The sequence below is a fragment of the Youxingia wuxianensis genome, assembly GCF_014385085.1.
In the GTDB taxonomy this organism is placed as follows: Bacteria; Bacillota; Clostridia; order Oscillospirales; family Ruminococcaceae; genus Youxingia; species Youxingia wuxianensis.
Window position 1 is genome coordinate 1 of the sequence record NZ_JACRTD010000006.1, and the last position, 57007, is coordinate 57007.

Genomic DNA, 57007 nt, shown 5'->3' on the forward strand with positions numbered 1-57007 from the left:
TCATCGATACCGCGTTGATTACTGGGATGAACACCACTGCTACCACTATTATCAGTGCCGGCGCTATCAGCAGATACGGCCATATCCCGCTCTTCTTCTTCCCCACTGTGGGCCACCTCCTGGATTTCTTAGAAATTTCGGGCTGTAATCCATTGAGAATAAATTACAGCCCGAAAAATTTACCGCTTAATTATGTTTCAAAAGAAAGTTATTTATATAACTCCTCCTGCAGTTTCTTACAAGCTTCTTCTGCAGTGATCTCACCAAGCAGGGCCTGCTGAACTGTCGCCGGCCATACGTTGTTGATCCACTCGGTGGTGGTGTCGAGAACTGGCAGAATGCCTGCGAACGGAGCGCCTTCGATAGAAACTTTCATAAATTTGTTTTCCTGAATTTCAGGAGTTTCACGTACGCTTAAAGAAACTGGAACGTTACCGGTTTCGGTACACCAGGTGAACTGACCTTTGCCAGCTGCCAAGTAAGCGATCCATTCGAACGCCGCTTCTTTATTTTCACAATCAGCGAACATTACGGTTTCAGTATCGCCCATGGAAGTCCAGCGGCCGTCCGGGCTGTTGGGGAACGGGAATGCATCCACGTCGTCGCCCAGGGCCTCAACCATATTGGTGTAGCTGCCGATATGCTGAATTGTCATAGCGTTAACGCCTGACTGGAAGTTCGCCATAATTTCATTAAATCCATCGTTAGGAGCGGACGGAGGACAATAACCGTTCTGGAACAGATCGATAAAGTCCTGCATACCCTGAATGGATTCTGGGGTGGTCAAATCTTCAAAGCTGCCGCCGCGGGCATGAATGAAGCTGCCCCAAGGCTCCTGGCCGCCTTTGCCGCCGCGCATACCATAGCCGTAAACGCCGTCGCGGGTACAAAGCTTACAAGCTTCCAGGAATTCTTCATAAGTGGTAGGAACTTCGATCCCAGCCGCTTCGAACATGGAAGGACGATAGTATACATACAGCACCTGGGTGTTCCAAGGCATCAGATACAGGTTTCCGTCGTTAGTAACACCGCGCAGAGTGTTTAACAGATCCGGATCGATATCGTCTTTCTTCTCCCAAGCGTCAATATAGCTGTCCAGTGGTTCAAGCAGGTTGTTGGCTACAAAGAGCGGAGTAGAAGTCAGTTTAAATCCAGCAGTATCCGGTGCGCCGCCGCCCATTGCCGCGGTGAACAGGTCTTCGCTGTACTGGCCGCCGTCCCAAGGATGAACTTCCGCAACAACGGTGATGTTTTTGCCGTTGGTAGCGTTGAAGTCGTCAACCATGCTCTGGAAGATTTCGATATGTCTGTCGCTGTCCGGCCAGAACCAATGGGTAATGGTAACCGGTGGATACTCTTCGCCGTCGCCGGTATCATCTGCCGGAGCTGCATCGGAGGCCGGAGCGGAATCCTCGCTAGGGGTATCAGTGGAGTTGTTGGAACAACCAGCCAGCAGGCTCAGGCAAAGGACCAACGCTAATACTAACGCCAATATCTTTTTCATATTTCTCATTCAGTTTTCCTCCTTAATAGATAAACAATTCTGCGTCCCTTAAAAACGAAAAGTTGTCCTTATCGACCTCCCTTATGCTAGTATTTTCTAATAGACTACGCTGTTTATTAAGCGGTTTTGGGTTTCTAAACATAAGGTGTAACTTAACTATAATACATTTACGATAGAAATTTCAACCATAAATCAAAACTTTATAGCGAAATCACGAAAATTTGTAAAAATTGATCAGACGTCTGATGATTTTTCTATGCTATTACACGAAATGCCCCAGGTGTTTTGCAAAAACAGATGGAGCATTTCGACCAAATTTTACATACAACTAGGGATCAGATGGTACCATCCCAAGTGCTGACTTTTTCCTTTGTCTTTTCTTCTTCGTCAAACCACCGGGTGGTAACGCATTTGGTTTCCGTATAGAAGCGCACGCCGTCTCTGCCCAATGTGTGCAGATCTCCGAAGAAGGATTTCTTATGCCCGGAGAAGGGGAATACTCCTACCGGTACCGGAATACCAACGTTTACGCCAACCATTCCGCCGTCGGTACGTTTGGCAAACTCTCTGGCATAATGGCCGTTTTGGGTGAAGATGACCGACCCGTTGGCAAATGGGTTGCGATTCATCAGTTCCAAGCCTTCTTCAAAGGTTTTGACACGCTTGAAGCAAAGTACCGGTCCAAACACTTCACAATCACCAATCGTCATATCCGGCGTAACCTGATCAAAAATGGTAGGCCCTACATAAAAACCGTCCTCATAGCCGGGAACCTTGCAGTCACGGCCGTCCAGCACCAATTTAGCCCCTTCCTGCACGCCTTTTTCGATCCAGTCGGTAACAAACTTGCGATGTTCCGCAGTAACAACCGGTCCCATATCGGTCGTTTTATCGTACGCAGGACCAACTTTGATCTTTTTCGCAAGCTCTACTACCGCACTGATCAGTTCATCTGCAATCGACTCCTGTACAACCACTACCGGCAGCGCCATACATCTTTCGCCCGCGCAGCCAAAGGAAGCGTTAATGATCCCTGCGGCCGTTCTTTTGATCGGAGCGTCTTCCAGCACCAAAGCGTGGTTTTTCGCTTCGCACAGGGCCTGAACCCGCTTACCGTTTTTGGCCGCCTCACTGTAGATATGCAGACCAACTTTCGTGGACCCTACAAAGGATACTCCTTTGATATCCTCGTGATTTAAGAAAATTTCCGCTTCATGACGGGAGCAGGTTACAATATTGATAACCCCGTCGGGCAGCCCGGCTTTCTTGTAGATCTCCGCAAATTTCATGGCGGTCATTGGGGTCATGCTGGCGGCCTTCAACACGATAGTATTGCCGCTGGCGATACAAAGAGGGGTCATCCAGCCCATGGGGATCATTGCAGGGAAGTTAAACGGTATAATTCCTGCAAATACACCCAGAGGCTCCCGATAAAGCACGGTATCATAGCCGGAGGAAGCGTCTCTTAAGGATTCTCCCAGCCCGGCCAATGTAGACGGGATATTACATCCCACCTCGGTGCCTTCTTTGGCCTTCAGTACGTCGCCCTGCGCTTCTGCCCAGGCTTTTCCGTTTTCCAGGGCAACGCTGTGGGTCAGATCGTCCATATTTTCAATAATCAATTCTCTTACTTTGTACAGAATCTGCGCGCGTTTGATCGGGGGGGTGTTGGACCAGCCGGGAAACGCGGCCTTTGCAGCAGCAATGGCCTGTTCCACCTCATCTACCGTACAGCAAGGTGCTTTCGCAATCACTTCGCCGGTGCTGGGATTATAAACTGGGGTGTATTTTTCTGTTTTGGACTCCACCCACTGTCCATTTATGTAAGGTTTTAAAATTTGTACTTCACTCATAAGTTGATCAACCTCTTTCTAAAATTTTTATATTAATATTTTAATAGCTGTATTTTTTGTTTGGCCGCCTGCTGCACTGCCTTCATTGGCTCCTGGAACAGCTTGATGCGGTCAAATTCCTCTGGATTTTCTTCCATACATTTGCGTAAAGTTCTGCCAAACGCCATACGCAGGCAGGTCCCAATATTGATCTTGCGGGCGCCATACCGGGAAAGTTTGGTTAAGTCCGCGTCCGGAACACCAGTGGATCCATGAATTACCAGGGGAACCTCTACCGTATTTTTGAGTTTTTCCAAGCGATCAAACTGTAACTTTGCCTCCTGCACCACCATTCGATGCACCGTACCCACGGAAACCGCCAGACAGTCCACCTGGGTAGCCTGGTAAAAACGAAGGGCCTCTTCCGGTTCCGTATAAATCATTTTTGCCTGGATGCTGGGATCGGAATAAGCAACCGACCCAATTTCCGCCTCCACCGAAATGTTTTTCGGCCGGGCAAGGGCAATGGTTTTTAAGGTTTTATCCACATTTTCCTCAAAGCTCAGCTGGGAGCCATCGAACATGACCGAGGTAAATCCCGCGTCTACCGCCTTGGCAATCGACTCCAGATCCACCGAATGATCCAGATGGACATCCACTGGGACTTTGGCCTGTTTCGCCAGAGTAGTAAGGATCGGCCCCAGAATGTCCAAAGGCATGTGCCGGGCGGCGTCGCGGTTAACCATGAGTATGACCGGCTCGTTTACTTCCTCCGCCGCCCGTATCACAGAAACCGCATCCTCATAGCCAAACACATTAAATGCCGCAATAGCATAGTTCCCATGCTGGCTGAACATATCCGTTAAGTTTACTAACATCGCAATACCTCCAAGTGGCAACAAAAACAACCTGTTTGTGTATTTAATGGATATATTTTGGTTATATTTTGATTGTCTTTTAAAAACATTATATAAACTACATCAAAATATGTCAATATAAAATGAAAATTTAAAGAAAAAAAGGCTGATCGCACAATTGCATCAGCCTTTTCATAGTTATTTTGTACTATTTTTTAATCAGCAATTACCAATTCTACTCCGTGCTCCCGGAAATAATCCAGGTATTCCTGGGAGGGGGCCTTGTCCGTAATGATCACGTCCGCATCCTCGATCCTGCCGAACGTCATTAAAGACACATCCCCAAATTTACTGCTGTCAATTAACATATAAACCTTATGACAGCGGGAGATAATCGCCTTTTTTACCTCGTATTCTCCCTGGGAGGAATTGGTCAGTCCGCTGCCGATGGAAAGGCCGGTAGCAGACATAAACGCCTTTTTAATATTATAACGCTCTAACAAGCGGGCGGCGTCAGGACCTACGGTAGAATAGGTATTCCGTGCCAGCGCCCCGCCGGTGGAAACTACATGAAAGTCATTGGCATAAATGGATTTTACCACAATTTCCAGGTTGTTTGTAAACAGGGTGAGCCGTTTTTTCTCACTGAGCTGGTTAAACAAAGTAGTTGCGGTGGTGCCGGAGTCAATAAAAAGAGTATCGTCATTGTCTATAAATTCCGCCGCTTTTCGAGCGATGCGGTTTTTCATATCCATATTTTTAATATTGCGCTCTTCAAAGGGGATAGTTTCCTGGGTTTTGTTGGAGGTCACCCCACCGTAAATCTTGTTGACTACGCCTTTAGCAGATAATGTATCCAGGTCTCTGCGAATCGTATTGCGGGAAACATGAAAAACCTCGCACAAATTATCTATCGTAACGGTTTTGTGCAAATTGATATAATCTTCAATCTGTTCAATGCGCTTTACTCGCAAATGGTTCACCTCCATCCTAGCTATTATTCAGTATATTATCTTTTGGAAGAAAAATCAATTCTATTTTCCCTCAAATTTTAATATTTTTGGAGTTTTTCCAGAAAAAACGTTGACTTTTATTCGTAATAAACTATAATGTAATTAATATTAACCCAATATTTTTCCAAAATATACCCATTTCAGTGATGAACAAAGGAGTGTTAGACAGTGAAATATGTAGAATTTGACGCTTCCCGCCCGTTGGATATTATCCCGTTAGGCCGTGCCTGTATCGATTTTAATCCGACTGATATTAACCAGCCTCTTTCCAAAAGCAGCAATTTTATCAAGTATGTAGGCGGCTCCCCTGCCAATATCGCGGTGGGCATGGCTCGTTTAGGAAAAAAATCCGGATTTATCGGCAGGGTTTCTGACGATCAGTTCGGCGATTATGTAATCGATTATTTTAAAAATGACGGAATTGATACTTCTCATATCTTCCGCGCTAAAAACGGCGAGAAACTGGGTCTGACCTTTACGGAAATTCTCAGCCCCACCGAAAGCAGCATCCTCATGTATCGGGACGCTATCGCCGATCTAACGCTGGACCCGTCGGAAGTGGACGAGGATTACATAAAGTCCGCCAAAGCCCTTCTGATTTCCGGTACCTCCCTGTGCCAGAGCCCCTCCCGGGAAGCGGCTCTGAAAGCTATGGAGTTGGCGAAGAAAACAAACACTGTCTTAATTTTTGATATAGACTATCGTCCTTACAACTGGAAATCCAAGGATGAAATTGCCGTTTACTACTCCACTGTTGGCAAAAACAGCGATATCATCATGGGATCCAAAGAGGAATTTAATCTGATGGAAGCTTTGATGGTGGACAAAGAGGAAGACGACGCGGCTACCGCGGCCAGATGGCATAAGTTCGGCGCCAAAATCGTCATCATTAAACACGGCAAGCAGGGATCGACCGCTTATACCAATGACGGCCTGTCCTATTCCATCAAGCCGTTCCCTGTGGATTGTCTGAAATCCTTCGGCGGCGGCGACGGTTATGGTTCCGCTTTCCTGACCGCTTTGATGGAAGGCTGGGAAATGATGGACGCCTTGGAGTTCGGCAGCGCTTCCGCCTCCATGCTGGTATCCGCCCACAGCTGTTCCGCGGCTATGCCAAAAATGGAAGAAGTCAAAGAGTTTATCCGCCAAAGCAAAGAAAAGTACGGCGAAATGGTAGCCCGCGGATAAAACGCTGTCCCTCTCCATCTCCTATGTGCGCGCTTTTCCCGGCAGAGCGCCCACAGGCCCTTTTCAGCCTGTGTTTGCCGCCTCTGGCATGCTAGCTCCTAAAGTGCGGTAGAAAAATATTTTGTGTATCTCCTGTTTTTTCTGTTTGTATAGTAAAGAACCTCCATGCAGAGCATGGAGGTTCTTTATTTATAGTCCTCTGACGTATGGTTCTCTTTGATCGGTGTACTGCAGTCAACTATTCCAGCACCAGACCGCCAAACAAATCGGCCAAGACGCACAGTCCTCTGCGACGGCGTCCAAAGTTTAAAAAAACAGGCCCCAGCCGTGAACCGGGGCCTGCCGCAATTTTAATACTGTCTGATTTTTCCGTCCGGCCAGATAGTGGTGTCCGGATTTCTCAGGTAATCAAACTCCTCCAGGAAATGAGGGGTAATGTACGGATTATCATCCAGATGGCGGATAACCCACATATACCACAGGGCATGGCCGGGAGTGGCGATCTGGGGATGGGTTACTCCATCGATAAACACGGTGTCGTTGTTGTGAACCTTCAGCACATTATCGCCCAACTCGCTGAAGCCGTACCCATTAGACGGGTTAATTTTGTAATAATAAATTTCCGGCTGGGGATGGTCATGGGGCGGGAAGCTGGACCATTTGCCCGGATAATTAATTACTTCTCCTAAAATCAAGTTGGACCAAGGAGCGTTGCTCTTATCAAAGAAGGTGCGCAGAACACGGGTGCAGGTTTCTTTCATGGTCCCTACGCCCCGATATTCGGTAGGCGTATCCTCTGGAGCAAACAGTTTAGGCTCAAATTTAGTCGTGTTTACCGTTCTATGTACAGTCAGCTCGCTGTCCTCGCCAATTCCGGTAATTTTAATTTTAGTTCCTGCCGGAACATGCAGAACCCAGGCACCGTCATCAAAGCAGTTTCCTCTGCTGGCAACCTGTTCTTTGCCGCACCAGCTGAACTTCACTTCACCGGAGACCAGCAAGTAGGCGCATTCCAGGTCTTTCTCTTCTTCAAACACATCGCCTTTTTTCATGCGAAGAGTACCGAAGTCCATGAGCATATCCGAATGGACCCCGTCTATTTCAGCAATAGAGGTGTATCCGAACGGAATTTCCTTGTCGCCTTTTCTCAGACATTCATTGATATTCTGATTCATAAAATATTCCCCTTTCTAGCTATTAACTTGTGCAAACTCAAAATAAAATTGACTTTCGCTCGTAAATTCTCCAAAAATTTAGAAGCTTTTGGGTATATTTTGGTTATTTGCTTGTTTAATATACTCATATATTACCACCGTTCCCTTTTGATGTCAATTATTTTCCGTCCGCTATTTTGCACTATTATTTCTTCCTGCTTTTAGACATTTTTTTAGCAGACACAGAAAAAACCGGCGCCTTTTAAAAAAAGGACGCCGGAACTTAAAAATATTAAAGGATGATACAAATAAGACCTGTACAGCCTTCGTTGATAATTCGTTCGATTGTTTCCTGCAGCTTCATTCTGGCGTCGGATGGCATGCGGTACAGTTTGTTATGCAGCCCTTCGTTTACCAGTTCATGCAGGCTCTTTCCAAAAATATTGCTCTCCCAAATCTTGCTTGGACTTTCCTCAAATTCACGCAGCAGATACATTACCAGTTCTTCCGACTGTTTTTCGCTTCCCACGATAGGAGAAACTTCCGTTGTAATATTGGCGGCCATCATATGGATGGAAGGCGCGGATGCTTTCAGCCGTACGCCGTACCGTCCGCCCTGTTTAACAATTTCCGGCTCCTCCAAAGTCAGCTCCTCCAAGGACGGCATCACAATGCCGTAGCCGGTGGCCGCCACCTCATCCAAAGCGCATTTTACCTTATCATATTCTTTCTTTATGGCAGCAAGCTCAATCATACAAGGCATAAGACCGCTTTCATCTGCAATGTCCAGGCCAGTGGCCTCTCCCAGAATTTTATAAAACAGTCCCCCTTGTACTTCTACGCGGGTTTTCGCGCTTCCGGAGCCAAGATCAATATTTTCCAGCTCTACCCGGCTGATATACTCACATTCATTCATCGCCATCAGTTTGGTTTTCAACTGGCCGATGTGGGTGATAGCGGACGCGCTGGTCTGAATGGACTCATACAAGGCCGCCTTCAGCCAGTGAGTGCTTTCCAGGGAGTTGATCCATCCTGGGATTTCCACAGCCACCTCTCTTACCGGGAACTCAAACAGCACATTAGTCAGGATATTTTTTATATCCTCTTCTCCCAGATCCAGACAGTTGACCGCTACTACCGGCACCTCATATCTTTCCCGAAGCTCCCCACACAGTTGTTGGGCAGAGGCAGCCGAAGGATCCACACAGTTAAGCAGTACCACAAATGGCTTGTTGATCTGTTTTAATTCGGTAACTACCCGCAGTTCCGCTTCTTCATATTCTACACGGGGAATTTCGCTGATACTGCCGTCGGTGGTGACCACTAGTCCGATGGTGCTATGTTCGTTGATTACCTTTTGAGTTCCGATCTCCGCCGCCATATTAAAAGGAATTTCCTGTTCAAACCAGGGGGTAACCACCATACGGGGCTGTTCATTTTCAATATAGCCTAAGGAGCTTGGAACAATATAGCCTACGCAATCGATCATTCTCACATTGAAGGATGCATTGTCCGCCAGGGAAATTTTCACCGCTTCTTCGGGAATAAATTTGGGTTCGGTTGTCATAATAGTACGTCCGGCCGCCGACTGCGGGAGCTCATCGGTAGCCCGTTCCCGTACAAACTCACTGGTGATATTGGGAATGACCAAAGTTTCCATAAAGCGCTTGATAAATGTAGATTTTCCAGTACGCACCGGTCCTACTACTCCTATGTAAATATCCCCGCCTGTGCGTTTGGCGATATCTTTATAAATGGTCTGTGACTCCATCATCTTCTCCCCTTTCGGTAAATCTTAAAGAAGTTCTTCATTTCATTGGGATAATCAGCATCTTCGCCGCGCCTAAATCCTTATCTTCCAGGTGGTTCCCGTCCATAATCGCAGCTACCGAAGTGTTATAGCGTTTAGCAATATCCCATACGCTTTCCTTTTCGGTAGGATAGTACAGATAAAGCAAATTATCCTGGCGGGATTTACAGCGGCTTTCATCTACCGAAACATCACACAGGACGTTTTTACGGTATTGATTATAAATGCTCCCTTTTATTTTAATTGTGCACCGAACCTCAATTTTTTCATGACCGGTCATGGAGAAGGTAGTGGCGTCCACCCGGACCATAGGGCTGAACATAACCGCGTCATAACCTTGGCTGAGTTGGATTTTATGGGTAAATTCCTGCATTTGGTCATAATAGGCAATCTCATCGTCCTCTTCGTACACAAACATACAGATATTTAGCTTCCCGGAAACCACAATACAATCCTTTTCCACCTTTGCCATCACCGAGGACGCAACACACCAGGTATCGATAATTCCTTTCACGTTGGGTGGGAGGTCCAGTGTTTCTTTGTACATACAATTTTCGTTGGCTATATCTACAAGCTGTAAGAAAGGTACCTGCTTTGACTGCTGTTTACATTCATAACAGGTAGAATAACAATCGCTGCAAGCTTCTAATTCTACCTTGCGGTGGGCGGTTGCACACGCGTTAATAGCAATTTCCAAAGAAAAAATCCGGTTCTCTCCCTCCGGGTCCCGTTTGGGGGTAATCTCCACAGAGCATACATCATACCACACGTTGCACAAACAGTCCTCATCCACATTGTCAATATCGATAATCTGACTCACCGGAAGGGCATATTCCATCATATCCAATTTCCTGCTGTCTTCTTCACAGGCATAGATAATCTTAATACTCACTTCCCCTTTGGTGATTACTTTGGAAGTGATCACTTTATAATCCACTACTTCTGCAGACACGTTATACCGGATTACTCCGCCGATAGGAGATTTTCCATACCCCAGCTCCACTTCTTCCCGGATAGTCAACTGACGGATAACCTGGGGCAGAATTTTAATGTTTTCCACCCTGTCATGGCATAGCTGCATTCCCATTCCAGTGGCGTCGCATACTACTTCTTCCTCGCCCTGACTGGTTACTTTGATGGCCATGGTCACTGCTCCCCGCATGTCTAAACGGCGCTGGCTGACAGCCCGGCAGTTAAAATATTCTACCGATTGGGATACGCATACGGTAGGGGTGATGGGCGCAGTGCGAAGCTCAATAACCTTGGTATAAGGAATTTTATACTCTGTATGGCGGATACATCTCTCTTCATCCAAATAATAAAGATGGGCCACCGCCATCCCATCGATAGCCAGTTTATCCCCATTTACCATACTTGAAAGGATAGACGGCACCACTTCACACCGAAGTATCTTTTGGATATCAGGACAATAATCCGGCAGCAGTACATCACATTCGATCGGCTGTTCCGCGGTACCGTCATAGATAACTTCGTTTATGCTTACGGTCTGCTTTGCTAAATTCAGTTCCATATAGCTTACCTCTCCTCACTGTTTATAATGACTGGCCGGCAGCCAATCTTTGCAGCACGCCGAAGATAAGGGCGATACTTAAAAATTCTTCTACACAAATATATGTCCATTTCTTCTTTTCTAGCACAGAATTTTGAAAAAGAACAAAAAAACAGGACGGATATCTTATCCGTCCAAAATTTATTCCGTGTATATTTATGCTGGATCTTTTTTAATTTTAAAGAAAAAACGAAGAATAGGGGATAAGAACTTCGGACTTTTTACCACGACAATTTTCATATGACAGACCACCTTTTAAAAAATATAATATGTTGATATACAAGGTGCGCTTCTCATAAAAGCAGCACCCTAATTCCTAATGCAACCAGTCCCAGCCCAGCCATAATCAGTACGATTTTAAGGGAGGTAAACAGCGCCAGTACTACGCCAAGCCCAAAGCCTGCGCCAACCATCGCCCAGCAGTTGCAGTCATAAAACTGATGTTTTTTCATTGTTTGTCGGCCCCCTTTATCTTGCCTATATCCGCTTTAACCTATTATACGTTTTTTTTAAATTTTGGTTACAAACGGTCAAAATACAGATGTACAACAGTTTAAAAAGGCCCTTTGCCAAAACAGGAGTCTGTTTTGGCAAAGGGCCTTTTTTATATCAAAGATCATCCGCATCCTGTACCGGGACCTCTCCGGGAACAACCGGTTTGCCGGTGTACATCCCCTGGGGATCGGTTTCGCTGGGAAGGCGGTCAATTACCTGTTCTACCCTGCGTTCCACCCGGTCTTTTACTTGTTTGGATACTGGGGCGACTTTGCTCTCTTTCTTTTCCATAAGGCTTATTCCTCCATTTGTTTTCCGAGGAAAGCCGCTCCCACTTGTATTAATTTCATCTCTGTATCCGTTGCCGGATTGGGATTTTCTCCGGCGATAAACATCAGGCTTCCACAAACATCGCCCGCGGCGATAATCGGGGCCTGTACCAAAGCGTACCGGTCCACTCCCTCTACCGGCTGCATTCTTTTTCCGTCACTTTCTGTAATGGCAAACTGTCTGCGCTGTTCCATCATTTCTTCCAGCGCTGGGGATACCCTGCGTTCCAGAAGTTCTTTTTTAGGGATTCCCGCTACGCTTATTACATGGTCCCGGTCGCATACTACCACCGGATAACCGCCCACTTTGCTTAAAACTTCCGCATACTGGGTAGAAAATGAAGAAAGTTCCCCAATGGGAGAATATTTTTTGAAAATTACCTCGCCGTCGTTATCTGTATATATTTCAAGGGGGTCGCCCTCCCTGATACGCATTGTTCTTCTGATTTCTTTTGGGATTACCACCCGTCCCAAATCGTCAATGCGCCGTACAATTCCTGTGGCTTTCATTAGAATTGTTCCTCCTTATTTCCATTTATGGTGTGTCTCACCTTTTTGTCGGTACGATTATTATTTACAGACAAAAACTGAATTATGTGGAAGTTTCAAATTGCTTTTACAGGAATGTTTACCCAAATTTTTCTTTTGCGGTTATTTTTGACAGATCGGGTTTGCTGCCAGACGGAAAATTCTTGTTTTTAAAATAAATAGTTTCATTTGATATTGCAGCTGCGTTTTTCCCCCATTTAATTTCAAGCACATACCTAAAGATATGAATATAATGATCGTGAGGGGCTTCGCTTCCTCAGAATTCTTTGAGTAAGGAGAATATGATTTATGGATTGCAAAAAAGAAACTCCGGCAGTGTTTATCGCTGTTGAAGAGAACGCAGCATATGCGTGTCCCCAACAGATGGAACTTGCCATGTTCTATACTCCGTGGCAGGAGTGGTGTTCTGTATACGAGCCTGAAGTTGCCCTTGAAAGAGGCACGGTTTTTCCAGGGTTAGATAAACCTTTCATTGGACAGGAGGCGGTTCCCAATGTGTGAGCGTCGTCGTTTATTAAAAGTTATTCAAAATTATGATTTCACCTTATATGACCTGTCCCTATATCTTGACAGCCATCCAAGGTGTAAAAATGCTCTTGCCTATTATAGTAAGGTAAAACAAGCACGGGATTGTGCAGTAGCAGAATTCGAAAACAAATTTGGTCCCCTCACCCACAGCAGCGCGGCGAATTTAGAGTGCTGGCAGTGGGTAAAAGGACCGTGGCCATGGGAATTGGAGGCGTAATACATTATGTGGATATATGAGAAAAAATTAGAATACCCCGTAAAAATTAAAAATCCAAATCCCGCTCTGGCGAAGGTAATCATTAGCCAGTTGGGCGGTCCCAATGGTAAAAAGAGATGATTTATATTGAAAAATGCTCTTCCCTGGGATAAAATGAGTATATTAACAGGAGGGGGAGAGAGCGAATGACTGCGCGGATCAGACTGGCGACCATACAAGACGCCAAAGAAATACTGAATATCTATCGTCCTTATATCAAGGATACCTGCATTACCTTTGAATATGAGGTTCCATCCCTGGAAGAGTTTACTCAGCGTATTCGGGATATCTCCCGGGAATATCCTTACCTGGTATGTGAAATTGACGGCCGCGTGGTGGGATATGCTTACGCCCACCGTCAGCTGGCACGGGCGGCTTACCAGTGGAATGCGGAGTTGTCCGTTTATGTGGACCAGGCATATGTGGGCCATAAAATCGGCGGCGCTTTGTATGGCGCCCTGCTGGAAATTTTGGCTTGTCAGAACGTTCAAAATGTCTATGGCCTGGTTACTTCCCCAAACCCTGGCAGCCAGCGTCTGCATGAAAAATTCGGCTTTGGGATCATGGGGGTCTGTAAGGACACGGGCTATAAAAATGGAAAATGGCACGACGTCATCTGGTTTGAAAAAAAAATTGGGCCCCACTCTGCCCCGCCGAAGCCGTTTGAGCCTGTAGACGGGCTCGCGGTCTCTCTTATCAAAAGAATAACCGAAAGTCATGAAAAAATTATAAAAAAACAGCCGTAAAACCATCCTGCACCTCTGTGGCCAGCGTTCAAAAACCCGGATGTTTTTCCCCGTCATCAGCGGACGTCTCCCCGCAAGCTGCAGACTGGGGCTGCAAAAAGAAGAGGCCTGTAAGCTTTTCGCTTACAGGTCTCTTTTGTACGGTTAAATTACAGCTCGTTAATTTCGCTCTGGCAGATAAGTTCAATTCCGTTTTCGGTAAGCACTTTTTTAGCTTTCTCATTGTCCTCCACACGAAAGATCATATATGCCAGATCTTTCTTTCTGGTGATGAAAGCATAAGTGTACTCCAAATTAATATTATTTTCCCCTAAGAGATCCAGTATTTTTACCAGGCTGCCCGGCTCATCAGAAACTGCCGCAGCCAGTACGGGAGTGATTGAGAAGATATAGTTTTCTTCTTTTAAGACACAAGCGGTTTTATACGGATCGTCCACAATTACCCGAAGGATCCCAAAATCCGGAGTTTCTGCAATAGACAGCGCCCGCATATCAATCCGGTTTTTTTCAAGCACCTTGGTAAATCTCGCCAACTGGCCAGGTTTATTCTCTACAAATACGGAGATTTGCTTCACGGTCATAACAGCGCACCTCTTTCCAATTAATACAGTTTCCGGTTGTCGATTACACGCACCGCCTTGCCTTCGCTGCGGGCGATGGTTTTCGGCGCTACCAAGCGCACTTCCGCATAAATTCCCAGCATTGCCTTCATAGCTTCCACCAGTTCTTTTTCCCGGTTAGAAATCTCACTTAAATTATCCGAGAACATTTCCGGCGTCATCTCCACCTGAACCTCTAAGCGGTCGCTGTTGTTGACCCTGCTGACAATAATCTGATAGTTTGCCGGATAACCTTTGTTCAGCAGCACAGTTTCAATCTGAGACGGGAATACATTGACGCCCTTGACAATGAGCATATCGTCGCTGCGGCCCATAGGCTTGCTCATTTTTACATGGGTTCTTCCGCAGGAACATTTCTCCCGGTTAAGAACACAAATATCGCGGGTACGGTACCGGAGCAGCGGGAAAGCCTGTTTGGTGATGCTGGTGAACACCAATTCCCCTTTCTCTCCATCCGGCAGGACCTCCCCTGTGACTGGATTGATAATCTCCGCAATAAAATGGTCTTCATTTACATGCATCCCGGTTTGTTCGCTGCATTCAAAAGAAACGCCCGGACCGGAAATTTCAGTAAGGCCATAAATATCGTATGCCTTAATTCCCAATTTATTTTGAATGTCCTGGCGCATTTCTTCGCTCCAAGCTTCCGCGCCGAAGATCCCCGCTTTTAATTTTATTTTATCCCGAAGTCCTCTTTCCAGGATGCTTTCCGCCAGATAGGCCGCATAAGAAGGAGTACAGCAAAGAATGGTGGCTCCTAAATCGGTCATAAACTGAATCTGCCGATCCGTGTTTCCTGAGGACATAGGCAGCGTCAGGGAGCCGACTTTATGAGAACCTCCATTGAGCCCCGGTCCCCCGGTAAACAGACCGTAACCATAGCATACCTGAACCACATCGTCTGCCGTTCCGCCCGCTGCAACAATCGCTCTGGCGCAGCAGTCATCCCACAGATCGATATCATGCTGGGTATAAAAGGCGACCACCCGTTTTCCGGTAGTACCGCTGGTGGATTGGATACGAACGCAGTCGTGAAGCGGAACTGCGAGCAGGCCATAGGGGTATGCTTCTCTTAAATCGTCCTTTGTAAGAAAGGGGAGTTTATGTAAATCTTCCGTGGACTTAATATCCCCCGGAGTTACCCCTTTCTGCTCCATCAAGTTCCTGTAATAGGGCACATTATCATACACATGTTTTACTGTTTTTACCAGGCGTTCATCCTGCCAAGCCTTTATCTGCTCCCGAGACGCACATTCAATCTCGGGACGGAAGTAATTCCCCATGATTATCCATTCCTTTCTTTTATCTGTCCATCCTATTGGATCAGATTTTACCATCTATATCATAACATGTTACGCTTTTCACGTAAATATGGAATATTACAATGTTTTATGGGATTTTTCCTGATTTTTTTAAGAATAATAATGAATTTCGATGGTGCCTTTTCTCCGGTCAAATATTATTTTGGAAACAAAGGCACAAAGCAGTATATTTTTCTCTCTTTCGCTTATTTTCTCCCCGGAAAGAATTTTGATCAGGCTGTCGCTGGTCTTTTGAATACATTGAACAGGCCAATTTTCATCTCTTTTCCTTTCCTCTGCTTCCGCTTCCAGGCGCTTTATCCTTTGCTGAACTTCCTTCTTTTTTCTCTGATATTCCTCCAGGGTGTCCACCCCCGCTTCAAAAGCTTCTTCCAGTCTTTTCATCCTTTTACGCTCCTTATCCAAAAAAACAAGCAACGCTTTGTCCCGGGTTCTCCCCGTGTTTTTTTCAATTTGTATTTTTATAGTTTGCCCCTTTAGATCCTCCTCCAATTGTCTCAACACCACCCGATTGAGTTTTTCCAGCCGGATGCTGTGGGAAACAGGACACTTTCCCTTGGCATACCGCTGACATTGAAGCGATTGCCCATTGCGTGTAAGTGTCCCGCCGCAGCCGGAACAGCGCACCAGTCCCTGAAGCATATAGTCCGCTCTTCTTTCCCCTGTATCCCCAGTGAAAAAATGGGTTCCTTGGATAAGCCGGCTGTGGGCCTCTTCAAAAATTTTCTGCTCAATAAGCGGGGGATGCCGGCCATCCATGACAATGGGGGCCGCCTCTTTTATTCCCCGGCGCTGTTTCCCCAAATAAACAGGGTTTTGCAAGATATAGGCTACGCTTCTGCTTTCAAATAAATTCCCTTTTACCGTTCTCGCTCCCATATTATTTAGTTTCATAGCAATCTGACGGCAGGAAAGTCCCTCTAAAAAATCATGGAAAATCATTTGAACCAAGGGGGCGGCCTGCTCGTCAACAACAAATTTCCCTTTTCCCATCACATAACCGAAAGGCGGTTTTGAAACTACCCCGCCCTGAGAAAATTTTTCATTCATTCCCCGCTTTACTTCCTGGGCCAGATTGATAGAATAATATTCGTCCATCGCCTCCAAAAGGGCTTCTATTAATACTCCCGTTGGATCTCCCCCAAGCTGCTCTGTGATGGATATTACATCCACGCCGCATTGCTTGCGGAGCATGGATTTATACAGGATGCTGTCCTGCCGGTTTCTAGCAAAACGTGAAAATTTCCACACTAAAATCACGTCAAACGGCCGGGGCGTTGTTTTCGCCATCCCGATCATTTTCATAAATGCGGGGCGTTTTTCGGCACAGCGCCCACTGATACCCTCATCAAGGAAAATATATTCTTCAGGCAAAACAATTTCGTGATCAGCGGCATATTCTAAAATTTTTTTCTTTTGACTCTGAGGCGAAAATTCAATCTGTTCTTCGGTAGATACCCGGATATAAGCCGCTCCTGTTTTCATAGTCCGTTCCCCCTTTTAATAAAACTATATTCAATGAAATGGGAATATAGTTTTATTAAAAGGGGGAATTTTTCATGTCAATCAAAAAGGAATTAGTCGCCCTTCCTTCCAAGCTACACTGCTCTGACGGCTCCGTCTTATTGATCCAAAAAATGGATCATGAACAAAAGGCAGAATTTATCCGCCTGGCGGAGCATCGACTGAGTAAATACTATTCTCTGCATCCAGCAAAGTGGAGAAATCTTCTTGCCGCATTGGATTGATAATCATCTCTTTTTTCAATTGGGAGGTCCGGATGGAGAATTAGGCGCTGCCACTCGTTATCTTCAGCAGCGTTACAGCATGCCTTTCGATCAGGTAAAGGGGATGCTGACCGACATCGGGACAGAAGAACTGGCACATATTGAAATTGTATCGACTATTCTTTATCAACTGACGAAAGGGATGTCCATTTGTGATATCAAAAAAAGCGGGTTCGACACCTACTTTATTGATCATACCGCCGGAGTATATCCCCAGGCGGCTTCCGGCATGCCTTTCAGCGCCTCTACCATCCAGGTAACCGGCGATACCATCGCCGACTTAAGCGAGGATTTGGCTGCGGAACAAAAAGCGCGGCTGACATATGATAATATTTTACGTCTGGCGGATGACCCAGATGTTCGTGATCCGATTAAATTTCTGCGTGAGCGTGAAATCGTTCACTTCCAGAGATTTGGAGACGCCTTAAGAATCACCCAGGATCATTTGGATGCTAAAAACTTTTATGCGTTCAATCCATCCTTTGATATGAAGTGCCCACCCAAAGAAAATCCTTGTGCCTGCGCGCCTGCGCCTGCTGCTACTCTTACCTCTCCAACCTGTGATGTTCCTCAAACAACTGCTGCATGCGGCTGTGTAAGCGAAACGGTCGTCACCCCTGCTTGCGGCTGCGCAGATACTACCGTTGTGAGCTCTCCTTGCGGATATCCCTCACAAACATCAGCGTCTGCCTGTGGCTGCGGGATAGACACTACGGTAGTGGTTCCACCCTGCGGATGCACGGCAGAAACCCCAGCGGTTCCTTTTGCCAGTGCTCCCCGAAAAAAATCTGCTCCTTATATGCCGTTTACCCCCAATTGTAACTGCAAAAGCGACAAAAGAGGATGTCCCCGTTACTAAGACAGACAGAGCACCTATAAAATAAGAGGCGGCAAAAGCATTCTGCTTTTGCCGCCTCTTATTCTTACAAAAGACTATTCCTTTACAGAGAACTCATAGATGGTGGTATAATCCCACAAGTCTCCCGCCCGCAAAATCGGACTGGCCCAGTCCGGATGATTCGCGGCGTCCGGAGCAAATTGGGTTTCTAAACACAGTCCCGCTCGTTTTTGATAACGGTAGCCGCCCTTACCGATCGTGGAACCGTTGATAAAGTTAGCGGTATAAAACTGCACACACGGAGAGGTGGTAAAACATCTCATCAGCCTGCCGGTAGCTTCGCAGTACACTTCAGCACAAGGCCCCATAACCTTATCCCCTTTATTGAGCACCCAGTTATGATCATACCCTTTTCCGTATATCACCGGAGTATATTGCGCATCAATCCGCTCGCCTACTTTATGGAACTGCTTAAAATCCATCGGCGTACCGTCCACTGCCAATACCCGACCGGTAGGAATACTTTCCTCGTCCGCCTCAGTAAAGTAATCGGCATATATTTTTACCTCATGGTCTAAAATATCCCCTGTGTCATGTCCTCTCAAGTTAAAATATGCGTGATTGGTAAGATTACACAGGGTGTCCTTATCACTTACCGCCTGATAGCGGATAACGATTTCGTTTTTGTCCGTTAAACTATAGGTGACTGTTACGTCCATATTCCCCGGATAAAATTCCTCCCCATCCGGGCTGTGGTATTTCAGCGTCAGAAAATCCCCCTGCGGAGCGCTCTCTATCTGACAATCCCATACCTTTTTATTAAAGCCCACATTCCCTCCGTGAAGATGGTTTCTTCCGTCGTTGCAGTTGAGCTGATAGGACTTTCCATTTAAAGTAAATTTCCCGCGGCCGATTCTATTTCCGCATCGGCCGATCAGCTGTCCCCGGTACCTGGCGTTATTCACATAATTTTCACCGTCGTACCCCAGCAATACATCCCCCATGTTCCCGTCCCGATCCGGAACTCGGATGGACACAATATCTCCCCCGTAAGGGATTACGTCTATCTCCATTCCTTTGCTGTTGGAGAAGGTATACATCGGCAGATCCTCCCCTGCCGGTCCTTTGCAAAACATCGGTTTTACTGTAATTTTTGTCATCTTACTCCTATCCCTCACTTTGCTGTAATTCCTATAAAAACGGCAGAGCACAGGTTCTCCTGCGCCGTATGAAATCATTTGTTTTTAGCAAACGCCATCCCCAGCGCCCTCAAGCCCCCATGCCAAATATCCTAGTTGCAAACTGAGCGCAGGGGCCATAGAAAACACCAAAACACCTATGCTCAGTAAAAAAGAAGCCGCACCGCTGATCATAAAAAAGCTCCAAGCTGCATCCATTCTTTTTTTAGCGAAGGCGCCTGCGCAGCAGCGCACCCCTCCGTCAAAAGCAACCCAGGCCACCGCTATAATGATCCCGCCGGCCAAAATCAGCACGGAAATATGCAAGGGTTTCCACTGCACCGGAAAAATAAAGATAACCGCTCAGGGAAAAACCAACAAATATCTCATCCCACTTGGGAGCATAAAAAAGCAAAAAAACTAACCAGAAAGGAGGCCGGGAATAACAGTACAGCGGCCGTTCAATATCTTATATTCGGCACCGCCGGTTGCTCGCCCACCAGTATCTGCGCCATAATAACAACCTTCCAAACAGATGGATTTATCCGTTATCCTCGATTATACTCCGGCTTGTGCAGGCTTGTCAACCGCCCCTTCTTTTCTTGAGATAATCACAAGCAGCGTCCCTTTCCTCACGCTGATCCGCGCCGTTTCTTCTAAAAATTCGTTGCTAATTCCCAGCGGGAACTGGGGCGTCAGAGTGTACTCCTCCAAGGGATATTTCATTCCATGCAGATTGACCCCTGTACACACTCCGTCCCCGGCGAACACAGAAATATAACTATTTTCCGCTCTCGGCAGCGCGAGGGTATCCTCTTTGATCGCCGTCGCCCAATTACGATTGGAGCGTATTTCCCCCGAAGCTCCTTTATCCGCCAAAAACACCAGCGACTGCAAATTAGCGACGGTATGATCCAAGCGTCCTCCAAAACCGCCTACAATTAAAAATTTCCGGTATCCTTTCTCTAGCCCGATTTTCAGTCCCAGCATGGTGTCCGTATCATTTTTTTCCGCAGGCACCGTATAGGTTTCCACCCTTGGATCTATTTTTCCCCGATAGGAATCAAAGTCTCCCACCATCAGATCGGGAACAATGTGGAAGTAATCAGCCAGCTGATATCCTGCGTCGCAGGCAATACAGTAATCCTGCTTTTCTAGCTGAAACTTCACCTTATCGCAGTCCTCCAGCGGACCGCCGGCCAGTATCACGCATTTTTTATTCATCCGGCTGCCCCTTTCTTACTTCCCACTCTTTAATCTTTTTGGCATCCTCATACATTGTGCAGTAACTTTTGTGACGGGAGGGAGGAATTTCTCCCTGGTTTACCCCCTGGATCACAGCACATCCCTTTTCCACGGTGTGAGAGCAGCCAGTAAACTGGCATTTCCCCAAATATTTTTTAAATTCCGGAAAACAGTCCTCCAGTTCTTCCTTGAAAATGATCTCGTACCTTTCCAATTCCACCGCAGAAAATCCCGGCGTATCGGCAATATAACCATCCCCTATAGGATAAAGCTGTACATGCCGTGTGGTATGTTTTCCCCTGCCTAATTTCTGGCTGGTTTCGCCGGTGGCAATCGCCAGACGGCTGTCAATTTTATTGAGCAGGCTGGATTTCCCCACACCGGAGTTTCCTGAAAATGCACTGATCCCATGGGACAGCGCGTTTCTAACGGTTTCCACCCATCCATCGCTGCAGATAGAAGCTGTATGTACCTCAATTCCTACCTTTCGGTAGATCTCTTCCACTTCCGATGGGTCCCCAAGATCGGTTTTGGTAACGATGACCATGGGGGTCATCCCCTTATGGCAGGCGATGGCCATCATTTTATCGATTACCAGCAGATTTGGGGCCGGGTCTTTTATACTGACTACAATCACAAACGTATTTACATTCGCCAGCGGCGGGCGTACCAGAGAATTTTTCCGAGGCAGGATTTCTACTACATAACCCTCTTTTTCTCCGGTAACTTCTATTTTCACAGCATCGCCCACCAGGGGGCTGATTCCGGTCTTGCGGAACAGCCCCCTAGCTCTGCATTCATATTCCCTGCCGCCACAGGCGACATAATAAAACCCTCCGGTCGCTTTGGTAATCAGCCCTGTTTTCAACTCTTCCATATTACTCCGTAAATTCCGACGAATAATCTCCGATCGGCGTATGACCTTTGCGGTCAAAATCTAATTCATACGTTTGATACAGTTCTCCGTCAAAGAAGATGGCCACATCCGCTTTTCCGCCTTCCCCTTCAAACACCGGCTTCCAGGTTTTGGCCTCCGCCGGAACTAAAGTATCCTTCTGGACCTCTACTCCGTCCAGGGTAGCGCTCATTTCCACCTGGCGGCCAATCTCCCTGGGCAGGGGGATCATCAGGGTAAGTTTGATCATATTGTCGTCGTCTTCCCCGCTGACCACTACATCAATCGCCGAACCTTGAGATACCTGGCTGTCCGGAGCGAAGGACTGTTCAATAATTACGCCTGCCGGCTCATCGCTATCATTGTCATAGGTAATTTTCCCAAGTTTGAGTTTATAATTATCCCCTAAAAGTTTCTTCGCGTCGTCCAGCTTGATTCCGATCAAATCCGGTACCGTCACCAGTTTTTCTTCTTTTCCCATACTAACATATACAGTGATCAGGCTTCCAGCAGTCACCTGCGCGCCTTCCCCAGGGTTGGTTTTGACCACGCACCCGGAAGGAATCCCGTCGTCAAAGATAGACGTCTCTTCATATACCAACCCATATTCGTCCAGTCGGGCGAATACCTGAGCCGCGTCCTGACCGGAGAAATCCGGCAGCGTCACTGTCTGTTGACCGGTGCTTACCTTTACTTTGATGATGCTGTCCACCTTTACAGTAGTTCCCTCCTTGGGAGACTGCTCGTAAATAATTCCCTTGGCGTATTCGTCGCTGAACCCAGTATCCTCCACCTGAATAGTAAAATCAGAGTACTTCGGTGAAATTTTTACATTATCATATTTCTCCCCTACCAGTGTGGGAACAATCGCGTCATCCACCTTGACAAAAGGATTGTTTAAATAAATCATCCATCCGATAAACGCCGCGGTAACGATCACAAACGCGGCGGTAACCCCCGCCAGCACCGGGATGATCGGCGCGCGCTTTACTTTTTCTTTTTCCTTGGCCTTTTTCTTTTTTCCTTTGGAGCTTCTGGCAGATTGAATCGCCTCGGAATATTTTCTATCGTCGCCGGCATGAGGCGCGTTTAAATATTTGTATTCAAACAGGATACTGGGATTGCGTTTAAACTCATCAATATCCCGCAGCATCTGCGCCGCTGACTGATAACGTTTGTTCACATCCTTTTCCATGGCGTGCATGGTAATCTCTTCCAGCCCCTCCGGAATGGATGGATTGATCGAACGAGGCGTCGGCGCGGTGCTCTGTATTTGCTTTAGCGCTACGGAAACCGGGCTGTCCGCTTCAAACGGCACCCGTCCGGTCAGCATTTCATAAAGCATTACGCCTACAGAATAAATATCCGTACGGGCGTCGATGGTATCTCCGCTGGCCTGTTCCGGACTAATATAATGCACCGAACCAATGGCCTTATCGGTGATCGTATGGGTTTCGCTGCGGGCAAAACGGGCAATACCGAAATCGGTGATCTTAATGGTGCCGTCGGACAAAAGCATAATATTCTGGGGTTTAATATCCCGATGGACGATTCCCTTATCATGGGCATGCTGCAGCGCCCGCAGTATCTGTACGGTAAAATGGACCGCTTCTTTCCATTTCAGAACACCCTGCTGTTCGATATATTCTTTTAAAGTGATCCCGTCGATAAATTCCATGACAATCGACTGCATTTTATCGGAAAAGCTCACGTCGTATACCCGCATCACATTTGGGTGATTGAGCACCGCCATAGCTTTGCTTTCATTTTTAAACCGGCGGCGGAAATCATCGTTCTCCATGTATTCTTCCCGCAATATTTTTACCGCCACAATCCGGTCCTCAATAATATCATAGGCTTTATATACATTAGCCATCCCGCCGATACCGATCAATTCCATAATCTCATATCTGCCGTCCAGCTTTTTTCCTAAATATTTATCCATCCTTCTAAGTCTCCTCCTGTGCTATCTGGCAATGACTACTGCCGTAATATTGTCCGCGCCGCCGGCCTTATTAGCCTCGTCGATAAGCAAGTAAATGTCCTGCTCGGTAGAGCAGCTGTTGATCAAATCAACATGATCTTCAATTGCCGCAAAATTATAAAGTCCATCTGAACACAGAAGTAACCTGCCTTTGGTAAAGTTTTGCTCTGTATATTCCACCTCAATTTCGCTGTCCACACCGAGCGCCCGGGTAATATAATGGCGTTTTGGATGGCTTTTGGCCTCTTCTTTGGTAATCTCTCCATTGTCCAAAAGAATCTGGACCACCGTATGATCCCGCGTCAGCGCCTTTATGGTTCCATTCTCCAAAATATGATATGCCCTGCTGTCCCCCGCATGGGCCATAAACAGCATATCTCCCAATACAACGCATACAATCACCGTGGTGCCCATTCCCCGCAGCCTTTCATCATTGCATGCCATATCGTACACCACTGCATTAGCCGCGGCGATCGCCGTAGTAATTAAGGATTTTACCGAGCTTTCTGCCAGCTGGGGGCCCATTCCTCTTTCCAGCGCCTGACTGATAATCTCCACTGCCTTGCTGCTGGCAATATGACCTCCGGATTCTCCGCCCATCCCATCGCATAATACGGCATAAGCAGTGGTATCGTCTATTATCTTAAAAGTATACGCGTCCTGGTTAATGGCACGTATTTTCCCTTTGTCCGTACCGCCGTAAATTTTTATCAAGCTAACTCCTCCTTCTGCGACTGTCTGCGCAACTGTCCACAGGCAGCGCTGATGTCTACGCCCAGCTCCCGGCGCACGGTGACATTGACGCCTAATTTTTCCAGTTGTTCTTTGAAGCGATCAATTGCTTCCCGACTGCTCCTTTGATATCCGGTTTCATCCACGCTGTTCACCGGGATCAAATTCACATGGGCGCCCATTCCTCTCAGCCGGCGGGCCAATTCTCTCGCATTTTGCGGGGAGTCATTCACCCCGTCGATCAGCGCGTATTCAAAGGAAATCCGTCTTCCGGTTATATCAAAATAGTTTCTGCACGCCTGCAAAAGCCGGTCCATGTTGTACCTCTTGTTAATAGGCATCGACCGATCACGGATCTGGTCATTGGGCGCGTGCAGAGAAACCGATAAAGTCAGCTGCAGTTTTTTCTGGGCCAGTTCGTCTATTTTATCCGCTAAACCGCAGGTGGACAAAGAAACATGGCGCAAACTTAAGTTCAGTCCTTCTTGGGACGAGAGAATGTTCAGAAAGCAAAGCACATTATCAAAGTTATCCAGCGGTTCGCCAATTCCCATCAGCACAATACTGCTGACCCTCTCTCCACTGTCCGCTTGCGCGGTGTACACCTCATCCAGCATTTCCGAAGGAGTCAGGCCTCTTACCAAACCGCCAATCGTGGAAGCGCAGAACTTACAACCCATTCTGCATCCCACCTGAGTAGAGATGCACAAGGAATTGCCGTGCTTATATTTCATCAGCACAGCCTCCACACAATTGCCATCCATAAGCTCATAAAGATATTTTACCGTACCATCGATTGCAGATACAAGTCTTTTTTTGATATGAATAGCATTTATGTAAAATTTTTCGTCAAGCAGCCGGCGCAAATCTGCCGGAAGGTTGCTCATTTCATGAAAACTGCCCACTCTTTTTTCATGGAGCCAGCTATAAATTTGTTTTGCCCGGAATTTTGGCAAAGAAAATTGAGCCGTAAGGGCGGTTAGCTCCTCCAGCGTAAACGATTTTATATCCTGTTTGTTCTGTGTGGCTTCCAAATTCACTATTCCTTTCCCCCCGCTTTTTTCAGCCGCGCCACAAAAAAGCCGTCGGTATCCATCTTTTCTCCGATAAAGCTCTTTTGAAATTCCAGTTGGAATTGGGGCTGTTCCCTTAAAAAGCGCTCTACCACCCGCTCGTTTTCCTGGGGAAGCAGCGTACAGGTGGAATATACCAGTATTCCATCCTCCTTGAGATATTGTGAGGAAGTTTTTAGTATTTTATACTGGATTTCCGGCAGGTTTTCTACCATCTGGGGAGATTTATATTTAATTTCCGGCTTTCTTCGGATAATTCCAAAACCGGAACAGGGGACATCGCACAAAACCCGGTCAAATTTTCCTAACGCCGGCTCATATACCGCAGCGTCGCCGGCGCCGGCCTTTACAATCGTGATTCCTAAGCGCTGGGCGCCTTTTTCCACCAGCCCCGCCCGTTTCTCATGAAGATCCCGAGCGAGTATTTCTCCTCTGTTCTCCATCAGCTGGGCAATGGTAAACGTCTTTCCTCCCGGCGCGCAGCACACATCCAACGTTCTCTGTCCAGGCTGGGCCTGCAGCGCTTGGGCGCACAGCTGGGAAGATTTGTCCTGCACATGAAAAAGCCCCTCTTTGAACGACGGCAGTTCTTCCACGTTAATTCGTCCCAAAACCTCTATACAATTTTTTAACTCTCCGCATATTTCCCCAACGACGCCCTGCTCTTCCAGCAGGATCTTTAGTTTTTCCGGCGTGGTCTTCAGTGTATTTACCCGCAGATATACCGGCGGTTTTCCAAGGGAGGATGCCAGCAAGCGTTTTGCCGCCTGATCTCCATAGGCCTTGCGCCAGGCGTCGATCAGCCAGCCGGGACAGGAATATTCCACCTCCCACTGGGCGGTGATATTTCCCTTGACCGGTAAAATCCGTTTTTCATCCCGCAGAAAACTGCGCAGTACAGCGTTTACAAAACCAGAAGCTTTGAAAACCCCAAGCTTTTTTACCAGCTCCACGCTTTCGCTGACTGCGGCGTAATCATCCACTCCGTCCATATACAAAAGCTGATAAATCCCCAGACGAAGAGTTTCCAGCACCACAGGGGAAAGTTTCTCCAGCTTTTGAGAGGAGTGCTGGCGCAAAATATAATCCAGCGTCAGCTGCCGCTCCAGCACACCATAAAACAAGGCGGACGCAAACGCCCCGTCCCGTGCGGACAGTCCGTTTTGTTTTATCATGGGCTCGAGCACCAAATTGGAATAAGCATTGGCGGTATGCAGGCGCGCCAGCGCCTGCACCGCCGTTATACGAGCGTTTTTCATCATTCTTCCCCGTCAGCTCTATCAGTCTCTTCTTCGTCCGGAAATCATCACCAGCCGCAGCAGCTGGGCAATGCTTACCAACAGCGCCGCCACATAGGTAAGCGCCGCCGCCTGCAATACCTTTTTGGAACCCCGCAGTTCTTCTTCCTCCAGAAAATGACTGCCCTCCAGGGTAGCCAGCGCCCGGCGGGAAGCGTTAAATTCCACCGGCAGAGTCACCAGCTGAAATACCGCTACCAAAGAAAACAGTAAAAGCCCAATATCGATTAGCGGCCCATAACTTAATATCATTCCCAAAATAATCAGCGGAATAGATAAGGTGGACCCAATATTGGTCACCGGAATAATTGAGTTTCGGATCACCAGCGGAAAATACTTATGGGCATGCTGCACCGCGTGACCACACTCATGGGCGGCCACCCCCGCGGCAGCCACAGAGGAGTTGTTAAACACCCCGTCCGACAGCCGTACCACGTTGGTACGGGGATCGTAATGATCGGTTAAATTGCCGGAAATTCGTTCTACCCGTACATTATAAAGCCCGTTCTCATCTAAAATCATTCGGGCAACCTGCGCTCCCGTATAACCGCGGGAACTTTTGACCCGGGAATACCTATTAAACGCACCGCTGACTTTCATCTGCGCCCAAGCGGCGATCAGCAGCGCTGGAACTACCAGTATAAGATAATAGTAGTCAAAAAACATAATATTCTTCCTTTATATAAAAAATAATGCTATCTCAAGCCCAATTTTGTTCCTTTTTTTACCGGATGCCCCCGTAAAAAATCACTGGCCAGCATCCGCTTTCCCCCTTCCATCTGAATGGAAAGAAGTTCTACCGCCCCATCGATACAGCCTATGATGAGGCGTTTATCGTCCAGCACCGTTCCCGGTTCGCCTTGGTATCCTGAAACTTTCACCGCTTGGTGTACTTTCATCTTTTTCCCCTCCAGCCAGGTAATCGCCACCGGCCAGGGGGAAAGCCCGCGAATTAAGTTGTGTACCTGCTGGGCAGATTTAGTGAAATCCAGCTTTGCTATCTCTTTATCCAGCATAGGGGCATAAGTAGCAAGGTCTTCGTCCTGTTTTTCTCTGGGAGCGTTTCCCTGCTCAATCATGCGCAGAGTATCGCTCAGGCACTGAGCCCCTAAATGGGCCAGGCGGTCGTACAATTCCCCGGAGGTTTCATTTTCACCGATGGAAGTGCAAACTTTCAAAATCATATCCCCTGTATCCAGTCCCTGCGCCATGTACATCGTGGTTACTCCCGCCAGCTTGTCGCCGTTGATAACGCTCCATTGGATGGGGGCGGCCCCACGGTATTTTGGAAGCAGGGAGCCATGCACATTGACGCACCCATACCTGGGAAGCTCCAAAATTTCCTTGGGTAAGATTTTTCCGTATGCTACCACCACAATAATATCCGGTAAAAGCTGCTTTATTATTTCCAGCGCCTGTCCATCCCGTATTTTTTCCGGCTGATAGACTGGAATATTGTGTTCCAGGGCAATCTTTTTTACCGGCGGCGCCGTAAGCGTCTGCTTCCTTCCCACCGGCTTATCCGGCTGGGTAAATACCCCCGCTATCTGCCGGCCTTCTTCAAGCAGATGCGCCAGGTTCACCGCTGCAAAATCCGGCGTCCCCATGAAAACAATTCTCACTGGTCCGCCTCCTTTGGTTCTTCCAGCTCATCCGGATCCAACATCCGGTCCGCCTTATCTACGAACAAAACGCCGTCCAGATGATCCAGCTCATGACATACCGCCACCGCCAGATAATCTTGGGCCTGCAGCGTTTGGTGCACTCCGTCGCGGTCGTCGTATTCCACCGTTACCCTGCTGGGACGATGGACCATGCCGTATTCTCCCGGTACGGACAGACAGCCTTCCGCGCCGTATTGATCCCCGTCGGTAAAGGTAATCACCGGATTTACCATCTCATGAAGGCCCTCGCCCACATCGATCACCACCGCCCTGCGCAGTATTCCCACCTGGGGGGCCGCCAGTCCCACACCGTCGCTGTCCTTCATCGTCTCATACATATCATCCAACAGCTGGGCCAGCCGCTTATCAAACGCGGTTACCTCTCTGGCTCTTTTTCGAAGAGTTTCTTCCCCTAACTTTAAAACGTTCCTTAGCGCCATGTATTGCTATCCTCCTGACTAAATAGAATTTTCATATCTGGGTTCTACCGAAAGGCCAACCCCTTTAAACTCATTTTGAGCGTAATACCAGTCAGCCGCCTTCCATAAAAGTTCCCGTGTAGTACTATTATAACTGCATTTTATGGCCATACGGTAACGAAATTTACCTGCAATTTTTAATATTTGGCTCTCGCAGGGCCCCAATACCCGCAAAGGCAGGCTGGGGTACTCGTTCGCCGCAGTTACCGCCAGCTGATCGAGAAACCCTTTTGCCGCACGCTGTACCTGCGAAAGATTTCCCCCGGAAAAGCCAATCCCCACCATGTCGCAAAAAGGAGGATACAAATGGATTTTCCGGCTTTCAATCTCCTCCTGATAAAAGCCCTCATAATCCTGCGCCGCCGCCAGAGCAATCACCGGGTTTTCCGGAGTGAAGGTCTGAATATACGCCCGGCCCGCTTTCTCTGCCCGACCACTTCTTCCCACCACTTGGGTGAAAAGGGAAAACGCCCGCTCAAAACTGCGGTAATCCTGCGCGTACAGGGAAGCGTCGGCAGAAAGCACTCCCACTAAAGTAACATTTGGGAAATCCAATCCTTTGGCCACCATCTGCGTCCCAATTATTATATCATATTTTCCTGCGGAAAAATCGGAAAAATACTTTTCATGCGAAAATCTTGACATGGTGGTATCCATATCCATACGCAGAACCCTGGCGTCCGGGAACAGTTCTTCCAATTCCTGCTCCACCTTTTGGGTACCCGCCCCGGAAAAACGGAGAAATTTACTTCCGCATACGGGACACTTGGCGTCTATCGGGGCGGTATAGCCGCAATAGTGACACATAAGATGACTGTTGGCGCTGTGGTATGTAAGCGCCACCGAACAATGGGGACATTCGGCTACTTTGCCGCATACCGAACATTTTACCAAGGTGTTGTATCCCCGCCGGTTCAGAAGCAGGATGGACTGTTCTCCCCGATCCAGATTTTCCCGGAGCTGACGGATCAATTCCCCGCTTAAACAAGCGCAGCGCGCATCCATCTGCTGGGCCGCCATATCCAGTATATATACATCCGGCAGGCTTGCCGTTCCATATCGCTCTTTCAAACTAAGCAGATGATATTTTCCTTGTTTTGCCCGGTAAAAACTTTCTACCGAAGGCGTCGCGGAGGCCAACAGCAATAATCCCTTGTGATACGCCGCCCTTACCCGCGCCACATCTCTAGCGTGAAAACGAGGAGATTTTTCCGATTTATAAGTGCTTTCCTGCTCCTCGTCCATAATAATCAATCCAATATCTGAAAGAGGGGCGAACACCGCGCTTCTGGTTCCAACTACAATGTCCGCATCCCCATTTTTAATTCGTTTCCATTCATCCATACGTTCGGACATGGAAAGCGCGCTGTGAAGCACCGCTACCCGCTTGCCAAAATACCGGTGGAACCGTTCAATCGTCTGAGGTGTCAGGGAGATCTCCGGCACCATAACAATTACCCCCCGGCCGCCTTGGAGGACATGATCGATCACCTGCAAAAACACTTCGGTTTTTCCGCTTCCTGTCACCCCGTAAAGCAAGGCTGCATTGGCCTTTTCTTCGTCCGCCAACCGGCAAAGCTCTTCATAGGCCGTCTGCTGCTGCTGGGAAAGATGGATGTTTTTCACATCCTCAGTAGCATATGTCCCTTCGTAAGGATTGCGGTATACCTCTCGGGTAAAATAACGTACTACTCCATTGGCTTCCAAACGATCCACAACCGTTTTTCCCACCGCCGCAAAATAACAGACCTCCTTCACCGAAGCCTGCCCGACTTGTAAAAGAAGCTCTACCACCGCTTTTTGTTTCGGGGTGATTTTTACCGCTATGTCCGACAGCTCGTAAATATCCTGAGTCAGCCGGACCATCACCATTTTTTCATCCAAAATACGACGTTTTACTTCTTGGGAGCGAATTACCGTTCCTTTGCTTACCAAGCTGCGAAGAGCCGGCGCGTCTGGGGAAATTTGAAGGGCGTTTAGGAGAGTTTGTTCTTTCACCGGTTTTCCTCTGCCCTGTAAATACTCGATAATCTGCAGCTGCTCTCCGGAAAATAGAGTTGGATCCGTTTGTCCCGCCAATTCCAGCGTGTAGGTCATTGCCACACCGATCCCCGGCGGCAAAAGACAGCGCACCCCGTCAAAATAACTGCAAAAAGTCGTCTCATGCAGATAATTTACCAAATAAAGCATTTCCTCACTGAGCAGGGGTTCTTCATCCACTATAGAAGCCACTTCTTTCAGCCGGTCGGAAGAGGTGATATCGCTGATTTCCATTACCAAGCCAAAACGGGGCCGGTTCCCCGCGCCGAACGGTACGACCACCCGGCAGCCCGCTTTTAGCTTTGCCTGCAGATTCTGGGGAACCAAATAGGTATAGGGTTTGTCAAAACGCAGCGTCGCATTTTCTACGACAACCTTTGCCGCTTTTACCACATTCGTTCCCCTTTCCTAATTTCTTGCCCGTCATTTTCCCTGATACATTTCCAGCAGCCGGTTCAAAATATTCTGCGCCACGTCTTCCTTACTCATCAGCGCAAGACGTTCCGCTCCCTGCAAGGTAAGGATGGTCACCTGATTGGTGTCATGTCCAAAGCCTGCCCCTTGTTCCAGCAGATTGTTAGCCACAATCATATCCACATTTTTCGAATGAAGTTTAGCTTTGGAGTTTTCCACCAGATCCCTGGTTTCCATGGAAAATCCGCAGATTATCTGGTTTTTCTCCCGGTGGTGACCAATATAGGACAAAATATCCTTTGTGCGCGTAAGAGGCAGCGCCATATCCTCCTGGGACTTTTTCATTTTATGTTCCCACTGCTCCGCTGGACGATAATCCGCTACTGCGGCGCATTTAATAATAATCTGTTGCTGAGGCGCTCTTTTTACCACCTGATCAAACATCTCCTGAGCGCTGACCACCGGCACCATCTGCACCCCGATTACAGGCGCAAGCTCTACCTTTCCGGAAACCAGAGTTACCTGAGCGCCCCGCATCCGAGCGGCTTTGGCCAAGGCATATCCCATCTTTCCTGTGGAGTGGTTGCTGATAAAGCGCACCGGGTCCATCGCCTCCTGGGTAGGGCCGGCGGTGACCAGCACGCGGATATCCTGCATATCCTTAGGGGATAAAGCGTACTGCACCGCATCAAAAAGTACCGGCAGTTCAGGCAGTCTTCCCTTTCCCACGTCGCCGCAGGCAAGCAGCCCGTTTTCCGGCTCCAGTACCGTCATCCCCAGTTCCCGCAAAGTCGTAAGATTTCTTTGGGTCGCTGGGTTTTCATACATTCCCGTATTCATAGCCGGAGCTATAATCTTAGGACAACGGCAGGCCAGCAGTGTAGTACTGAGCATATCATCCGCCAGTCCGCAGGCCAATTTCGCAATCATATTGGCGGTCGCAGGCGCCACAATCGCTGCATCCGCCTTTTTCGCCAGTGCTACATGCTGCACATTCCACTGAAAATTCCGGTCAAAAGTATCGGTCAGCACTCGGTTATTTGTCAGAGTTTCAAAGGTCAGAGGGGAAACAAATTCCGTAGCGTTTTTCGTCATTATCACATGTACCTGAGCGCCGCTTTTCGTAAGATCGCTGGCTAGCTGCGCCGCCTTGTACGTCGCAATTCCGCCTGTTACGCCCAAAAGAACTGTTTTTCCTTCAAACACTGAACATCCCTCCATTTTTTCGACAAAACAAACAAAGGCCCTTGCTCCCGGGGTTCCCCCGCAGGAACAGGGCCGTTTGAACGTTAGCGGTAGGTATCGGAGTTGACATAAACACTATTTACCAGCTTATATTTTCCGCTGGCAAACTCCTCGACTGCTTTCTTAACAGGTTTAGTATCCAAAGATAATTTTTGCTCCTCCGCTTCCTGAGCAATCTCCCTGGCCCGTTTCGCCACCGCGACCACAAAAGTATAATAATTCTCTCCTGGTTTGAGAATTGACGATAAAGATGGTCTAAGCATTATTTGTCTCCATTCCGCCGTGTATGTAAGCGGCGCTTTTTGAAGCGGCCGGCACGGCACAATTTATTTTTCAGTAAGGTTTACAAGCTTTTCGATATATTCCAGCATATACCGGGTTTCACATTTGGCGGCTTCCACCACAGCGCACAGCTGCTTTCTAGCCCGCCCCACATCATCGTTGATGATAATATAGTCATATTCTTTGGCCTGGGCCAACTCAAATTTCGCCGTGTTCAGACGGGCCTCCATGATCTCTTTCGTTTCCGTTCCCCGGCACAGCAGCCGTTCTTTTAAAGATTCATACGTAGGCGGCAGAATAAACACCAGCACCGCCTCCGGACAGCTCTTTTTAATTTTCATCGCTCCCTGGACCTCGATCTCCAAAAACACATCCTTGCCTTGGGCGCGCATCTTATCCACCGCCGCCTTAGGGGTTCCATAATAGTTCCCGCTGTACTGCGCATATTCCAGCAGTCCATCCGTGTCGATCAGATGCTGGAATTCATCCTTGGTAATAAAGCTGTAATGAACTCCGTCGATCTCTCCCGGACGAGGCTGTCTGGTCGTCACCGACACAGAAAGCACCGCATTGGGGTGATCGTTGAGAAAAGGCCCTAAAATTGTCCCTTTTCCAACACCCGACGGACCGGAATAAACCACTAGCATCCCCGGTTTATTCATCATCCTCTTCCTCATCGTCGTCATCGTCATCCACCAGACGGTTCGCTACCGTTTCCGGCTGTACCGCGGAAAGAATCACATGGTCGGAATCCGTTATAATGACCGCTCTGGTACGTCTGCCGTACGTAGCATCCACCAAGGCGCCCTTGTCTCTGGCATCCTGAATAATTCGCTTGATTGGCGCGGATTCCGGGCTGACAATCGCTACCAGCCGGTTGGCGCACACCATATTGCCGAAACCAATATTGATCAGTTTCATAAATCTTCCTCCACCTCATATTCACTTTCTGCCATTACTCAATATTCTGTATCTGCTCGCGGATTTTCTCTACGTCGCTTTTTATATCAACCACAACCTTGGCAATCGCCACATCCTGCGCTTTGGAGCCGATTGTGTTTGTTTCGCGGTTAATTTCCTGAACCAAAAAATCCAGCTTACGGCCGATGGGTTCTTCGTGAGTTAAAATATCCCGAAACTGAGCGATATGACTGCTCAGGCGGACGGTTTCCTCATCCACCGCCACTCGATCCGCAAAAATCGCCGCTTCCGTGAGTATTCTGGCGTCATCAATCTGTTTATCCGCCAAAATTTCACACATTTTATCATACAGCCGCTGACGGTATTCCTCCACCGTTTTTGGGGAGCGCTCCTTTACAATTTCCACCAGCCGTTCAATATTGTCCAGTCTGTTGTGCAGGTCCGCTTTCAGACGCCCGCCTTCCACCGCCCGCATGGCAACAAACTTCTCCAGCGCCTGATCCACCACGGTTTTTACCGCGCTCCAGATGATCTCCTCATCCTCCACTGTCTTGCGCACCGCAAAAATATCCGAAAAACGGGAGAGCACAGATAAGGTAATATCATCTTCCAACCCCAATTTTTCTCCCGTATCCCTCAGCGCGCCCACATAGGACTTGGCCAGCTCACTGTTAATCTCTACATTGGCGTTGGTCCCCTCAATGGTTACAATAGTGACGCCGACTTCCACCTTTCCCCGAGAAATCTGCGTTTGGGTATAGGTTTTGAGTTTCTCTTCCAGATATCCATACGCCCGGGGAACCCGGGCGGAAAATTCAAAAAAACGATGGTTTACCGACTTGATCTCGACTGTGATATCCCTTCCGTCGATCAGCTGCTGGGCCCGGCCATAACCGGTCATGCTCTTTATCATAATAGCGTACCGCCTTCGCATTTTTTGCCAAAATAGACAAGGCTTATTTGAAATATAATTTTACTCGTTATCACCGATTTTGTCAATCTCCTGCCGGGGGAACTATCCCTTTCCTTTCGCTTTTTCCGACAGCGCCAAAACCACGTTATTGTATCGCCCGGTAATAGGTCATCCCCCCTGGATAAATGGATACCTGGGGGAAAGCGTTGTTGGATAAAATACGGGCGGCCAGATACGCTCGGACGCCTACCGCGCAAATAACTACATAGTGTTTTTCCCTTTCCAATTCCCCCAGACGGGAGCGCAGTTCATCCAGCGGAATATTCACCGCCCCCGGAATCCTAAATTCAGCATATTCACCAGGGGTGCGCACATCCAGCAAAACCATATTCTCTTCTTTTGTTTCAGTAATATTCCACGGAACAAACTTCACAAGTCCCCTGCGGGCGTTCTGCGCTACAAATCCCAGCATATTTACAGCGTCTTTGGCCGAAGCAAAAGGAGGCGCGTAGGCAATCTCCAGCCTGGTTAGATCGTCCACGCCGCCGCCGAAACGCATGGCAATAGAGAGCGCATCGATCCGTTTATCTACCCCATCCGAGCCTACCGCCTGGCCACCCAGCAGTCTGCCGGTGTCCATCTCGTAAATCAGCTTTAAGAACATCTGCTTCGCCCCCGGATAATAGGTGGCGTGGGAGTTTTGAACGATCATTACCGTATCATAATCTTTTCCTTTAATCTTGCCCTGTTTTTGCAGCTGTTTTTCATTGTGTCCGGTAGCCGCCGCGCAAAGATCAAACACTTTGGCAATGCTGGTTCCCTGAGTGCCGGCATATTCCTCCCGCGCTCCCAGAAGATTATCCGCCGCCAGGCGCCCCTGCTTGTTCGCCGGCCCCGCCAGTGGGATCATCGTTCTTTCCCCGTCTACAAAATCCTCTACTTCCACCACATCGCCTACGGCAAAAATATCCTGTATCCCTGTGCGCATTCCTGCGTCCACTATAATCCCGCCTCGGGCATTGAGGGCAATGCCGGCGTCCGCGGCAATTTTACTGTTGGGACGCACGCCGATTGCAAGAATCACCATATCTGTTTCCAGCGCCGCGCCGCTGGCAAGAACAATACGCAGGCCCTCCTGCGTCTTTTGGAACTCTTTGACCCCATCTCCCAGTAAAAGCGAAACGTTATTTTTTTGAATATTGCTGTGGAGCAGTTTCGCCATTTCATAGTCCAAAGGCGCCATCACCTGATCCGCCATCTCTACGATAGACACGTCCAATCCCAGGGCATGCAGATTTTCCGCCATCTCCAAACCGATAAAGCCGCCCCCAATGACCGCTGCCCGCTTGATCGGATGTTCGGCAAGATATTCCTTGATCCGGTCGGTATCGGGCACCGTCCACACCTGAAAAATTCCAGGCAGGTCTATTCCGGGAATCGGAGGTACAATCGGAGAAGACCCGGTAGCAATTACCAGCTTGTCATAGCTTTCAAAAAATTCCTGCCCGCTGGTCAGATCCCGAATTTTTACCTTTTTTTCTTGCGGAAGAATTTGAGTGACTTCATGATGAACCTTCACATCCACATTGTATCGTTCTTTCATACGCTGAGGCGTCTGCAAAAGCAGCGCTCTCCGATCCGGGATCGCCCCTCCGATATGATAGGGCAAGCCGCAGTTTGCATAAGAAATATAGTCGCCTCGTTCAAATATTTTAATTTCACACTCTTCACTGAGTCTTCTGAGCCGGGCAGCCGCGGAAGCGCCTCCTGCCACACCGCCGATAATGACAATTTTTTCTTTCATAGCTTCTTCCCCCTAACCTTTTTAACAGGCGACGGCCGGGACCGTCATCGCCTCATTTTCGTGCCTATTTTGATCATTCATTTCTTATAAGCTTATTATGCTGCTATATTTTTTTAATTATATCATTGGAAAAAATGAAAAACAACATCTCCTCCTTTTTTCCTCTATAAATCTGATACAAGGCCCGCCCCTGCCTTCCGCGCCGCTTATACACACCGTTTTCTTTTATTGTTTCCCAATGGCGCGTACCTTTAAGGGCAAAATAAAAAACGGCACAAGTCCCTGGGACTGTGCCGTTTTTTTACCGTTGTTAATTTATCAGACAGGATGAACTTTGTTTTCCTTGTTAGCGTGTTCCCCGTCTACGCCGTATTTTTTATTTTTACGTTTTTCGAAGAATTTGGGAGCGACTTGCGGGAATTGGGCCATAGTCAGGATATCTTCTTCCTGCTCCAAATATTCCGGCGGGAACTCCTCGCGGAATTTCTCCAGTTCCGGCTCCAGCAGATCGGCCGGACGGCAATCAATTGGTTCCTCGTCGCCGATAATCTGTTTACGGAACTGCGGATCGATCGGCGCTGGGGTTTTTCCGTATTCGCCCCGAACCAGCCCGCGGAATTCTTTGGTTACCATCTTGTAGCGCTCGCCCATAATTACATTGAACACCGCCTGAGTACCTACGATCTGAGAGGTCGGAGTTACCAGAGGAGGATATCCGGAATCTTTACGCACATTGGGCACTTCGTTGAGCACCGCATCCAACTGATCCTCTTTCCCCGCCTGTTTCAGCTGGGAAACCAGGTTGGACAGCATCCCGCCCGGCACCTGATAAAGCAGAGTGTTGGCGTCAACGCCCATTACCTTAGGATTAAGAAGGCCGTTGTCCAGATATTTCTGGCGCAGTTTCGCGAAGTGTTCGCGAACCACATTAAGTTTTTTCAAATCCAAACCGGTGTCATACGGTGTACCCTGAAGCGCCGCCACCATAGATTCCGTAGCCGCATGGGAGGTGCCCAGGGCCAGAGGGGACATGGCGGTATCGATAATATCAACGCCTGCTTCAATCCCTTTCAATAGGGACATGGAAGCCAGACCGCTGGTGTAATGAGAATGCAGGTCGATGGGAATTTTAACCGCGCTCTTTAAGGCGCTTACCAGCTGGGTAGCCACTGTGGGGCTGATCAGCCCTGCCATATCCTTAATACAGATGGAATCCGCGCCTGCATTTTCCAACTGTTTGGCATAATTTACGAAATAATCCACATTGTGTACCGGGCTGGTGGTATAGGAAATCGCCGCCTGCATATGGGCTTTTTCCTTCTTTGTAGCTTTAATCGCTGTTTCCAAATTGCGGATATCGTTCAGAGCGTCAAAAATACGGATAATATCAATCCCGTTATCCACCGATTTCTGTACGAAATATTCCACAACATCATCCGCATAATGACGATATCCCAGCATATTCTGCCCACGGAAGAGCATCTGTAGTTTGGTGTTCGGCATATTTTTGCGAATTACCCGCAGTCTTTCCCACGGATCCTCGTCCAAAAAGCGGATACAGGAGTCGAATGTCGCTCCGCCCCATACCTCGCAGGAAAAGTATCCCACTTCATCCATGGCAGGCAGAATGGGAAGCATATCTTCCAACGACATACGGGTGGCAATCAGAGACTGGTGGGCATCACGGAGCACCGTCTCACAAATTTTAACTTGTTGTGCCATATCTATTCTCCTTCCTTAGCCGATGGAGATCAACAGATCATTGGAATTAACTGTGTCACCCTTTTTCACATGGATACCAACTACGGTACCTGCTGCCGGCGCAAAAATCTCATTTTCCATCTTCATCGCTTCCAAGATAAGCAGAAGTCCATTCTGTTCTACCTTGTCGCCTTCTTTCACCTTGATATCAAGGATATTGCCAGGCATTGGCGCAGTAACCTTGGTAGCGCCCGCTACCGGAGCCGCAGGGGCCGCCGCTGCAGGAGCAGGAGCCGCCGCGGGAGCTGCTGCAGGAGCGGGAGCCGCAGGGGCCGCCGCAGGAGCTGCTGCAGGAGCTGCTGCAGGAGCGGGGATAGGAGCCGGAGCACCTGCGCCCAGTTCGTCCACTTGAACATCATAGGATTTGCCGTTAACTGTTATATTAAACCTTTTCATTAGGAAAACCTCCTTGTTTATTTCAAATAGTAACCGTCATTAAAATTACATAGGAATATTGGCGTGTTTTTTCGGCAGGGTAGTTACCCGTTTGCCGCTAAGCATATCCAAAGCGGAAATAATGACTCCCCGGGTGGCCGCCGGATCAATCACATCGTCAATATGACCCTTGGAGGCCGCCGCCAGCGCGCTGGCTTCCTGGGCCGCATAGTCTGCTTGTACCTGTTCACGGGATTTTTCCTTGGTAATCTTGTCCCCGTACATAAACGCCACCGCGGTTTTCGGATCCAGCGGACTGATTACCGCGTTCGGCCAGGCTACGGTGTAGTCAGAATTCGCCGCCCGTCCCGCAAAGGAAATAAAGGCGCTGCCATAAGCTTTGCCTACAATTACAGAAATTTTCGGAGTGGTCGCTTCCGCATATACATGAGCCAGTTTCGCCGCTTCGCGAACACCGCCCTTACGCTGGGCCTCAGCGGCGCCTGCGAAACCTTTGCAATCCACTAACGTCACTACCGGGATCTGGAAGCTGTCGCACACAGAAACAAAACGCGCGATCTTGGAACATCCGCTGGCGCAGAGTTCTCCGTCCTTGCTGGCCGCTACAAAGCCTACGGTAGAGCCCGCTACCGTGGCCAGCACTGTGCTGGCGCAGTCCTTGGCAAAATCCGCATGCAGTTCCAGCGCACTGCCTTCGTCGGCGATATTGGAAATAATATCGTCCAGGCTGGCAGAAGAAATGTCCGCCGCAGCCGCGCTCAACGCTTGGGCCGCGCCTGCGGTCTCACTGAAGTCAAACATGGGCGGCGCAGAAAGGTTGTTTGCCGGCAGCATAGCGATCAGCTTTCTCGCACTGGCGATAGCGCTGTCGTCGTCCTTTTCTATCACATGGGCCGCGCCGGATACCGCCGCGTTTTCCGCGGTGCCCGCTCCTTCTCCTGCACAAACTGCCGGAGGCGCCATAAAGAACTGGCCTTTTTCACTCATAATTACAAAATCCGCAGCGGCGGCGATCATCGCAGCCGGTCCGGCGCACACTCCCAGTACCAAGGAGATCTGCGGCACCACGCCGGAAAGATTGTTTGTCCACAATAACATTTCGCCATAAGCGTTTAAAGCTCCCAGTCCGTCGGCCAGATCCGCCCCATTGGAATCATAAATTCCGACTACCGGCGCACCTGTCTTAAGCGCCAGATCGTACAGCTTTTTCAGCTTTGTCCCCTGGGCGGTCCCCACCGCGCCGTCTTTTTGTGTGTTGTCCTGGGAGAAAGCGTAAACAGGCGATCCCTCAACTAAGCCATATCCTGTAACTACGCCTGTACCGTCGCACTGTGCCCCGGCATATACTCCAACTTCCACAAAAGTATCCGGATCAAACAGCTTTGCGATCCGATCTCTGGCGGCAGAGGCTTTCAATACCTGTTCACGGGCAGCGGCAAATGACATTGTCTTGTCCCCACTCATGTTGTTTCCTCCTATCTCAACCATTATTAACTAAAAAATATCATCCTCGTTCGGACTATCCTTTTTTGAAAAAATATCCAAACGTAACCAGTATCAAGTATACACTGATTTTGTCAAGTTTACAAGAGCTCCTGCAAATTTATTTGATATTTTTTTAACTATTTTTGTAAAATGGAAGGACGGCAGGCAAAATTTGCCCGCCGTCCTTGGCCGCTGTTGTTATTTTACGCAGTTTCTCTTGGAAAAAAAAGCTCCCAGCTCAAACTCTTTCCCAATTTCATATCCCAGTTTGCTCAGGGCCATGGCAATCTCCCGGCCCAGATTTTCTCCCAGCTTTCCATATACGGCTCCTTGGTTTTTCTGGGCGTTAAACGCCGCGCGGGCCATGCCGTCCACCAGCCCTATATCCAACCGCCGGCCGGTGTCCGCCCCTTCCAAGACGACGCACTTGTCTTTCTGTGAGAAAGCGGCGGTCGCCAGCACATCTTCCCCGGAAAACGCGCCGTAGGCAAATGTATTCTCACCGCTAAGATAAAAGCTTCCGCAAATACGTTGGGCGAGCCTGTCGTCCGCCACTTTTTTTATCATAAACATTTTATACTCTCCATAATTTTAGCACTCAACATGATACTTATTTCTTGATGGCGTTACGCAGGGCAATCAGCTCCGCAGGCTTCAGTTCCCGCCACTGCCCCGGCTGGAGCATTCCCAGTTTTAAGGGGCCTACCGCAGTGCGTTTGAGCCTTGCCACTTCCAGCCCCACCGCCTCGCACATTTTGCGGATTTGACGGTTTCTCCCTTCCTGAATGGAGATTTGCAGCACAACCCGGCCTTCCTGCTTTTGCAAAATCAATACAGTGGCCGGCAAGGTCATCTTTCCGTCGATCATGACTCCCGCCGACATCTGGGCGGCCTGCTCATCCGTAACGTCCGGATGTACAGTAACCCGGTAGGTCTTAGTAATGTGGTTGGAGGGGTGCATCACCGTATTGGCAAAGCTGCCGTCGTTGGTTAGCAGCAAAAGCCCTTCGCTGTTGCGGTCCAGCCGTCCCACCGGATACACCTTGGCAGGCGCGTCCTCCACCAGATCGGTCACGCATCTGCGCCCCAGCTCATCGCTGGTGGTGGTCACATAACCCCGGGGCTTATTCAACATCAGATAAACGTTTCGTTTTTTTCTTTCCAACAGCACCTTTTGTCCGTCGATAGCGATGATATCCTTTGCGGGATTTATCGGGTGCCCTAACTGAGCCTTGCGTCCGTTGACAGTGATCCTGCCTTCCCGAATATACTCTTCTGCCTTGCGCCGGGATAAAACGCCATTGTCAGACAAGACCTTTTGTATTCGTATTCCTTTTACCTGCACCATATTTTTTCCTCTACTCTCTTCTCTCATGGGCAAAAAGCCCGTCTAGCCACCGCGCCAGCCACCATTTTTCTTTCTGCCTGGCGGGAATGTCTTCCTGTGCTGTCAGCGGCACCTCCCCTATGGGCTGGCCGTCGCTGTAAACTGTAAAACTGCCGATTGCCTGCCCCTTTCTTACCGGAGCATATAAAAACGGCGCGATCCGCGCCTTGATCTCCAACTGTTCTAATTCCCCGTCCAGCAAGGATACTTGCGCCGGCGGGGAATACACCCCGTTTACCGCTTCCCGTATCCCGCCGGTCACTGGTATTTTTACCGAAGGCAGCCGGGATGTGATGTCCACTGGGGTGAGTTTTTCAAAATACCGGTCGTACAGCTTAGCGTGTACCTCCCAATCGTCCGGACAGTTCAAGGTCACACAGATTAATTTGCTGCCATCCCGCATAGCGCAGGAGACCAAGCACCGCCCTGCTTTTTTCGTAAACCCGGTTTTCACCCCCACTGCCCCTTCGTAATTGCGCAAAAGCTTATTGTGGTTGGTAAGCCAGCGCCGGTAAGGAGGATTTCCATATTCCACCACCGCCTTGCTTTGGGAGCAGATATCCGCAAATCTAGGGTTTTTCAGCGCCTCCTGCGCCAGCAAAGCCATATCGTAAGCAGTACTATAATGGTTTTCATGGTTCAAGCCGGAAGGAGTCACAAAATGGGTGTCCTCCATCCCCAGCTGCTGGGCCCGCTGGTTCATTTTTTGGGCGAATTTTTCCTGACTTCCGGCGATTTTCACCGCCGCTGCATTGGCCCCGTCGTTGCCGGAAGCCAAAAGCATCCCATAGGCCAAAATGGATAAAGTAACCTTATCCCCCTCGATCAGTCCCATGGAAGATCCTTCTACCTTAATCGCCGTAGGATCTACTACAAAATAACGGTCCAGATCCTCCTGCTCCAACGTAAGCAGGGCCGTCATAATCTTAGTGGTGCTGGCCATGGGAAGCCTGCCGTTGGCATTTTGAGCAAACAGCACCCGTCCCGTATAGGCGTCGATGACTACAGCGCCTTTGGCGTTCACCTGCAGATCCGGCGTATCCGGAATCGTCTGGGCCGAAACCTGCTTTTCTCCAAAGGCCGGCTCCGCCGCCTGGGCCTCTGTCAGACGCACCCCTACAAACAGCAGCAAAAACGCCACCAGCAAGGCCACCGCTTTTTTCAGCATAACAAATCACCCGCAAAAATTATTCGCGCATCGCTGCACAGCTAATTTTATGCGGTGAAACAAGCCCTATATTACAGGTCGATATTGATCTCGGTGGTTCCAATATCCGGGGCTTCCTCTTTTGACCCATCCTGTTTTTTGTCGCTTTTTCCTTTGGAGAACAAGCCGCTTACCTTATCCACCATATCCGGCATCATGGTTACTATCCGGTCAGCGGTAGTTTTGCTGTCGTTAATCTGCAGCAGATCAACCTTGCCGTCCTTAATCACAAGGAATGCTAACGGCTGTACAGATACTCCGCCGCCGGCGCCGCCGCCAAACAGGCCGTTGGAGCTGCTGGTGGGCAGGTCGCTGCCGCCGGAAGCAAAACCAAAGCTCACCTTGGACACTGGAATGATCACCGTGCCGTCCGGGGTAGTAATCGCCTCGCCGATAATGGTGTCCGCGTCCACCAAGGATCGCAGATTTTGCAGGGAACTGTCCATCAAACCGTTAATTGGGTGCGTACCTTCACTCATCGTCTATTCCTCCCGTTTATCTGTTAGGGCAGTGTTTTCTGCCGTAGATTTTCTATAAAAAAGCCTTAGGTCTTTTGTTTTTGTTCTTCTGAGAGCCTTTGGGCCTGTTTCTCCCGAGATTTTCGTTTCATCGTGCGTTTTAGGAAACCTGCCGCCGTTTTCAGCGCCGCCCAAACCGCTACTATTGGTATCAGCCGGCCCTTCACATGAAAGACTACCAAGCTTTCTCCTGTAACAAAATCCGGCTCGATTGCAATTTCAGGACGCGCCATATTAAGAAAGTTTTCCGCCAAAGCGTAAGATGTATATACAGCGGCGTTGCACTTCCCGTAGCTGATGGCGGTCTGGGCCGCATCCTCCCGCGCCACCACCAGGTGAAGATAAATTTTATACAATCGGAAGTTGCGTATCAGTATTCCTGCTCCGCCCTTTACTGACGAAAGCAGATCCACCACCATCCCAAGCTGTTCTGAAAATTCCTTTGGGGATTTTTGCGCCTTGGGTTTTTCTTTTTTGGGCTTTTTTTGTTTTTTAGGCTTGTTTTCTTCCTGGCCCGGCTTTTTTTCCCGTTTTTTCGCCATCTCCGCAAGGTCCATCTTTAAAAAAAACAGTACCCGGATATAAATGGAAATTTCTTTCCCTGTTTCATATCTCACCGATAAAAATACCGGTATCAGCAGCACAGAAAGAAGGGCGAGGATTCCCAAAAGGATATATACTGCAATCATTCCCGCCCCTCCTTAGAAAATTATTCGTTTTCCTTTTCCCACGGATCGTCGAAACCAACCTGTCCCTCCAACACATCGTCGGGAATTTCTGCGGTTTCCTCCTCCTGGGAGGGCAGTGTAGGCAGCTTGTCCAGCGTCTCCATCCCGAAACAGCGAAGGAAATTCGCAGTCGTGCGGTAAGACAGCGGCCGTCCCGGCAGCTCCAACCGCCCGGCTTCCTCCACCAGCTGCTTTTCTACCAGGGAATTGATCACACTGGAGCTGTCCACTCCTCGTATCTGCTCCACAAGGCTTCTGGTCACCGGCTGGTTATAAGCGATAATAGCCAATACCTCCAGCGCCGCCTGGGACAAAGGAGTATTGCGTTTAAGTTCCAGCGCTTCCCGGATGACCGGAGCAAACTCGCAGGTAGTACACAGCTGCAGCCTGTCCTCCAAGCGAACCACCTGCAGCGGCATCCCAGCTTCTTCCAGCGCATCCCTGATGTGAGGAATATATTTTACTACGGTTTCTTCATCGGCGCCGATAGCCTGGGCAATTCGTTCAATCTCTACCGCTTCCCCGCCGGCAAATAATATAGCCACAATCTGTTTCTGTGGTAAATCCATCATCAATTTTCTTTCCCTTTCCGTCTGCGCTCAAAGTTCACCTGGGTTCCATCGTCGCTGATAGTGATCCGCTTGGCCTTCACCAGCTCCAGTACCGCCAAAAATGTCGCTACCATCTCGCTGCGGTCCCCCTGGCTGTCCTCAAACAGGCTCAAGTAAGCGGTTCTCCCCGTCCGGTAAAGCTTTTTAAGTACAAATACCACCCGGGAGGCTACAGAAACCACCCGTCTGGAAACAATTCCGCTAAACGCCTGGGCAGGAGGCGGAAGCCGCCGCCGGCCTTTTCCAATTGCGTCCTGATAGGCGTTATATAATTCTGCCGGGCTGTGGCTGAGCTTATACACCCTATCCACTGGGATGGGCTCCATTTCCCGGACAAAAGTGGAGTACATCTGGTTTTGTTCTCCCAGCTTGGCCGCCGCCAGCCTGCATACCTGATACTCCAGCAGCTGTCCCTGCAGTTCTGTCTTCAGGGTTTGCCCTTCCTCTTCATGTTTGGGCAGCAGCATCACTGTTTTGATATAAACCAGCCGGGACGCCATTTCCAAAAACTCACTGGCTACCTCCAGATCATTTTCTTTCAGCCGGTTGATATAAGCCATATATTGTTCCAGCAAAAGGGAAATCTGGATATCATAAATATCCAGCTTATGCTTGGAAATTAAAAACAACATCAAATCAAGGGGGCCCTCAAATTCGGCAACCTTGAAGGAAAGCTTCTCCATTATACGATCATCCTGCCAATTATATCGATAAATCCGGTAGCAAATCCCAAAAACCGATAGACTATATTGGCAAGCCAGTTCAAAGGCGCGGACAAAACGTTGGTAAACATCAACACCGCAAGCAGGCCTATGAAGATATATTGACGGTACTGGGCAATTTTATACTCCCATCTGGCGGGAATAAAATAGCTTAGGATATTGTAACCGTCCAGCGGCGGGATTGGCAGCAGATTAAACACCGCCAACGAAATGTTGGTGGTAATCATAATAGATAAAATCTGCATAACAACAAACACGGCGTTTCCTACCTCTACTCCCAGCGCCTGTACCGCGATAAGAAAAATTTTATAAATACACAGAATGATAAACGCCAAAATAATATTAGCGCACGGCCCTGCCAGCGAGGTCAGCGCCATTCCGCCGCGCATGGTGACCTTGCGGCTGAAATTGCGGGGATTTACCGGCACCGGTTTTGCCCAGCCAAATCCAGTAAACAAAAGCAAAATGGTGCCTAAAGGGTCTAAATGAGCCAACGGATTAAAATCCAGCCGGCCCTGGTAGCTGGCAGTGTCGTCCCCCAGCTTGTGAGCCACCCATCCGTGAGCGTACTCGTGGATCGGCATAGAGGTTAAAAGTACAATCAGGCGGGCAAATATCATAAAAAGAGCGCCCTGCATTCCTGCGGAAAAAAGTCCCATGGTTACTCTCCTAACTGAAAATAGCGATAGTTTCGCAGTATAATAGAAACATTATACCTATAATATCTTTTAAATACAAGTAAATTTGCCGTATTTTGCTTGTATATTCCCAATTTTATAATTTATTCTTAAAAAACCTCTTGCTTTTCTTGTCCAAATCTGATAGAATACTAACGTTGACCCCTAATGAGGTTAAGTTTTTTGTATCGAAGGAGGTGCAGACAATGGCAAAATGCGACATCTGCGGAAAAGGTGTAACTTTCGGAATTAAGGTTTCCCATTCTCATAGACGTTCTAACCGGACTTGGAAGCCAAATGTACAGCGTGTAAAGGTAATTGTTGACGGCTCTCCTCGCCACATCTACGCCTGCACCCGTTGCTTGCGTTCTGATAAAGTTCAAAGAGCTATCTAATTTTCCGTGATAGAACATCCTTAAACGGCAGGCATGGGCTTGCCGTTTTTTGTTTTTTCTGTTGTAGCGGCTTTCACTTCATCTGGGGGGAGGATATCCCAGCAGAAAAAATTTATATGCAAGGGCGGTTGACCCCAGCAACTTGAATTTCCTTTCCTGATTATCTACTATTATGGAAAGAAAGATCCCAACGCCGCCAGAATGGTTTATTTTGACGGTGAATTTACAAAATATAATTAAATATAAATAAAAAACAGCCCTTTAGGGCTGTTTTTTATTTACTTAACAGCCAGATCACTTCTGATTCATGGCGTTTTGGGCGCTGCATCAAATTTTGAATGGCCTGCTGCGGCTTTTTGTCCTCATACAGCACCTCATAGACCTGCTGGATAATAGGCATTTCCACATTTCTCTTTTTGGAAAGCTCATAAGCACATTTGGAGCTGGTGTATCCCTCTACCGTCATGCCCACTTCATCAATGGCCTGCAGAGCGGTTTTCCCCTGGCCGATCAAAATGCCCGCCCGACGGTTCCGGGAATGCATACTGGTACAGGTGACAATCAAATCTCCGATGCCGGACAATCCGGCAAAGGTTTCGTTCTGGGCGCCCATCGCTACTCCCAAGCGGGCAATTTCTGTAATTCCCCGGGTCATCAGAGCCGCCTTGGCGTTGTCTCCCAACTGCAGCCCATCGCTGATCCCTGCCGCCAGAGCAATGACATTTTTCAGCGCCCCGCCCAGTTCTACCCCCATAACGTCGTCGTTAACATAAATTCGGAAGGCAGGGTTCATTAAAATATCCTGAACAAATTCTGCGGCGCCTCTGTTCCTGGAGGCCGCCACCACCGTGGTGGGCACCCCCCGCGCAACCTCTTCTGCGTGGGACGGTCCAGAAATAATAACATTGCTGTTCCCCGGCAGCTCCTCTTCCATCACCTGGGAAAGGGTGCGCAGGGTATCCTTTTCAAAGCCTTTTGCCACGCAGGCGATCACAGATTTCGATCCGATCTTTTCCTTAATGGACGCGCACACCCCCCGCACCGCAAAAGACGGGGTAGCAGCAATGATCAGCTCGCTCTCCAATTTTTCCGGCAGCTGCCAGGTCATTTTTATGGTTTCCGGGATATGGATTCCCGGCAGGAGTTTTTTATGCTCCCGCTGAACGCTTAACGTCTCAATCTCCTGCTGAAACGGGGAGTACAAGGTTACCTGGTGGCCATACTTTTCACACATTACAGCCAGCGAGGTCCCGAATCCCCCCGCGCCCAGAATAAATATCTCCGCCATAACAGGTCTACACGCCCTTTCTTTATTTTTTCTCGCCAAAACGGTATTCCGTCCCATTTCGCAGCCGCTGGATATTTTCCCGGTGGGCGTATGCCCCCATCGCGCTGATCATCAGCGCAAAAATGACGTTGGACACCACCGGCGCCCCCTGCGCCCTGCTTACAAAATATGTAAAAATAGGGAACAGGATATAGCCGATCAGCACTGTCAATGAAACAATTTTCACAATAAGCACAAAAGGCAGAAGCAACACCACAAGCATTAAAAACACCCATGGATTAAGTATCAATATGACTCCTAAGCTAGTCAATACCCCTTTTCCGCCTTTGAATTTAAAAAAGACCGGATAAAGATGGCCCAAAATGACACACAGCCCGGCGATATATCCGCCGTCTGACTGGGTAATCCCTGCCATCTGATATAAAAGCCTTCCCAAGGCCACAGCTACTAACGCCTTGCCAAAGTCGCCCACTGCGGTGAGTACGGCCAGCTTTTTTCCATAATTACGCAATATATTGGTCATGCCTGCGTTGCCGCTGCCAAAATTTCTGATATCTTCTTTTTCAAATGTCCTGGAAATAATGACAGCAAAGCTGACGCTCCCTATCAAATAAGAAATTATCGCCACCAGGGCGGACATTCCTAAAAAATCGGCGGTCAACTGCATCCTTTTTCACTCCTGCACGTACGCATTTCTTCTCACTCACAGACTAACAGAAAAAGCAATTAAAATCAAACCTTATCTCCCCGTTCCCGGACGATAATCTTTATCGGCGTACCTTCCAGCCCGAAAGTTTCCCTGATTTGATTTTCCAGATACCGCTGGTAAGAAAAATGGAACAACTCTTTCTTATTGCAGAAAAATACAAACGCCGGCGGCCGGGTTGACGCCTGAGTACAATAATAAATCTTAAGCCGTTTGCCTTTGTCCGTAGGGGGCTGGACTCTGGCGGTAGCATAGGAGAGCAGATCGTTAAGCCGCCCAGTAGAAATACGCATAGCGTTTTGCTCGTTTACATAGTTAATCAGCTCAAACAGCTTCTCCAGCCGCTGTCCAGTTTTTGCGGAGATAAAAATAAACGGAGCGTAGGCCATAAAAGAAAAATCATTTTCTAGCCTTTTGCGAAATTCCTGCATGGTTTTTCCGTCTTTTTCCACCGCATCCCATTTATTGACCGCAATAATGCAGCCTTTTCCCTGTTCATGGGCGTAACCCGCTACCTTGCTGTCCTGTTCGGTAAAGCCTACAGTAGCGTCGATCATAATCACACATACTTGGCTGCGGTCCACCGCCATATAGGCGCGCAGGACGCTGTAGCGCTCAATCTGCTCCTCTACGCGGGATTTTCTGCGAATTCCCGCCGTATCAATAAACACATATTTCCCGAAGCGATTCTCAATTACCGTATCCGTAGCATCCCGGGTGGTGCCTGCAACATCCGATACAATTACCCTCTCTTCCCCGGCAATCCGGTTGATAAGGGAGGATTTTCCCACATTGGGCTTGCCGATAACCGCTACTTTGACGTATTCCTCATCGTAGCCGTCGGTTTTCTCAAAATCAATATATTCAAAACACGCATCCAGCAAATCGCCGGTGCCATGTCCATGGGTAGAGGAAACCGCGATGGGATCCCCCAACCCTAAATTGTAAAATTCATAGAACTCTGGGCTGGGCGCCCCCAGCCGGTCGCTTTTGTTTACGCACAGCACCACCGGCTTCCCGCTTTTGAGCAGCATAGCGGCCACGTCCTGGTCGTTGGCGGTGACTCCGGACTGGATATCCACTACCAGTACGATCACGTCCGCCGCCTCGATTGCCAGCTGCGCCTGACGGCGCATCTGAGAAAGGATCGCGTCGTCGCTGTGGGGTTCAATACCGCCGGTATCCACCAGCATCACCTTTTTATTGCGCCACTCACATTCAAAATAAATCCGGTCCCTGGTAACTCCCGGCGTATCCTCTACAATACTTATTCTTTGTCCCACCAATTTATTAAACAAGGTGGATTTTCCTACATTCGGCCGTCCTACAATAGCAATCAACGGTTTTGCCATGGGAATCACTCCCTTCCTGTCATAGCGTTATATAACATAAACCCATCGTTGTCCACCGTTTTTACCGGCACACCCAATTGGGATTCAATGTCTTTGATTGTGTAGTTATCCAGGAACCTGTCCTGTTCATGACGCAGCATCACCGAGGGAAGCAGCAGCTTATTTCCCAGCCGCTTTCCCCAAAGCTGGGCGACAATATCCCGCCCAGTCACCAGCCCTGCCACGGTGATATTTTCTCCGAAAAATCGATTGACTATTCCCCAGACCTCAATCTTTACCCCTGGGTGCTTTGCCATCACCATTTCGGAAAGGCTTCGTATCAGGCCGTACGCCCCCACCCCGGTAGCGATGGTAAACTCCCCTTTGCAGCCGGATTCTTCATCCAGGCGCAAGGCGCTTTCAAACTCGTCCTTTAATAAAGCGATCAGCCCTACCCCATTCTCAAGCTGACTGAACTCCCCGTAATACTCAGCCGGCGGGATCGGCCGCTGGGCTTTGAGGAAAAACTCATCCGAAGGATATGCCACCCGCTCCCCGTACTTCTTTTCCATACGTGCGGCAAACGCGTCAATCACATCAATGGTCTGCCCCGCATTCTCTTTTTCATAAGCGCGCAGAGGAAAAAGTCCCTCCCTATAGCGGGTCAGGCCCACCGGCACGCAGGCGATGCTCTGCAAATTAGGGTACAGCCGGCCCAAATCCTCCAGCGTTTTTTCCAGCGCCGGCCCGTCGTTAATGCCAGGGCACAGCACCAGTTGGGTATTGACTTTGATTCTCCCATCGCACAGCCGCTTTAGGTATTCCAGAGATGACGCGGCCCTGGGATTTGCCATCATCTTTACCCGCAGGGCAGGATCGGTGGTATGGACGGAAATATTTACCGGAGATATACGCATTTTAATAATACGGCTGATCTCTTCATCCGTCAAGTTGGTTAAGGTAATATAGTTTCCGAATAAAAAGGACATCCGGCTGTCGTCGTCCTTAACATACAGAGTTTCACGCATCCCCTTGGGCATCTGATCCACAAAGCAAAAGATACATTTATTTTTGCAGGTATGCTGCTTGTCCATCAGGTAGGTTTCAAACTCCAGCCCAATATCGTCATATTCGCCTTTTTTTATCCGTGCGGAATACGCCGTCCCCTTTCCATCCACAAGGTCCAGCGTAATCTTTGTTTCCGTAATATAAAACCGGTAATCCAGCACATCGGCAATGCTGTTTCCATTGACCCGAAGCAGAGTATCCCCCGCCTTTATTCCCGCTTTTTCCCCATAGGAATGAGGGTCTACCGATTGGATAACAACAGGCATGATCTCCTCCCGCAAAAAAAACAGAGGCGGAATTGTTATTCCCCCTCTGTATAGTCATATACTAAGATCAAGCTTCTACTTTGATAATTTCTTTACCTTTGTAGAAACCACAGTTGCCGCAAACTCTATGAGGAGTTTTTAACTCGCCGCACTGTGGGCATTTAGAAAATGCAGGTGCTTGTAGCTTCCAAACATTGGAGCGTCTTTTATTTTTGCGCGCTTTTGACGATTTTCTCTTTGGTACTGCCATTCTCAGGCACCTCCCTCAAATTTTTATAGTCATGACACCTCGCGCCCCGCGCGGGCGCCACATTTTTTACTCTTCCAGAAGCTTTTTGAGCATCGCCAGCCGCGGATCCTCCTCCTTGAGAGAGCAGCCGCAGTCGCCGTCGTTCAAATTAGCTCCGCACTTGGGGCAAAGCCCCCTGCAGTCATCCTTACATACGATTAAAGTGGGGAGTTCGAGGAGAATATCGGAGGTCGCGAGCTCTGCCAAATCAAGCTCTCCTTCCGGTACTACTATAAACTCATCGTTGTCCTCACGGTTTAGGGATAAAACCACCGTATGGGCGAATTTCATATGATATGGACGGTGGATTGCCTGCAGACAGCGGTCACACACCGTATCCACACAAAAATCCGCCGAATAACTGAGCGTTACAATTCCCGAACGATTTTCCGCCTTCCCGCTGAGCTTCACCGGCTGGGGAAAAAGACGGCTGCCAAAACGGGTCACATCGCTCAGATCAATTTCCCCCGAAAAATCAAGGGACATCCCCTCGTTGTCAAACAGTTTGGAGAGATCTGCTTTTATAGTCCCCGCCTCCGTTCGCAGCAGATAAAGGTATCATTGCATAAAAGGACGCAACAATCCCCCTGCAAATGTCACGAAGTATATTATATCTGTTTTCCTGCCCTATGTCAATATGTTTTGCCATAAATATTGGCGGTATCCAGCATTCCCTGCATGTAGGCGTTCACCTTTTCCCTCTGGAGAAGGGACAGCTTTTTATATAGATATAAATGGTTCGTCTCTTCCTCTGTCAAAGGCTGTGCAGGATACTGTTTTGTTTTGCATCTGCCTGAAAGATAGTCCATGCTGACATTAAAGTAGTCGCAGATAATATTGATTACCCCAATATCCGGTATCCGATCCCCTGTTTCATAAGAACTGATAGTGGCCTGAGACAAATTAAGCTCCATTCCCAGCTGTTCCTGACTAAGACGCTTTTCCCTGCGAAGCTGTTTTAAGCGAGGACCTATCATAATAATTATCACCTCTTGTAATAATCTTATTGCAAAAGGTTGTAATAATTAATCGATTTTGTTATAAGCATATTTGTCTATGTGATATTTTCCCAATTTTTAGCCGCATCCGTAAAAATCCAGTACCTGCGTGCGGACCCTTCTTTTTCGTGCGCTAAAACAGCCGCCCGAGGGGCGGCTGTTTTTCTTTCTCTATTTGTAAACTTAGATAATATACTGATGAATTCTTTCCGGCAAATCCGTTTTGTCACAGGACACTGTAAAGGTCATAGTCGCACCATTATCCTCAGTGATCGCAACCAACTTATCAATCATCTTCGCGAAAGCCTCAAAATCTTTGCCGCCTACTTTGAACGTAGCGTCCACAAACACTTCCGTAATATCGTAGTTGCCGGCGAACAACCCGCAGAAAAATCCGTAAAAGGCGTCAAAGCCGGTAACCGCATAATGATCGATGTCTACCAATCTTGCCTGATGGCTGATATCATAAGTGAGCACATTGCCTTTTTCAACGCACACTACGTTTCCTTTCGTAGTTTTAACCGCATCGTTCACCATGTTGATCAGAGTCTTGGTTTTGCCGGAACCCTTATTGCCAACGATCAGCTTTATCATGTGAATTCCTCCCAAAAGTTTTATTTTTTCGCCCATAGGGCGACATAAGCCTTATTTCAGTTTTGCTTCCAAATCCGCTTTCTGGTCCTCGTAACCAGGTTTACCCAAAAGGGCGAACATATTCTTTTTATAGCTTTCCACTCCTGGCTGGTTAAAGGGATTTACCGCCAGCAGATAGCCGCTGATAGCGCAGGCTTTTTCAAAGAAATAAACCATATAGCCAAATTCAGACGCATCAATCTGAGGAACTTCCAAAATAATATTAGGAACGCCGCCCTGAGTATGGGCAAGCACAGTCCCCTGCATGGCCTTTTCATTGACCACAGACATGTTCTGTTCCGCTAAGAAATTCAGCCCGTCAAAGTTCGCGGGATCCGACTGGATATAGAAATCCTTTTTCGGTTTTTTAATCTCCACCACGGTTTCAAACATCAGCCGGCGGCCTTCCTGAATAAACTGCCCCATAGAATGCAGGTCGGTAGAAAACACTACCGACGCCGGCAGCAGCCCTTTGCCATCCTTGCCTTCGCTTTCCCCAAACAGCTGTTTAAACCACTCGTTCATCATAGTAAACGCCGGCTCATAGCTGACAAGCAGCTCCACCGATTTTCCTTTTCGGTACAGAATATTGCGCAGAGCGGCATAACGATAGCAGTCGTTTTTCGCCATATCCGGATCGGAAAAATCCTCCATCGCCTGAGCTGCCCCAGCCATCACCTGATCCAAATCGATGCCCGCTACCGCCATGGGAAGCAAACCCACCGCAGTAAGGACAGAATACCGTCCGCCTACGTCGTCCGGGATGACGAAGGTTTCATACCCTTCTTTATCGCTTAATTGTTTCAAGGTGCCTTTCGCTTTATCCGTTGTGGCATAGATACGGCCTTTGGCCCCTTCTTTGCCATACTTTTTCTCCAACATATCCCGGAATACCCGAAACGCCAAAGCAGGCTCTGTGGTTGTACCGGATTTGGAGATGATGTTTACCGAAACATCCCGTCCTTCACACAATTCCACAATAGTGTTCAGATAGTCAGCGCTGATATTATTGCCGGCAAAATAAATGTCCGGGGTGTCTTTTTTCTTGTTGTTATAAAAAGGAGAACAAAGCAGTTCTATTGCCGCTCTCGCCCCCAGATAGGACCCGCCGATGCCGATGACTACCAGAATATCGCTGTCCGACTGGATTTTTTTCGCGGCGGCCTTGATCCGGGAAAATTCTTCTTTATCATAGTCCCGAGGAAGGGTTGTCCAGCCTAAAAAGTCATTTCCAAGCCCTGTTCCTTCAGTAAGCGTTTTATGTGCGGCGGCCACCTGCGGTTCGATCGCAGCCAGCTCATGATCGCTGACAAACTCTTTCATATGCTTTGTATTCAGCGTTATTGCCACATCTCATCATCCTTTCCTGCTAACCACTTTTACAATTCTATAAGCAACCTGCTTATGTATCGCTCTTTCTCATCTCAATTTCTTATTCACATTGTAACTTATTTACCTATCTATTTCAAGTCGGCTTTGTTAAAAAAGTGTATTTTTACTTTTGCTGCAAAATGTCCGGAAGTTTTCCTATTGAGGGCGCCCCGGCGCTTATCTGCGCCGGGCGCCCTCGCCGTTTACATTTGAATCAGATACCCCAGAAGCTGTTTTAACGCATTAAAAAAAGTCATTTTTTCAATAGTCTGGGCGGCTACCAGATCGTATTCGTCAATTTTACTCCCCGCTACATGCACCACTACCTTACCCAGAAGCTGGCCTTTTTCTACCGGCGCCTGGACGTCCTCCACCAAAGTAACCTCCTGCTGTACGCTGTCTTTGTCCGCGGCGCGCACAATCACTGACGCCGGCGGCAGGCTCTGGACCTCTACTTGAGTATTGACGCCGCCCCGCACTTTTACCGGCTGCAGTTCCTCCAGCGGCGGCAGCTCAACCCGGGTGTAGTTGGCAAACCCGTAATCCAGCAGGCCCCTGGCGGAGGCGAACCGGTCGTTGCTGGTGGCGCTTCCCAAAGTAACCGCCACTAAGGACATCCCTTTGCGGGTGGCGGTGGCCGCCAGACAGCTTCCCGCTCCATCGGTAGTGCCGGTTTTCAGCCCGGTGCAGCCATCGTAAAAGCGCACCAGTTTGTTGGTGTTGACAAGCTGAGTTTTCCCATCCCGCAGTTCGCTCATCCATACGCTGCTGTATTCTTTAATCAAGTCATGTTTTATTAATTCCCGGGACATAAGCGCGATATCCCTGGCAGTGGAAACATGACCTTCGGCGTCCAGACCGGTGGCATTTTTAAATACGGTATTTTCCATACCAAGTTCCTGCGCCCTGGCGTTCATCATTTCTACAAAAGCTTCCTCGCTGCCTGCAATCAGCTCTCCCAAAGCGACGGACGCGTCGTTGGCGCTGGAAATAGCGGTCGCTTTGATCAGGTCGTCCACCGACATCTGTTCCCCCGGCTCAAACCAGATTTGAGAGCCGCCCATGGAGGCGGCGTGAGGGGAACAGGTCACCAGGTCATTTAGGGTAATCTGATGGTTGTCGATAGCCTCCATCACCAAAAGAAGGGTCATAATTTTTGTGATCGACGCCGGCGGCAGCTGAATATCCGCATCCTTTTCAAACAATATCCTGCCGCTGTCCTGTTCCATCAGGATAGCGGATTTTGCAGGAAGGCTGTCGTCCACCGGCGCCGCCGTCTCCAACGCTGTAAAATCCGGCTCATCCTCCGCCCAAGCGGTGGTAAAACACGTACCCAGCAATATTGCCAGACACAGAATAAACGCTAATACACGTCTGGTCATACCTACACCTCTTCATATTTAAAGATACTATATGTGTATGCCGGGTTTATCCAGAAAATTATTAAGCCATAAAAAAAGACGGACACGGCAAATGCCGTGTCCGTCGAAACCGTTTAAACGAATATTACGCAACTACAAATTTTTTAATCTCATCCATGAATTTATCGCAGTCATCAGAATGGATTTCCACTTTAATGGGTTTGGACAGATCCAAGCTGAAGATGCCCATGATGGATTTTGCGTCTACCGCGTATCTGCCGGAGATCAGATCTACATCAAAATCATACCGGGACACAGTATTTACAAACTCTTTTACGTCGTTAATAGTTTCCAGTTTCATGTTTACAGTTTTCATAATAATGTCCTCCTTTACTAGACATATTGCTTTTTTAATACTTTCACTACAATATTAATATAACAGCGCCGTTTATTTAAGTCAACTGCTAATTGTAATTGTTTTCAAAATTTATTATAATATGTGTAAAATGAAGATTTTACTCATTTTTCTTTGTGCAATTTTCACATGGTTGTTGAATTAATTTTATATGGAGTGTACAATGAGAGTAGCTTTTTTTACCCTAGGGTGCAAGGTAAACCAGTATGAAACTCAAATTTTATCCCAATTATTCGCCGACGACGGATACGACGTGGTCTCCCATACCGAGCCGGCGGATGTTTATATCCTCAACTCCTGTACAGTGACCTCCACCGGAGATAAAAAAACCCGCCAGATGCTCCGTCGTTTTAAATCCCAAAATCCCGGAGCGGTGGTGGCTCTCACCGGCTGTTTTCCCCAGGCGTTTCCCGACGCGGCCGAACGTCTGCCGGAAGCGGATGTGATCACCGGTTCCTCCAATCGGGCCCGCCTGCCGGAAGCGGTGAAAAGGCGCCTCGCCACAGGAGAGCGGGTGATTGATATTTCCCCGCACCAACAAGGGGAGGGATTTGAACACATGTCAATGAAGAAGTTTTCAGAGCGTACCCGCGCTTTCGTCAAAATTGAGGATGGCTGTGAGCGGTACTGTTCTTACTGCATTATCCCTAAAGCCCGGGGGCCGGTGCGCTCCAAACCATTGACTGATCTCAGGGAGGAACTCCATAATCTGGCCCGTGCCTCTTATCAGGAAGTGGTGCTGGTGGGGGTCAATCTTTCCTGCTACGGCGCAGAGCTGGGGATACGCCTGATCGACGCGGTGGAGCTCGCCTGTTCTATCGATGGTATC

Annotated in this window: 61 protein-coding genes and 2 pseudogenes (1 of these 63 cut by a window edge); 9 read left to right on the forward strand and 54 right to left on the reverse strand. The window is 48.4% G+C overall.

Annotated elements, in window-relative coordinates; translation table 11 throughout:
* Positions 1-208 precede the first annotated feature (208 nt).
* The 4 genes from H8705_RS08820 to H8705_RS08835 form a co-directional block, all read right to left on the reverse strand.
* Positions 209-1513 carry an ABC transporter substrate-binding protein gene (locus H8705_RS08820; protein WP_262395411.1) on the reverse strand — a complete coding sequence of 435 codons (1305 nt, stop codon included), beginning with the start codon at positions 1511-1513 and terminating at the stop codon, positions 209-211.
* 326 nt (positions 1514-1839) lie between these two features.
* Positions 1840-3357: a CoA-acylating methylmalonate-semialdehyde dehydrogenase gene (locus tag H8705_RS08825; protein WP_262395412.1), complete on the reverse strand. Its 1518-nt coding sequence runs from the start codon at positions 3355-3357 to the stop codon at positions 1840-1842.
* Positions 3358-3389: 32 nt separating this feature from the next.
* Positions 3390-4214 (reverse strand): class II fructose-bisphosphate aldolase, encoded by an 825-nt coding sequence (locus tag H8705_RS08830; RefSeq protein WP_262395413.1) that lies wholly within the window; start codon positions 4212-4214, stop codon positions 3390-3392.
* A gap of 194 nt (positions 4215-4408) precedes the next feature.
* Positions 4409-5167, reverse strand: a complete 759-nt coding sequence (locus tag H8705_RS08835) for a DeoR/GlpR family DNA-binding transcription regulator (RefSeq protein ID WP_262395414.1) — start codon at positions 5165-5167, stop codon at positions 4409-4411.
* A gap of 207 nt (positions 5168-5374) precedes the next feature.
* Here H8705_RS08835 and iolC point away from each other — a divergent pair, with 207 nt between their 5' ends.
* The gene (gene iolC / locus H8705_RS08840) at positions 5375-6394 is read left to right on the forward strand and encodes a 5-dehydro-2-deoxygluconokinase (protein WP_262395415.1); all 1020 of its coding nucleotides are present in this window, start codon (positions 5375-5377) and stop codon (positions 6392-6394) included.
* Positions 6395-6744: 350 nt separating this feature from the next.
* Here iolC and H8705_RS08845 read toward each other — a convergent pair whose 3' ends face one another.
* The 7 genes from H8705_RS08845 to H8705_RS08870 form a co-directional block, all read right to left on the reverse strand.
* Positions 6745-7569 (reverse strand): 5-deoxy-glucuronate isomerase, encoded by an 825-nt coding sequence (locus H8705_RS08845; protein WP_262395416.1) that lies wholly within the window; start codon positions 7567-7569, stop codon positions 6745-6747.
* Between the two features lie 271 nt (positions 7570-7840).
* On the reverse strand, positions 7841-9319 hold the full coding sequence (gene spoIVA / locus H8705_RS08850) for a stage IV sporulation protein A (protein ID WP_262395590.1): 1479 nt from the start codon (positions 9317-9319) through the stop codon (positions 7841-7843).
* A gap of 37 nt (positions 9320-9356) precedes the next feature.
* Complete coding sequence (locus H8705_RS08855; protein WP_262395417.1) at positions 9357-10889, reverse strand: DUF3794 and LysM peptidoglycan-binding domain-containing protein; 1533 nt, start codon at positions 10887-10889, stop codon at positions 9357-9359.
* 195 nt (positions 10890-11084) lie between these two features.
* Complete coding sequence (gene spoVM, locus H8705_RS13705; protein WP_392392082.1) at positions 11085-11168, reverse strand: stage V sporulation protein SpoVM; 84 nt, start codon at positions 11166-11168, stop codon at positions 11085-11087.
* A 53-nt stretch (positions 11169-11221) separates the two neighbouring features.
* Complete coding sequence (locus H8705_RS08860; protein ID WP_262395418.1) at positions 11222-11380, reverse strand: hypothetical protein; 159 nt, start codon at positions 11378-11380, stop codon at positions 11222-11224.
* 157 nt (positions 11381-11537) lie between these two features.
* Positions 11538-11714: a hypothetical protein gene (locus tag H8705_RS08865; RefSeq protein ID WP_262395419.1), complete on the reverse strand. Its 177-nt coding sequence runs from the start codon at positions 11712-11714 to the stop codon at positions 11538-11540.
* Positions 11715-11719: 5 nt separating this feature from the next.
* Entirely contained in the window at positions 11720-12262 is a 543-nt protein-coding gene (locus H8705_RS08870) for a stage V sporulation T C-terminal domain-containing protein (RefSeq protein WP_262395420.1), read from the reverse strand.
* A 327-nt stretch (positions 12263-12589) separates the two neighbouring features.
* Here H8705_RS08870 and H8705_RS08875 point away from each other — a divergent pair, with 327 nt between their 5' ends.
* From H8705_RS08875 to H8705_RS08890, 4 genes and pseudogenes are all read left to right on the forward strand, one after another.
* Positions 12590-12802: a spore coat associated protein CotJA gene (locus tag H8705_RS08875; protein ID WP_262395421.1), complete on the forward strand. Its 213-nt coding sequence runs from the start codon at positions 12590-12592 to the stop codon at positions 12800-12802.
* On the forward strand, positions 12795-13046 hold the full coding sequence (locus H8705_RS08880) for a spore coat protein CotJB (protein WP_262395422.1): 252 nt from the start codon (positions 12795-12797) through the stop codon (positions 13044-13046). The genes H8705_RS08875 and H8705_RS08880 overlap by 8 nt, the downstream gene beginning before the upstream one ends.
* Positions 13047-13052: 6 nt before the next feature.
* Positions 13053-13157 (forward strand): annotated as a pseudogene (locus H8705_RS08885) (manganese catalase family protein); the annotation flags it as partial.
* A gap of 74 nt (positions 13158-13231) precedes the next feature.
* The gene (locus H8705_RS08890; RefSeq protein WP_262395423.1) at positions 13232-13831 is read left to right on the forward strand and encodes a GNAT family N-acetyltransferase; all 600 of its coding nucleotides are present in this window, start codon (positions 13232-13234) and stop codon (positions 13829-13831) included.
* A 149-nt stretch (positions 13832-13980) separates the two neighbouring features.
* On the opposite strand, the gene H8705_RS08895 is transcribed toward H8705_RS08890, so the two are convergent.
* The 3 genes from H8705_RS08895 to H8705_RS08905 all read right to left on the reverse strand — a co-directional run bounded on the left by H8705_RS08895 (position 13981) and on the right by H8705_RS08905 (position 17258).
* Positions 13981-14412, reverse strand: a complete 432-nt coding sequence (locus H8705_RS08895) for an ACT domain-containing protein (protein WP_262395424.1) — start codon at positions 14410-14412, stop codon at positions 13981-13983.
* Between the two features lie 20 nt (positions 14413-14432).
* The gene (locus H8705_RS08900; RefSeq protein ID WP_262395425.1) at positions 14433-15734 is read right to left on the reverse strand and encodes a phenylacetate--CoA ligase family protein; all 1302 of its coding nucleotides are present in this window, start codon (positions 15732-15734) and stop codon (positions 14433-14435) included.
* A 129-nt stretch (positions 15735-15863) separates the two neighbouring features.
* Entirely contained in the window at positions 15864-17258 is a 1395-nt protein-coding gene (locus H8705_RS08905) for a recombinase family protein (RefSeq protein WP_262395426.1), read from the reverse strand.
* Positions 17259-17332: 74 nt separating this feature from the next.
* On the opposite strand from H8705_RS08905, the gene H8705_RS08910 reads away from it, so the two are divergent.
* Together H8705_RS08910 and H8705_RS08915 are read left to right on the forward strand one after the other, a co-directional pair.
* Positions 17333-17521: a hypothetical protein gene (locus H8705_RS08910; protein ID WP_262395427.1), complete on the forward strand. Its 189-nt coding sequence runs from the start codon at positions 17333-17335 to the stop codon at positions 17519-17521.
* Positions 17499-18047, forward strand: a pseudogene (locus H8705_RS08915) (manganese catalase family protein); the annotation flags it as partial. The gene H8705_RS08910 and the pseudogene H8705_RS08915, both read left to right, overlap by 23 nt.
* 446 nt (positions 18048-18493) lie before the next feature.
* Here H8705_RS08915 and H8705_RS08920 read toward each other — a convergent pair.
* From H8705_RS08920 to H8705_RS09060, 29 genes are all read right to left on the reverse strand, one after another.
* Positions 18494-19558: an aldose epimerase family protein gene (locus tag H8705_RS08920; protein ID WP_262395428.1), complete on the reverse strand. Its 1065-nt coding sequence runs from the start codon at positions 19556-19558 to the stop codon at positions 18494-18496.
* Between the two features lie 84 nt (positions 19559-19642).
* Positions 19643-19903, reverse strand: coding sequence for a hypothetical protein (locus tag H8705_RS08925; protein WP_262395429.1), 261 nt, complete (start codon positions 19901-19903; stop codon positions 19643-19645).
* A 231-nt stretch (positions 19904-20134) separates the two neighbouring features.
* Positions 20135-20800, reverse strand: coding sequence for a thiamine diphosphokinase (locus tag H8705_RS08930; protein WP_262395430.1), 666 nt, complete (start codon positions 20798-20800; stop codon positions 20135-20137).
* Positions 20793-21698, reverse strand: coding sequence for a ribosome small subunit-dependent GTPase A (rsgA, locus tag H8705_RS08935; protein WP_262395431.1), 906 nt, complete (start codon positions 21696-21698; stop codon positions 20793-20795). Before rsgA ends, H8705_RS08930 begins: the two co-directional genes overlap by 8 nt.
* Before the next feature lies 1 nt (position 21699).
* Entirely contained in the window at positions 21700-23661 is a 1962-nt protein-coding gene (gene pknB, locus H8705_RS08940; protein WP_262395432.1) for a Stk1 family PASTA domain-containing Ser/Thr kinase, read from the reverse strand.
* A 21-nt stretch (positions 23662-23682) separates the two neighbouring features.
* Positions 23683-24414, reverse strand: a complete 732-nt coding sequence (locus H8705_RS08945) for a Stp1/IreP family PP2C-type Ser/Thr phosphatase (RefSeq protein ID WP_262395433.1) — start codon at positions 24412-24414, stop codon at positions 23683-23685.
* A complete protein-coding gene (gene rlmN, locus H8705_RS08950; RefSeq protein WP_262395591.1) occupies positions 24411-25466 on the reverse strand; it encodes a 23S rRNA (adenine(2503)-C(2))-methyltransferase RlmN in 1056 nt (351 codons plus the stop codon). Before rlmN ends, H8705_RS08945 begins: the two co-directional genes overlap by 4 nt.
* 5 nt (positions 25467-25471) lie before the next feature.
* Positions 25472-26767: a 16S rRNA (cytosine(967)-C(5))-methyltransferase RsmB gene (gene rsmB / locus H8705_RS08955; protein WP_262395434.1), complete on the reverse strand. Its 1296-nt coding sequence runs from the start codon at positions 26765-26767 to the stop codon at positions 25472-25474.
* Between the two features lie 18 nt (positions 26768-26785).
* Positions 26786-27469: a zinc metallopeptidase gene (locus H8705_RS08960; protein ID WP_262395435.1), complete on the reverse strand. Its 684-nt coding sequence runs from the start codon at positions 27467-27469 to the stop codon at positions 26786-26788.
* Positions 27470-27498: 29 nt separating this feature from the next.
* Positions 27499-28425 carry a methionyl-tRNA formyltransferase gene (fmt, locus tag H8705_RS08965; protein ID WP_262395436.1) on the reverse strand — a complete coding sequence of 309 codons (927 nt, stop codon included), beginning with the start codon at positions 28423-28425 and terminating at the stop codon, positions 27499-27501.
* The gene (gene def / locus H8705_RS08970) at positions 28422-28907 is read right to left on the reverse strand and encodes a peptide deformylase (RefSeq protein WP_262395437.1); all 486 of its coding nucleotides are present in this window, start codon (positions 28905-28907) and stop codon (positions 28422-28424) included. The genes fmt and def overlap by 4 nt, the downstream gene beginning before the upstream one ends.
* An 18-nt stretch (positions 28908-28925) precedes the next feature.
* On the reverse strand, positions 28926-31379 hold the full coding sequence (gene priA, locus H8705_RS08975) for a replication restart helicase PriA (protein ID WP_262395438.1): 2454 nt from the start codon (positions 31377-31379) through the stop codon (positions 28926-28928).
* 30 nt (positions 31380-31409) lie between these two features.
* On the reverse strand, positions 31410-32606 hold the full coding sequence (coaBC, locus tag H8705_RS08980) for a bifunctional phosphopantothenoylcysteine decarboxylase/phosphopantothenate--cysteine ligase CoaBC (protein WP_262395439.1): 1197 nt from the start codon (positions 32604-32606) through the stop codon (positions 31410-31412).
* A gap of 83 nt (positions 32607-32689) precedes the next feature.
* Positions 32690-32908 carry a DNA-directed RNA polymerase subunit omega gene (gene rpoZ / locus H8705_RS08985; RefSeq protein ID WP_262395440.1) on the reverse strand — a complete coding sequence of 73 codons (219 nt, stop codon included), beginning with the start codon at positions 32906-32908 and terminating at the stop codon, positions 32690-32692.
* A gap of 63 nt (positions 32909-32971) precedes the next feature.
* Positions 32972-33592: a guanylate kinase gene (gmk, locus tag H8705_RS08990; protein WP_262395441.1), complete on the reverse strand. Its 621-nt coding sequence runs from the start codon at positions 33590-33592 to the stop codon at positions 32972-32974.
* Entirely contained in the window at positions 33582-33848 is a 267-nt protein-coding gene (remA, locus tag H8705_RS08995) for an extracellular matrix/biofilm regulator RemA (RefSeq protein WP_262395442.1), read from the reverse strand. The genes gmk and remA overlap by 11 nt, the downstream gene beginning before the upstream one ends.
* Positions 33849-33882: 34 nt before the next feature.
* Positions 33883-34761 (reverse strand): YicC/YloC family endoribonuclease, encoded by an 879-nt coding sequence (locus H8705_RS09000; RefSeq protein WP_262395443.1) that lies wholly within the window; start codon positions 34759-34761, stop codon positions 33883-33885.
* 145 nt (positions 34762-34906) lie between these two features.
* The gene (locus H8705_RS09005) at positions 34907-36565 is read right to left on the reverse strand and encodes an FAD-dependent oxidoreductase (protein ID WP_262395444.1); all 1659 of its coding nucleotides are present in this window, start codon (positions 36563-36565) and stop codon (positions 34907-34909) included.
* Positions 36566-36883: 318 nt separating this feature from the next.
* A complete protein-coding gene (locus H8705_RS09010) occupies positions 36884-38287 on the reverse strand; it encodes an oxaloacetate decarboxylase subunit alpha (RefSeq protein WP_262395445.1) in 1404 nt (467 codons plus the stop codon).
* Between the two features lie 15 nt (positions 38288-38302).
* Positions 38303-38722 (reverse strand): biotin/lipoyl-containing protein, encoded by a 420-nt coding sequence (locus H8705_RS09015; RefSeq protein ID WP_262395446.1) that lies wholly within the window; start codon positions 38720-38722, stop codon positions 38303-38305.
* A gap of 45 nt (positions 38723-38767) precedes the next feature.
* Positions 38768-40186 carry a carboxyl transferase domain-containing protein gene (locus H8705_RS09020; RefSeq protein WP_262395447.1) on the reverse strand — a complete coding sequence of 473 codons (1419 nt, stop codon included), beginning with the start codon at positions 40184-40186 and terminating at the stop codon, positions 38768-38770.
* Positions 40187-40405: 219 nt separating this feature from the next.
* Positions 40406-40780, reverse strand: coding sequence for a hypothetical protein (locus tag H8705_RS09025; RefSeq protein ID WP_262395448.1), 375 nt, complete (start codon positions 40778-40780; stop codon positions 40406-40408).
* A 37-nt stretch (positions 40781-40817) separates the two neighbouring features.
* Positions 40818-41555 (reverse strand): pseudouridine synthase, encoded by a 738-nt coding sequence (locus tag H8705_RS09030; RefSeq protein WP_262395449.1) that lies wholly within the window; start codon positions 41553-41555, stop codon positions 40818-40820.
* Positions 41556-41565: 10 nt separating this feature from the next.
* Positions 41566-42762, reverse strand: coding sequence for a D-alanyl-D-alanine carboxypeptidase family protein (locus tag H8705_RS09035; RefSeq protein ID WP_262395450.1), 1197 nt, complete (start codon positions 42760-42762; stop codon positions 41566-41568).
* A gap of 71 nt (positions 42763-42833) precedes the next feature.
* Entirely contained in the window at positions 42834-43280 is a 447-nt protein-coding gene (gene ytfJ, locus H8705_RS09040; RefSeq protein ID WP_262395451.1) for a GerW family sporulation protein, read from the reverse strand.
* A gap of 65 nt (positions 43281-43345) precedes the next feature.
* The gene (locus tag H8705_RS09045) at positions 43346-44008 is read right to left on the reverse strand and encodes a DUF2953 domain-containing protein (RefSeq protein WP_262395452.1); all 663 of its coding nucleotides are present in this window, start codon (positions 44006-44008) and stop codon (positions 43346-43348) included.
* 20 nt (positions 44009-44028) lie between these two features.
* Complete coding sequence (gene scpB / locus H8705_RS09050; protein WP_262395453.1) at positions 44029-44619, reverse strand: SMC-Scp complex subunit ScpB; 591 nt, start codon at positions 44617-44619, stop codon at positions 44029-44031.
* Positions 44619-45341, reverse strand: a complete 723-nt coding sequence (locus H8705_RS09055) for a segregation and condensation protein A (protein ID WP_262395454.1) — start codon at positions 45339-45341, stop codon at positions 44619-44621. Before H8705_RS09055 ends, scpB begins: the two co-directional genes overlap by 1 nt.
* Positions 45341-46039 (reverse strand): site-2 protease family protein, encoded by a 699-nt coding sequence (locus H8705_RS09060; RefSeq protein WP_262395455.1) that lies wholly within the window; start codon positions 46037-46039, stop codon positions 45341-45343. Before H8705_RS09060 ends, H8705_RS09055 begins: the two co-directional genes overlap by 1 nt.
* Before the next feature lie 224 nt (positions 46040-46263).
* Here H8705_RS09060 and rpmB point away from each other — a divergent pair, with 224 nt between their 5' ends.
* A complete protein-coding gene (gene rpmB, locus H8705_RS09065; protein ID WP_262395456.1) occupies positions 46264-46452 on the forward strand; it encodes a 50S ribosomal protein L28 in 189 nt (62 codons plus the stop codon).
* 274 nt (positions 46453-46726) lie between these two features.
* Here rpmB and H8705_RS09070 read toward each other — a convergent pair whose 3' ends face one another.
* The 11 genes from H8705_RS09070 to H8705_RS09120 form a co-directional block, all read right to left on the reverse strand.
* Positions 46727-47740 carry an NAD(P)H-dependent glycerol-3-phosphate dehydrogenase gene (locus H8705_RS09070; RefSeq protein WP_262395457.1) on the reverse strand — a complete coding sequence of 338 codons (1014 nt, stop codon included), beginning with the start codon at positions 47738-47740 and terminating at the stop codon, positions 46727-46729.
* Positions 47741-47762: 22 nt separating this feature from the next.
* Entirely contained in the window at positions 47763-48407 is a 645-nt protein-coding gene (plsY, locus tag H8705_RS09075; RefSeq protein ID WP_262395458.1) for a glycerol-3-phosphate 1-O-acyltransferase PlsY, read from the reverse strand.
* A 65-nt stretch (positions 48408-48472) separates the two neighbouring features.
* Positions 48473-49798 (reverse strand): ribosome biogenesis GTPase Der, encoded by a 1326-nt coding sequence (gene der, locus H8705_RS09080; protein ID WP_262395459.1) that lies wholly within the window; start codon positions 49796-49798, stop codon positions 48473-48475.
* A gap of 5 nt (positions 49799-49803) precedes the next feature.
* Positions 49804-51111, reverse strand: a complete 1308-nt coding sequence (locus H8705_RS09085) for a DUF512 domain-containing protein (protein ID WP_262395460.1) — start codon at positions 51109-51111, stop codon at positions 49804-49806.
* Positions 51112-51178: 67 nt separating this feature from the next.
* Positions 51179-51361 carry a 50S ribosomal protein L32 gene (gene rpmF / locus H8705_RS09090; RefSeq protein ID WP_262395461.1) on the reverse strand — a complete coding sequence of 61 codons (183 nt, stop codon included), beginning with the start codon at positions 51359-51361 and terminating at the stop codon, positions 51179-51181.
* 66 nt (positions 51362-51427) lie between these two features.
* A complete protein-coding gene (locus H8705_RS09095) occupies positions 51428-51886 on the reverse strand; it encodes a YceD family protein (RefSeq protein ID WP_262395462.1) in 459 nt (152 codons plus the stop codon).
* 146 nt (positions 51887-52032) lie between these two features.
* Positions 52033-52377 (reverse strand): helix-turn-helix domain-containing protein, encoded by a 345-nt coding sequence (locus H8705_RS09100; protein WP_262395463.1) that lies wholly within the window; start codon positions 52375-52377, stop codon positions 52033-52035.
* A gap of 204 nt (positions 52378-52581) precedes the next feature.
* The gene (locus H8705_RS09105) at positions 52582-52992 is read right to left on the reverse strand and encodes a hypothetical protein (protein ID WP_262395464.1); all 411 of its coding nucleotides are present in this window, start codon (positions 52990-52992) and stop codon (positions 52582-52584) included.
* A gap of 51 nt (positions 52993-53043) precedes the next feature.
* Entirely contained in the window at positions 53044-54381 is a 1338-nt protein-coding gene (locus H8705_RS09110; RefSeq protein ID WP_262395465.1) for a glucose-6-phosphate isomerase, read from the reverse strand.
* 224 nt (positions 54382-54605) lie between these two features.
* Positions 54606-55784, reverse strand: a complete 1179-nt coding sequence (locus tag H8705_RS09115; protein WP_262395466.1) for a D-alanyl-D-alanine carboxypeptidase family protein — start codon at positions 55782-55784, stop codon at positions 54606-54608.
* Positions 55785-55908: 124 nt separating this feature from the next.
* Positions 55909-56139 carry an HPr family phosphocarrier protein gene (locus tag H8705_RS09120; protein ID WP_262395467.1) on the reverse strand — a complete coding sequence of 77 codons (231 nt, stop codon included), beginning with the start codon at positions 56137-56139 and terminating at the stop codon, positions 55909-55911.
* A 202-nt stretch (positions 56140-56341) separates the two neighbouring features.
* On the opposite strand from H8705_RS09120, the gene mtaB reads away from it, so the two are divergent.
* Positions 56342-57007, forward strand: partial view of a tRNA (N(6)-L-threonylcarbamoyladenosine(37)-C(2))-methylthiotransferase MtaB gene (gene mtaB, locus H8705_RS09125; RefSeq protein WP_262395468.1) — the 5' portion only. It continues 624 nt past the right edge of the window; only the first 666 of its 1290 coding nucleotides appear in the window; it begins with the start codon at positions 56342-56344; the stop codon falls past the right edge of the window.

Excerpts from the sequence above, each read along its gene's own strand:
- H8705_RS08820 (WP_262395411.1), bottom strand. The coding sequence starts at position 1,513 with ATGAGAAATATGAAAAAGATATTGGCGTTAGTATTAGCGTTGGTCCTT.
- H8705_RS08825 (WP_262395412.1), bottom strand. The coding sequence starts at position 3,357 with ATGAGTGAAGTACAAATTTTAAAACCTTACATAAATGGACAGTGGGTG.
- H8705_RS08830 (WP_262395413.1), bottom strand. The coding sequence starts at position 4,214 with ATGTTAGTAAACTTAACGGATATGTTCAGCCAGCATGGGAACTATGCT.
- H8705_RS08845 (WP_262395416.1), bottom strand. The coding sequence starts at position 7,569 with ATGAATCAGAATATCAATGAATGTCTGAGAAAAGGCGACAAGGAAATT.
- spoIVA (WP_262395590.1), bottom strand. The coding sequence starts at position 9,319 with ATGGAGTCACAGACCATTTATAAAGATATCGCCAAACGCACAGGCGGG.
- H8705_RS08855 (WP_262395417.1), bottom strand. The coding sequence starts at position 10,889 with ATGGAACTGAATTTAGCAAAGCAGACCGTAAGCATAAACGAAGTTATC.
- spoVM (WP_392392082.1), bottom strand. The coding sequence starts at position 11,168 with ATGAAAATTGTCGTGGTAAAAAGTCCGAAGTTCTTATCCCCTATTCTT.
- H8705_RS08860 (WP_262395418.1), bottom strand. The coding sequence starts at position 11,380 with ATGAAAAAACATCAGTTTTATGACTGCAACTGCTGGGCGATGGTTGGC.
- H8705_RS08865 (WP_262395419.1), bottom strand. The coding sequence starts at position 11,714 with ATGGAAAAGAAAGAGAGCAAAGTCGCCCCAGTATCCAAACAAGTAAAA.
- H8705_RS08870 (WP_262395420.1), bottom strand. The coding sequence starts at position 12,262 with ATGAAAGCCACAGGAATTGTACGGCGCATTGACGATTTGGGACGGGTG.
- H8705_RS08875 (WP_262395421.1), top strand. The coding sequence starts at position 12,590 with ATGGATTGCAAAAAAGAAACTCCGGCAGTGTTTATCGCTGTTGAAGAG.
- H8705_RS08880 (WP_262395422.1), top strand. The coding sequence starts at position 12,795 with ATGTGTGAGCGTCGTCGTTTATTAAAAGTTATTCAAAATTATGATTTC.
- H8705_RS08890 (WP_262395423.1), top strand. The coding sequence starts at position 13,232 with ATGACTGCGCGGATCAGACTGGCGACCATACAAGACGCCAAAGAAATA.
- H8705_RS08895 (WP_262395424.1), bottom strand. The coding sequence starts at position 14,412 with ATGACCGTGAAGCAAATCTCCGTATTTGTAGAGAATAAACCTGGCCAG.
- H8705_RS08900 (WP_262395425.1), bottom strand. The coding sequence starts at position 15,734 with ATGGGGAATTACTTCCGTCCCGAGATTGAATGTGCGTCTCGGGAGCAG.
- H8705_RS08905 (WP_262395426.1), bottom strand. The coding sequence starts at position 17,258 with ATGAAAACAGGAGCGGCTTATATCCGGGTATCTACCGAAGAACAGATT.
- H8705_RS08910 (WP_262395427.1), top strand. The coding sequence starts at position 17,333 with ATGTCAATCAAAAAGGAATTAGTCGCCCTTCCTTCCAAGCTACACTGC.
- H8705_RS08920 (WP_262395428.1), bottom strand. The coding sequence starts at position 19,558 with ATGACAAAAATTACAGTAAAACCGATGTTTTGCAAAGGACCGGCAGGG.
- H8705_RS08930 (WP_262395430.1), bottom strand. The coding sequence starts at position 20,800 with ATGAATAAAAAATGCGTGATACTGGCCGGCGGTCCGCTGGAGGACTGC.
- rsgA (WP_262395431.1), bottom strand. The coding sequence starts at position 21,698 with ATGGAAGAGTTGAAAACAGGGCTGATTACCAAAGCGACCGGAGGGTTT.
- pknB (WP_262395432.1), bottom strand. The coding sequence starts at position 23,661 with ATGGATAAATATTTAGGAAAAAAGCTGGACGGCAGATATGAGATTATG.
- rsmB (WP_262395434.1), bottom strand. The coding sequence starts at position 26,767 with ATGATGAAAAACGCTCGTATAACGGCGGTGCAGGCGCTGGCGCGCCTG.
- H8705_RS08960 (WP_262395435.1), bottom strand. The coding sequence starts at position 27,469 with ATGTTTTTTGACTACTATTATCTTATACTGGTAGTTCCAGCGCTGCTG.
- def (WP_262395437.1), bottom strand. The coding sequence starts at position 28,907 with ATGGCGCTAAGGAACGTTTTAAAGTTAGGGGAAGAAACTCTTCGAAAA.
- rpoZ (WP_262395440.1), bottom strand. The coding sequence starts at position 32,908 with ATGCTTAGACCATCTTTATCGTCAATTCTCAAACCAGGAGAGAATTAT.
- gmk (WP_262395441.1), bottom strand. The coding sequence starts at position 33,592 with ATGATGAATAAACCGGGGATGCTAGTGGTTTATTCCGGTCCGTCGGGT.
- remA (WP_262395442.1), bottom strand. The coding sequence starts at position 33,848 with ATGAAACTGATCAATATTGGTTTCGGCAATATGGTGTGCGCCAACCGG.
- H8705_RS09000 (WP_262395443.1), bottom strand. The coding sequence starts at position 34,761 with ATGATAAAGAGCATGACCGGTTATGGCCGGGCCCAGCAGCTGATCGAC.
- H8705_RS09005 (WP_262395444.1), bottom strand. The coding sequence starts at position 36,565 with ATGAAAGAAAAAATTGTCATTATCGGCGGTGTGGCAGGAGGCGCTTCC.
- H8705_RS09010 (WP_262395445.1), bottom strand. The coding sequence starts at position 38,287 with ATGGCACAACAAGTTAAAATTTGTGAGACGGTGCTCCGTGATGCCCAC.
- H8705_RS09015 (WP_262395446.1), bottom strand. The coding sequence starts at position 38,722 with ATGAAAAGGTTTAATATAACAGTTAACGGCAAATCCTATGATGTTCAA.
- H8705_RS09020 (WP_262395447.1), bottom strand. The coding sequence starts at position 40,186 with ATGAGTGGGGACAAGACAATGTCATTTGCCGCTGCCCGTGAACAGGTA.
- H8705_RS09025 (WP_262395448.1), bottom strand. The coding sequence starts at position 40,780 with ATGTTTATGATAAAAAAAGTGGCGGACGACAGGCTCGCCCAACGTATT.
- H8705_RS09030 (WP_262395449.1), bottom strand. The coding sequence starts at position 41,555 with ATGGTGCAGGTAAAAGGAATACGAATACAAAAGGTCTTGTCTGACAAT.
- H8705_RS09035 (WP_262395450.1), bottom strand. The coding sequence starts at position 42,762 with ATGCTGAAAAAAGCGGTGGCCTTGCTGGTGGCGTTTTTGCTGCTGTTT.
- ytfJ (WP_262395451.1), bottom strand. The coding sequence starts at position 43,280 with ATGAGTGAAGGTACGCACCCAATTAACGGTTTGATGGACAGTTCCCTG.
- H8705_RS09045 (WP_262395452.1), bottom strand. The coding sequence starts at position 44,008 with ATGATTGCAGTATATATCCTTTTGGGAATCCTCGCCCTTCTTTCTGTG.
- scpB (WP_262395453.1), bottom strand. The coding sequence starts at position 44,619 with ATGATGGATTTACCACAGAAACAGATTGTGGCTATATTATTTGCCGGC.
- H8705_RS09055 (WP_262395454.1), bottom strand. The coding sequence starts at position 45,341 with ATGGAGAAGCTTTCCTTCAAGGTTGCCGAATTTGAGGGCCCCCTTGAT.
- H8705_RS09060 (WP_262395455.1), bottom strand. The coding sequence starts at position 46,039 with ATGGGACTTTTTTCCGCAGGAATGCAGGGCGCTCTTTTTATGATATTT.
- rpmB (WP_262395456.1), top strand. The coding sequence starts at position 46,264 with ATGGCAAAATGCGACATCTGCGGAAAAGGTGTAACTTTCGGAATTAAG.
- H8705_RS09070 (WP_262395457.1), bottom strand. The coding sequence starts at position 47,740 with ATGGCGGAGATATTTATTCTGGGCGCGGGGGGATTCGGGACCTCGCTG.
- plsY (WP_262395458.1), bottom strand. The coding sequence starts at position 48,407 with ATGCAGTTGACCGCCGATTTTTTAGGAATGTCCGCCCTGGTGGCGATA.
- der (WP_262395459.1), bottom strand. The coding sequence starts at position 49,798 with ATGGCAAAACCGTTGATTGCTATTGTAGGACGGCCGAATGTAGGAAAA.
- H8705_RS09085 (WP_262395460.1), bottom strand. The coding sequence starts at position 51,111 with ATGCCTGTTGTTATCCAATCGGTAGACCCTCATTCCTATGGGGAAAAA.
- rpmF (WP_262395461.1), bottom strand. The coding sequence starts at position 51,361 with ATGGCAGTACCAAAGAGAAAATCGTCAAAAGCGCGCAAAAATAAAAGA.
- H8705_RS09095 (WP_262395462.1), bottom strand. The coding sequence starts at position 51,886 with ATGTCCCTTGATTTTTCGGGGGAAATTGATCTGAGCGATGTGACCCGT.
- H8705_RS09100 (WP_262395463.1), bottom strand. The coding sequence starts at position 52,377 with ATGATAGGTCCTCGCTTAAAACAGCTTCGCAGGGAAAAGCGTCTTAGT.
- H8705_RS09105 (WP_262395464.1), bottom strand. The coding sequence starts at position 52,992 with ATGATAAAGCTGATCGTTGGCAATAAGGGTTCCGGCAAAACCAAGACT.
- H8705_RS09115 (WP_262395466.1), bottom strand. The coding sequence starts at position 55,784 with ATGACCAGACGTGTATTAGCGTTTATTCTGTGTCTGGCAATATTGCTG.
- H8705_RS09120 (WP_262395467.1), bottom strand. The coding sequence starts at position 56,139 with ATGAAAACTGTAAACATGAAACTGGAAACTATTAACGACGTAAAAGAG.